General features: G+C 35.9%; 40 protein-coding genes and 1 tRNA gene. 22 read left to right on the top strand and 19 right to left on the bottom strand.

Features of this window, described 5'->3' with window-relative positions; translation table 11 throughout:
• Together BZK14_RS02150 and BZK14_RS02145 are read left to right on the top strand one after the other, a co-directional pair.
• On the top strand, window positions 1-888 hold an 888-nt coding region (locus tag BZK14_RS02150), incomplete at its 5' end, for a phage terminase large subunit family protein (protein WP_483887730.1).
• Between the two features lie 10 nt (window positions 889-898).
• The gene (locus BZK14_RS02145; protein ID WP_077924957.1) at window positions 899-1870 is read left to right on the top strand and encodes a phage portal protein; all 972 of its coding nucleotides are present in this window, start codon (window positions 899-901) and stop codon (window positions 1868-1870) included.
• A gap of 584 nt (window positions 1871-2454) precedes the next feature.
• Here BZK14_RS02145 and BZK14_RS02140 read toward each other — a convergent pair.
• The 4 genes from BZK14_RS02140 to BZK14_RS02125 form a co-directional block, all read right to left on the bottom strand.
• Window positions 2455-3714, bottom strand: coding sequence for a tyrosine-type recombinase/integrase (locus tag BZK14_RS02140; RefSeq protein WP_077924956.1), 1260 nt, complete (start codon window positions 3712-3714; stop codon window positions 2455-2457).
• A 121-nt stretch (window positions 3715-3835) separates the two neighbouring features.
• Window positions 3836-3912: transfer RNA gene (locus tag BZK14_RS02135), tRNA-Arg, on the bottom strand.
• Between the two features lie 24 nt (window positions 3913-3936).
• Window positions 3937-4923 (bottom strand): MBL fold metallo-hydrolase, encoded by a 987-nt coding sequence (locus BZK14_RS02130; RefSeq protein ID WP_077924955.1) that lies wholly within the window; start codon window positions 4921-4923, stop codon window positions 3937-3939.
• Window positions 4924-4988: 65 nt separating this feature from the next.
• A complete protein-coding gene (locus tag BZK14_RS02125; protein ID WP_077924954.1) occupies window positions 4989-5855 on the bottom strand; it encodes a YicC/YloC family endoribonuclease in 867 nt (288 codons plus the stop codon).
• Between the two features lie 130 nt (window positions 5856-5985).
• On the opposite strand from BZK14_RS02125, the gene folE reads away from it, so the two are divergent.
• Both folE and BZK14_RS02115 read left to right on the top strand, forming a co-directional pair.
• Entirely contained in the window at window positions 5986-6534 is a 549-nt protein-coding gene (gene folE / locus BZK14_RS02120) for a GTP cyclohydrolase I FolE (RefSeq protein ID WP_077924953.1), read from the top strand.
• A gap of 73 nt (window positions 6535-6607) precedes the next feature.
• The gene (locus BZK14_RS02115) at window positions 6608-7162 is read left to right on the top strand and encodes a hypothetical protein (protein WP_077924952.1); all 555 of its coding nucleotides are present in this window, start codon (window positions 6608-6610) and stop codon (window positions 7160-7162) included.
• On the opposite strand, the gene mutY is transcribed toward BZK14_RS02115, so the two are convergent.
• Window positions 7163-8260 carry an A/G-specific adenine glycosylase gene (mutY, locus tag BZK14_RS02110; protein WP_077924951.1) on the bottom strand — a complete coding sequence of 366 codons (1098 nt, stop codon included), beginning with the start codon at window positions 8258-8260 and terminating at the stop codon, window positions 7163-7165.
• Window positions 8257-9015 (bottom strand): methyltransferase domain-containing protein, encoded by a 759-nt coding sequence (locus BZK14_RS02105; RefSeq protein WP_077924950.1) that lies wholly within the window; start codon window positions 9013-9015, stop codon window positions 8257-8259. Before BZK14_RS02105 ends, mutY begins: the two co-directional genes overlap by 4 nt.
• Window positions 9016-9132: 117 nt before the next feature.
• Here BZK14_RS02105 and BZK14_RS02100 point away from each other — a divergent pair, with 117 nt between their 5' ends.
• From BZK14_RS02100 to BZK14_RS02045, 11 genes are all read left to right on the top strand, one after another.
• Entirely contained in the window at window positions 9133-9582 is a 450-nt protein-coding gene (locus tag BZK14_RS02100) for a copper resistance protein NlpE N-terminal domain-containing protein (RefSeq protein WP_077924949.1), read from the top strand.
• 14 nt (window positions 9583-9596) lie between these two features.
• Window positions 9597-10517, top strand: coding sequence for an AAA family ATPase (locus BZK14_RS02095; protein ID WP_077924948.1), 921 nt, complete (start codon window positions 9597-9599; stop codon window positions 10515-10517).
• A gap of 7 nt (window positions 10518-10524) precedes the next feature.
• Window positions 10525-11484 carry a DUF58 domain-containing protein gene (locus tag BZK14_RS02090; RefSeq protein ID WP_077924947.1) on the top strand — a complete coding sequence of 320 codons (960 nt, stop codon included), beginning with the start codon at window positions 10525-10527 and terminating at the stop codon, window positions 11482-11484.
• Window positions 11477-13531: a transglutaminase TgpA family protein gene (locus BZK14_RS02085; protein WP_077924946.1), complete on the top strand. Its 2055-nt coding sequence runs from the start codon at window positions 11477-11479 to the stop codon at window positions 13529-13531. The genes BZK14_RS02090 and BZK14_RS02085 overlap by 8 nt, the downstream gene beginning before the upstream one ends.
• Window positions 13518-13742 carry a SlyX family protein gene (locus BZK14_RS02080; protein ID WP_245831122.1) on the top strand — a complete coding sequence of 75 codons (225 nt, stop codon included), beginning with the start codon at window positions 13518-13520 and terminating at the stop codon, window positions 13740-13742. The genes BZK14_RS02085 and BZK14_RS02080 overlap by 14 nt, the downstream gene beginning before the upstream one ends.
• Before the next feature lie 22 nt (window positions 13743-13764).
• A complete protein-coding gene (locus tag BZK14_RS02075) occupies window positions 13765-15429 on the top strand; it encodes a sulfatase-like hydrolase/transferase (RefSeq protein ID WP_077924945.1) in 1665 nt (554 codons plus the stop codon).
• A gap of 459 nt (window positions 15430-15888) precedes the next feature.
• Window positions 15889-18954 carry a formate dehydrogenase-N subunit alpha gene (gene fdnG, locus BZK14_RS02065; RefSeq protein WP_143691278.1) on the top strand — a complete coding sequence of 1022 codons (3066 nt, stop codon included), beginning with the start codon at window positions 15889-15891 and terminating at the stop codon, window positions 18952-18954.
• Window positions 18954-19907, top strand: coding sequence for a formate dehydrogenase subunit beta (gene fdxH, locus BZK14_RS02060; protein WP_077924942.1), 954 nt, complete (start codon window positions 18954-18956; stop codon window positions 19905-19907). Before fdnG ends, fdxH begins: the two co-directional genes overlap by 1 nt.
• Complete coding sequence (locus tag BZK14_RS02055; RefSeq protein WP_077924941.1) at window positions 19904-20560, top strand: formate dehydrogenase subunit gamma; 657 nt, start codon at window positions 19904-19906, stop codon at window positions 20558-20560. The genes fdxH and BZK14_RS02055 overlap by 4 nt, the downstream gene beginning before the upstream one ends.
• Window positions 20561-20627: 67 nt before the next feature.
• Window positions 20628-21503: a formate dehydrogenase accessory protein FdhE domain-containing protein gene (locus tag BZK14_RS02050; RefSeq protein WP_077924940.1), complete on the top strand. Its 876-nt coding sequence runs from the start codon at window positions 20628-20630 to the stop codon at window positions 21501-21503.
• A gap of 95 nt (window positions 21504-21598) precedes the next feature.
• Window positions 21599-22240, top strand: coding sequence for a DUF421 domain-containing protein (locus tag BZK14_RS02045; protein WP_077924939.1), 642 nt, complete (start codon window positions 21599-21601; stop codon window positions 22238-22240).
• Between the two features lie 35 nt (window positions 22241-22275).
• Here the strand turns inward: BZK14_RS02045 and nadC are convergent, their stop codons facing one another.
• Window positions 22276-23127, bottom strand: coding sequence for a carboxylating nicotinate-nucleotide diphosphorylase (nadC, locus tag BZK14_RS02040; RefSeq protein WP_077924938.1), 852 nt, complete (start codon window positions 23125-23127; stop codon window positions 22276-22278).
• Window positions 23128-23394: 267 nt separating this feature from the next.
• On the opposite strand from nadC, the gene nadA reads away from it, so the two are divergent.
• Window positions 23395-24429, top strand: a complete 1035-nt coding sequence (gene nadA, locus BZK14_RS02035) for a quinolinate synthase NadA (RefSeq protein WP_245831121.1) — start codon at window positions 23395-23397, stop codon at window positions 24427-24429.
• On the opposite strand, the gene BZK14_RS02030 is transcribed toward nadA, so the two are convergent.
• Window positions 24426-25367 carry an NUDIX hydrolase gene (locus tag BZK14_RS02030; RefSeq protein ID WP_077924937.1) on the bottom strand — a complete coding sequence of 314 codons (942 nt, stop codon included), beginning with the start codon at window positions 25365-25367 and terminating at the stop codon, window positions 24426-24428. The genes nadA and BZK14_RS02030 overlap by 4 nt on opposite strands.
• A gap of 117 nt (window positions 25368-25484) precedes the next feature.
• Between BZK14_RS02030 and BZK14_RS02025 the strand changes: the two genes are divergently transcribed.
• Window positions 25485-26228: a tetratricopeptide repeat protein gene (locus tag BZK14_RS02025; RefSeq protein ID WP_077924936.1), complete on the top strand. Its 744-nt coding sequence runs from the start codon at window positions 25485-25487 to the stop codon at window positions 26226-26228.
• 201 nt (window positions 26229-26429) lie between these two features.
• Complete coding sequence (gene dcuC, locus BZK14_RS02020; RefSeq protein ID WP_077924958.1) at window positions 26430-27818, top strand: anaerobic C4-dicarboxylate transporter DcuC; 1389 nt, start codon at window positions 26430-26432, stop codon at window positions 27816-27818.
• A gap of 71 nt (window positions 27819-27889) precedes the next feature.
• On the opposite strand, the gene BZK14_RS13560 is transcribed toward dcuC, so the two are convergent.
• The 6 genes from BZK14_RS13560 to BZK14_RS01995 are packed head-to-tail and all read right to left on the bottom strand — an operon-like array spanning window position 27890 to window position 33695.
• Window positions 27890-28279 (bottom strand): TonB-dependent receptor, encoded by a 390-nt coding sequence (locus BZK14_RS13560; RefSeq protein WP_281249049.1) that lies wholly within the window; start codon window positions 28277-28279, stop codon window positions 27890-27892.
• A gap of 2 nt (window positions 28280-28281) precedes the next feature.
• Window positions 28282-30054 carry a TonB-dependent receptor plug domain-containing protein gene (locus BZK14_RS02015; protein ID WP_281249048.1) on the bottom strand — a complete coding sequence of 591 codons (1773 nt, stop codon included), beginning with the start codon at window positions 30052-30054 and terminating at the stop codon, window positions 28282-28284.
• A 16-nt stretch (window positions 30055-30070) separates the two neighbouring features.
• Window positions 30071-30889, bottom strand: a complete 819-nt coding sequence (locus BZK14_RS02010; RefSeq protein ID WP_077924935.1) for a class I SAM-dependent methyltransferase — start codon at window positions 30887-30889, stop codon at window positions 30071-30073.
• An 18-nt stretch (window positions 30890-30907) separates the two neighbouring features.
• Window positions 30908-31663 carry an ABC transporter ATP-binding protein gene (locus BZK14_RS02005; RefSeq protein WP_077924934.1) on the bottom strand — a complete coding sequence of 252 codons (756 nt, stop codon included), beginning with the start codon at window positions 31661-31663 and terminating at the stop codon, window positions 30908-30910.
• Window positions 31660-32646: a FecCD family ABC transporter permease gene (locus tag BZK14_RS02000; protein ID WP_077924933.1), complete on the bottom strand. Its 987-nt coding sequence runs from the start codon at window positions 32644-32646 to the stop codon at window positions 31660-31662. Before BZK14_RS02000 ends, BZK14_RS02005 begins: the two co-directional genes overlap by 4 nt.
• Window positions 32646-33695 (bottom strand): iron ABC transporter substrate-binding protein, encoded by a 1050-nt coding sequence (locus BZK14_RS01995; protein WP_077924932.1) that lies wholly within the window; start codon window positions 33693-33695, stop codon window positions 32646-32648. Before BZK14_RS01995 ends, BZK14_RS02000 begins: the two co-directional genes overlap by 1 nt.
• Before the next feature lie 152 nt (window positions 33696-33847).
• Here BZK14_RS01995 and BZK14_RS01990 point away from each other — a divergent pair, with 152 nt between their 5' ends.
• The 3 genes from BZK14_RS01990 (at window position 33848) to BZK14_RS01980 (ending at window position 39635) form a co-directional block, all read left to right on the top strand.
• The gene (locus BZK14_RS01990) at window positions 33848-34921 is read left to right on the top strand and encodes an RHS repeat-associated core domain-containing protein (protein WP_077924931.1); all 1074 of its coding nucleotides are present in this window, start codon (window positions 33848-33850) and stop codon (window positions 34919-34921) included.
• A 74-nt stretch (window positions 34922-34995) separates the two neighbouring features.
• A complete protein-coding gene (locus tag BZK14_RS01985) occupies window positions 34996-36273 on the top strand; it encodes a hypothetical protein (RefSeq protein WP_077924930.1) in 1278 nt (425 codons plus the stop codon).
• 38 nt (window positions 36274-36311) lie between these two features.
• Complete coding sequence (locus BZK14_RS01980) at window positions 36312-39635, top strand: RHS repeat protein (protein WP_077924929.1); 3324 nt, start codon at window positions 36312-36314, stop codon at window positions 39633-39635.
• 60 nt (window positions 39636-39695) lie between these two features.
• Here the strand turns inward: BZK14_RS01980 and BZK14_RS01975 are convergent, their stop codons facing one another.
• The 5 genes from BZK14_RS01975 to BZK14_RS01955 all read right to left on the bottom strand — a co-directional run bounded on the left by BZK14_RS01975 (window position 39696) and on the right by BZK14_RS01955 (window position 43656).
• Window positions 39696-40583 (bottom strand): pirin family protein, encoded by an 888-nt coding sequence (locus BZK14_RS01975; protein ID WP_077924928.1) that lies wholly within the window; start codon window positions 40581-40583, stop codon window positions 39696-39698.
• Window positions 40584-40730: 147 nt separating this feature from the next.
• Entirely contained in the window at window positions 40731-41894 is a 1164-nt protein-coding gene (locus BZK14_RS01970; protein WP_077924927.1) for a glutathionylspermidine synthase family protein, read from the bottom strand.
• Window positions 41895-41898: 4 nt separating this feature from the next.
• Window positions 41899-42606 (bottom strand): DUF1190 domain-containing protein, encoded by a 708-nt coding sequence (locus tag BZK14_RS01965; RefSeq protein ID WP_077924926.1) that lies wholly within the window; start codon window positions 42604-42606, stop codon window positions 41899-41901.
• A 34-nt stretch (window positions 42607-42640) separates the two neighbouring features.
• On the bottom strand, window positions 42641-42964 hold the full coding sequence (locus tag BZK14_RS01960; protein ID WP_077924925.1) for a DsrE family protein: 324 nt from the start codon (window positions 42962-42964) through the stop codon (window positions 42641-42643).
• 38 nt (window positions 42965-43002) lie between these two features.
• Window positions 43003-43656 (bottom strand): DsbA family oxidoreductase, encoded by a 654-nt coding sequence (locus BZK14_RS01955; protein ID WP_077924924.1) that lies wholly within the window; start codon window positions 43654-43656, stop codon window positions 43003-43005.
• 99 nt (window positions 43657-43755) lie between these two features.
• On the opposite strand from BZK14_RS01955, the gene BZK14_RS01950 reads away from it, so the two are divergent.
• On the top strand, window positions 43756-44336 hold a 581-nt coding region (locus tag BZK14_RS01950), incomplete at its 3' end, for a lipoyl protein ligase domain-containing protein (RefSeq protein WP_143691275.1).

Below are 44336 nucleotides of genomic sequence, written 5' to 3'. Positions count from 1 at the left end.
CCTGGCCATGCTTTCTTTTTTGGGGATAAATGGAATCGTAAACACCCTAAAAATAAGATTGATACTTCATACGATTTATTACGAAAAGGTCATCTTGGCCAAGATGGAAAATTCAGACAAATCATAACGATACATGATGCTGTCGCAGGTGGTTTAAATCTTGTGAACATTGATAAGCTTCGCATGCAATATGATGATGAAAGCTTCAGACAATTATTTGAATTTGAATTTTTCGATAGCAATGAAAGTGCCTTTTCATTTGATGAAATGCGTAAATGCATGGTAGATGCATTGGAAGAATGGACGGATTGGCATCCATACGAAAATCCACATCGACCGATTGGGCGTGAGCCTGTGGCTATTGGTTATGATCCTGCACGTTCACATGATGGTTCTGCTGTTTCTGTGTTGGCTGTGCCCAATGCTAAATACCCATATTTTAGATCAATTGAGAAGCATATATGGAGGGGGAGTGATTACGATGAACAAGCTGAAAAGATTCAGAAAATAGTGAATCGTTACAATGTTGTGCATTTTGGTATTGATGCACAGGGCATTGGTGTACCTGTTGCTGAACGTGTTGAGAAGTTCTTTCCAAATTTAGTGCGTTATCAATCAAGCATTGAAACCAAGTCACAGTTTGTACTACAAGCAAAAAACAATTTCAAAAATAAAATGTTACGCATGGATCATGGTGATTCTGATGTTGTCAGTGCATTTTTAGCGATCAAAAAGAAACAAACTCCAAGCGGATTGGTGACTTATGCATCTAGTCGCAGTGATGATATTGCTCACTCTGATATTTCATGGGCAATGATGTACGCAATGGGTTATCAAAAATTAGATGGCTCACTTGCAACTGCTCGTTCTTCAGTATTTATAAATTAATAGGTTAATCATGGATAATACATTCAAAATATATAAAGATTTCGACATCATCAATGATCCAATATCATCATTTTTAAGATGTTCATTGGTGGGTGATTACTATAATCCACCTGTTGATTATGGTGTATTAACTGAATCCATCAAGATGAATGCACATCATGAATCAGCTTTGGAAGCCAAAACTAATATCTTGTCATCATGCTTTAAACCAACAAAATTCTTAGATACTAATGAATTTCAGAAGTTCATTTCTGATTATTTTGTGTTTGGTAATGCCTACTTTGTGCCTGTACGTAATAAACTTGGGGGTGTGATGCAATTTGATCATCGTATGGCCAATAATATCCGTAAGAAAAGGGATGGTTCTTATATCTTCAGACTGAATACAGAAGTTGGCCAAGATATTACAGAGATTAAAGAGATCATTCATTTTAAAGCTTATGATCCAACACAGAACATTTATGGTGTGCCCAAGTATTTAGGTGCATTATTGGATATTGTGCTGAACCACAGCGCGACAATCTTCCGTTATCGTTATTATAAAAACGGCTCATATGCGGGATTTATTTTAAGCATCAATGGTGAAATGACAGATGATGATTTGAAGGCTATTAATGATCAACTTAAAAATTCAAAAGGCGTGAATAACTTCAGTAATATGATGATCCACATGCCAAAAGGTGATAAGAATGCTGTGAATTTAATACCAATTTCAGAGATTGCCACCAAAGATGAGTTTGTAAATATTAAGAATGTCACACGTGATGATATTTTAGCCGCGCACCGCATGCCACCAGAACTGTTATCAATCATGCCTACAAATACAGGTGGATTTGGCAATGTTAAAGATCGTGCAACTGTCTATTATTTCAATGAAATGTTACCGATTATCAATAGATTGAATGGTATCAATACAAAATTAGGCATGAAGATATTTGATTTCACAGAGTATGCACTTATCAAAAGTAATTCAGATAAATAGAGCATGGTATCGGAAAAGTGTGACAATGTGACAAATGGTATTTATTTTATATAACAATATGATTTTAAATATATTTTATTGTCACAAAAGAACATAACTTTGTATGACATTTGTTACATTTTCTTATAACTATTTGTATTCAAAGAGTAATTTTAAAATCATTTATCACGCTATTTTTATGACATTGTCATAGAATGTTATTTTATTTTATGACAAGTTTTCTTATTATATTTCAGTTGGTTATATGTATATTTTATCTAATTGTCATAATGTCATAACTTTCCGTTGCATACAAGAAAATTGCAGGACATATAAATGAGCAAGCTACTTTTGGTGAGTAAATTCATTCAAATTTTGTACTTGCACAGCACTTATTAATTCTGATAATCTTTAATAACAATTTGGCCATTCCATCTTCTACAAGAACTCGCATTACTACAATGCCAAAGGGCCAATATCATTAGCCTGGTCATATTAATAAAAAGAGTGTGTTTTTAGCGCGGGGGTGCGGGAAGGTGAGCGCGCGGCGTGATAGATTACCTACATACTTTTGTTTTGTGCGCTGTAGTTTTACTTGGATGATACTAATCGTCGTTTAATTGTATAAGCTTGAACTTTTCTAAAGTTTTTATATTATTTTCTTCTGTATCGCACATATCTATAAAGTCACTCCAAAAAATAAGAATCTCTTTTCTTTGTTCTAGATACAGAGCACGATTATATGCTGCACGTACAGCATCTTTATCTTTGTGTGATAGACACATTTCAACAAGATCTTTATCAAATAGACATGTACCATTCAATACAGTTGATGCTAATGAGCGTAAACCATGTACAGTGCTATCAATACCGTATCTATTAATAGCAGTATTTGGTGTATCTTTATGTATATGATGATTTAAATGATCATTTTGAAATATATATTTTGAAGATTTGAATTTTTTCATTTCTTCAATAATTGACATGGATTGCTTTGTTAGATGAACAATGTGCGGTCTTCTTTCCTTCATTCTTTCTGCAGGAATCGTCCAAGTATTTCCATCAATTTCATCCCAAGTGGCGCAGACAGATTCATTAATTCTACACATTGTTCTGAGTGTAAATTCAGTACATTTTCTGACAATAATTGAATTTCGATTAGACATGAAAAAATCATGAAGCATATATATTTTTGAAGCATCTAAAGCTCGATGGTGCTTGGTTTCATGAGCTGTAAAAGCTGATGCGGTGACTGCTAAGACAGGATTCATATCACATATACCACGTGCAACTGCATAATCAAAAGTTAATTTAAGTGCTGATTTGGTTTTCTCTAATGTTTCACCAGATCCACGTTCATCGATTGGCGATAATGCTGCAACAATATTTTTTGGTTTTATTTTAGTGATGTCCATATTTTCAATCACAGGGAAGCAATCCTTTTTCATAGATGATAATGCACGTTTAGCTGTTGATTCAACAACAAGCAATTTCCATTTATCAAACCATTCATAGAAAACTTGGCCAAATGTCATGATGTCTTTTTTGGATATGCTTTGATGATTTTCAAGGATCCCTTTGAGTTCATCACGTTTTTTCCTGGCATCAGATAAAGAGATATGTTGGGCATCACCAATCGTGTAAGTTTTACGTTTTTTATTGAGATCTTTATAGTCCAATCTCCAAACTTTTTTACCACTTGGATAAACTGTTAGAATTAAACCTGCACCATCATAAAGCTTGTAAGCTCTAAGCGTTGGTTTGGCTTCTTTGACTTGTTTGGAAGTAAGTGGAAGTATGATTTTGGCCATTTTGGAAGTAAAACCTTGAAAATTTTGAATTAGATACTCCAATTCTACTTCCATTTAGTTCGATTTCAAGCAATCTTTGTATATTATTATCTATTCTTATAGATTGTTTTATTGCTTGTAAGTGTGATTATATCTATGTTTTGCTATTATCTACTATAATCACATATTCTTTAATTGGTGCGCCCAAGTGGAATCGAACCACTGACCCCCAGCTTCGGAAACTGGTACTCTATCCAACTGAGCTATGGGCGCTAAAGCTGATTAGCATAACAAAAATTATGAGAGTTTCATAGTTGTATTAATAGGCACAACTTCAAAAATAGGAGGTGTATCATATTGTGTGATCGCATTTTGTATTTGAATGGGTGTATCATCAAATCGTTCATCACCTAATTCAAAAACACCCCAATGCACACCAATAGATTGCTTAATGCCTAATTCATTGTGCAAGCGTACAGAATCACTTGGAGAAATGTGCTGATAGCCCATAAACCATTCGGGGGCATAACAACCAATTGGCATATAGCCATAGTCAATGTCAAAACGATCACCAATTTCTAATAAGTTTTCAGCATAGGCTGTATCACCTGCAAAATAGTGATTTTTATCTTGATGTGTAATCATATAACCACACCATAAATTACGATTGCGTGCAAAAGGATGGCGATTACTCCAATGCTGTGCTGGTGTTGCTGTGATGATTAATTGATCATTAATCACATACTGATCCCACCAATCCAAAGCAATCACTTGTGTAATGCCTTTTTTGTGAAACCAGCGTTCTAAGCCTAAAGGAACAATAAATGTAAGATTAGGAAAATGCTGATTTAACTGTACAATAGTTGCATAATCCAAATGATCATAATGTTCGTGTGAAATGAGTACATATTGTAATGTAGGAATTTCTTTGATATCAATTGGCGTGGGTGTTTGGCGTTTTGGGCCAATCCAAGATAAAAAAGATGCACGATTAGAAAATACGGGATCAGTTAATAAGCCGGTATGATCTAAATTAAAATACAAAGAACAATGCCCAAGCCAATTCACATAATCCCCTGAATGCGAAAAATCAGCTTCAACCATCCAATCTTGAATGAATTGTTCATAACCGCCTTTGGGTAAGCGAGAAGTTTTGCTCATCCAACGTTCTTTAAGCCATTTTGCAACGCGCGTTAAAGGAATGTGCAAAGGCTCAGGATTCTGGAATCCATATGGCGTATGGTGCGATTTTTCTGGATTATAATAAGGATTTTTATAGAACAATGTATTGAACTCTTGATTAGCTATTAAATTATAATTAAGCCCTAAAAACAGGGCTTAAAAATGGTTTATTCGATGTTTTGAATCTGCTCACGAATCTGTTCGATCAATACTTTCAATTCAACCGCAATTGCTGTTAATTGTGCATCTTGTGATTTAGAGCCTAATGTATTGGCTTCACGGTTAAATTCTTGAGTTAAAAAGTCTAAACGACGACCAATAGCATCGTTACGCTGTAATGCTTCGCGCATTGCCGCAACGTGTGAGCTCAAACGATCCGTTTCTTCATCAATGTCTAATTTTTGAATTGCAAATACTAGTTCTTGTTCTAAGCGTTGTTGATCCACTTCCACTTGCAGTTCTTGTAAGCGTTGAGTTAATTTATCACGCAAGCGTTGAGCAGCTTCTGGGCGAAGTGTTTGTGCTTCTTTGGTTAATGCTTCAATTTTATTTAAACGATCTTCGATCACAGCATTGATACGTGAGCCTTCTGATTGACGGTTTTGAATCAATGATTCTAATGCTGTATTGAATGTTTTTAATGTAATTGCTTCTAATTCTTCAGGATCTGGCGTAGTTGCGATTAACATATTGGGGAAACGCATTAATTCTGAAGGTGATAAAGCATTGGATGTTCCCAATAATTCATTGGCATGACGATATAATTTAATGACTTTTCTAGCTAAGTCATCATTAAATACTAATTCTTCATTGGCAGTGCCCGTTGATTCTAAACGGAACATAATTTCAACCTTACCACGTTTAATTTGGTTTTGAGCCAAATCACGTAGTTTTACTTCAAATGGTCGTAAAATTTCAGGTAATTTGAAATATGTCTCCAAATAACGATGGTTGATACTGCGCAATTCAATGGATAGCACACCAAATTCTGTTGTTACACTTTCTCTCGCGAAACCGGTCATTGAAGAGATCATATTATTCCTTAATTTCTATAAACAAAATTTAATTATAACGCTGTTTTGGTAATTAGGTGAATATCGTTGAAAAAATGGCTAAATCCTAGTAGACTTCGAAACTTTATTTAATCTCTTTGAGTTGAGTATCATGTCTGATTTAGAAAAAAATTATCGCGCAATCCTAACTGAAGTAGGGGAAGATCCTGAACGCGAAGGATTAATTGATACCCCTAAACGTGCAGCAAAGGCAATGAAATATTTGTGTCGTGGTTATGAACAAACCTTAGAAGAAGTTGTTGGCGGTGCAATTTTTACATCAGACAGTAACGAAATGGTTTTAGTCAAGGACATCGAGTTATATTCATTGTGCGAACATCACATGTTACCTTTCATTGGTAAAGCTCATGTTGCGTATATGCCAAATGGTAAAGTTTTGGGCTTATCAAAAATTGCTCGCATTGTTGATATGTTTGCACGCCGTTTACAGATCCAAGAATCTTTGACATCAGAAATCGCTAAAGCTATTCAAGAAGTAACTAATGCTAACGGTGTTGCTGTTGTGATCGAAGCAAAGCATATGTGTATGATGATGCGTGGTGTTGAAAAACAAAACTCTCACATGGTTACTTCTGCAATGTTAGGCGCATTTAGAAATAATCCTGCAACTCGTGCGGAATTTTTGAGTTTCTTGAAATAATAGGATTATTGGTCAAATGCATAACAAAGCTACTTAGTTTAAGTGGCTTTTTTATTGAGCAAAGGAAAATGATATGAAATTATTGGATGTATCAGAGATAAAAAATGGATTGGATGAATTATTCATTCCTTTAGAAGCTGAAATGGATATGTTTGGTTATCGTTTGTTGCCAAGTTATTTAAAAACTCAGGATATTATCAATTTTGAAGCATCTGTTTTGATGGATATTCCTAGTGATTTTAGTAGATGGATATTGGAATATGATTTCAGTGACTTATCTATTTGTAATGTACAATTTGGCTGTAATCATCAGCTGAGTTACTTGCAGCATTTAATTAATCTCAATGATGGAAATAATAATTGTTACAAAGAGCACCATAAGCTAATTATAGCAGTGACAGATCCTTACACATTTTTCTTAGACTTATCGAATGGCATAATCAGTACTTTGACATCTGATATGAACATAGATGATGCGCAAGTGATAGCACAAAATTTTAATCAATTTATGATTGCATTGGGTAATGTATTTTTATTGAGAAAAACCGAGAATCATAAGAATTTACTAGCTGAAATTAATCAGCTAACAAATACACAAGATCAAGAATTTTGGTCAACGATGATGTAATTAGCTTTGAATATGAATAATATTGAGTAGATCATTTGTTGGCTTAGTTTTAGCATAAGTAGTGTAGGTTTCAGCATTCACCCAAGGATAAATTTGATCATTAAATTGCAATGCATCTTTGTAAGATTCCACTTGGATAATAATGGGATAAATTTCATAATTAATGTGTGTTAAAACATGTTTAAAGCTTGGTAATTCTTGAGTGCTAAGCAGTTTTGCATTATCAGTATTGAATAATGCTTCTAATTCGTTTAAATGTGAGTCTAAATGAGGGAATTCATACAAATTGTGCCAAATGGTTTCTTGTGTGCGTTGATGAAATATGAGTTCACCATTCTGATTTTGAATGATCACAGGATATAACTCGATATCTTTTTTGATTAACTTCACTTTTTTTGCTGGGATTTGATCCATTTTTTGATAATGATATGTAATACAATGTGATTGCCAAAAGCATTGATTACATTTTGGATTTTTACTACAAATCGTTGCACCAAAGTCCATGATTGCTTGTGTGTAATCATCGGGGCGATTCTGGGCAGACATTAAATAAGCAAAAGGTAACAGCACTTTTTCTAGCTGCTTTTCAGGGTGCATTGCACCCGTAATACGCGCCATGACGCGTTTAACATTACCATCCAAAATTGCAAAAGGGCGATTGAATCCTTGGCTAATAATTGCCGCAGCTGTCGTTCTGCCAACCCCTTTGATACTTTGAATATCTTGATAATTCAAAGGAATTTCTCCATTGAATTTATCTCTAATAATTTTAGCACCTGCATGTAAATTACGTGCGCGTGCATAGTAACCTAAGCCTTCCCAAGCTTTTAAAACTTCTTCTTGCTCTGCATTTGCTAAATCTGTTGCAGTTGGAAATTTCTCAATGAAATTAAAGAAGTAGGGAATGACTGTCACAACCTGTGTTTGTTGTAGCATGATTTCAGAAAGCCAAATGTGATAAATATTTTGTGCTTCTGTATATTGTGTTTGCGGTTTCCAAGGCAAATTATGGCGGCCATTATCATCAAACCATTGCATGAGTTTCGCATAAAATAATTCAAATGTTTCGCCTTGAGGTTGTGCTAAAAATTGATTCATGATGATGGCTTAATTAACCAGTGTAAATAACGGGCATTGGGGATGAATTGTGGTTGAGTAGAGCATTGCATTTCCATTTCAATGTGCTCTTCCTCTGTAATCTTTTGCTTATTTTCTTTCGTCATATAATCATAATAGGTGCGAATCCCACTTTGATGAATGATTTTAAAACCATTATCTCTTAAGGCTTTTTCTAAATATTCAGGATTAATGGGGGAAATAGGTGTTAATCCACCTGCTTCACCTCGGAAATTATTTTTCTGTATATAGCGATAATTACCACGAATTAAATTATGATAAATTAATCCATTGAGATTATAAAATAACAATGAAATTGTAGAGTTAGAATGCGTCACATGTTTTAAAATCGGAATAATATCTTCAGGATTTTCTAGCCATTCGATCACTGCATGCGCTGTTACAAGATCATATTTCTCATCAATGATTCTTGGAATATTTTGTAATTCATCATGTATGAAGGTGCCATTGTAATCATGTTGGGTAAATCTCTCCTTGGCTAGATTTAGCATGTTTTCAGATGATTCTAATAAAGTCATAGAATGTTCTTGGCTAGCTAAAAAACTTGAAAATTGACCTTGCCCTGCACCAATGTCTAAAGTCTTGCTGCCTGATTGGATAAGTTTGAAATTTTCAAAATCTCGTTTCAAAATAGCAAGGCGCAGTTTACCTTTAAATGAAGCATAAATTTTATCTTGAAAATGGCTGCTTAGAGCATTAAACCGAGTGGAATTCATAAATGTTTACTTAAAAAATAGAGATCATAGATGAGAGTGTCAAATAATGTCAATTATCTAATAATTTGAGATACAATACTATCATATAGGTATTTGATAATAAATTTTGGAGAATATATGAAAATCACGTTAATTGCAGCTGTCATGATGCCTTTAGTATTAGTTGGTTGTGTGGGAATAGAGTCTAAAAAAGAACCTGCAAAACCTATTGTTACAAGTACTGCAAGTGATATTGCACAGAATAGTTTAGATTACGTGGGGACTTATAATGCTAAAATTCCTTGTACGGATTGTGACTATACGATGGCAAGATTACAATTAAATCAATACGGACAATATCGTTATATGGAGCAAAATGTTAAAAATGGTGGGCCTGTGGGTCAGCCTGTCGTGTTTCAAGGTAAATATACATGGGATAAGAAGGCACCAATTATTCGCCTCTTAAATGCACGCAATATGCATTTCTTTGTGGCTGAAAATGAAGTTGTTTTATTATCGCAACCAATTACAAGTTACTCAGAAATTACGATTGAACCAAAATTTAAGAAAGCAATTCGTCAGATATAATTTATAAAAATAATATGCATAATAAAATACTAAAAATTAAGGCAGTGTTGAATAATGTTCTTTTGGGGAAAGAAGAACAAGTCGCTCTAAGTTTAGCTTGTTTATTGGCCAAGGGACATTTATTGTTGGAAGATCTTCCTGGTATGGGGAAAACGACATTGGCACATAGTTTAGCCAAAGTGCTAGGTTTATCTTATCAACGTATTCAATTTACATCAGATTTATTACCCGGTGATATTATTGGTGGTGAGATTTTTGATGCGGAGAGTAAAAAATTTCTATTGCATCATGGCCCAATTTTTACAGAAATATTATTGGCAGATGAAATCAATCGTACAACTCCGAAAAGCCAAAGTGCGTTATTAGAGGCAATGGAAGAGCGACAAGTTTCTATTGGGCGGAAGACTTATCGTCTGCCGGAGCACTTTTTTGTGATTGCAACACAAAATCCCAATACATCAGGTAGTGGAACTTATCCATTACCTGATTCTCAGATGGATCGCTTTTTGATGTCAGTTTCTTTAGGTTATCCTTCTGTCGATGCGGAACTAAAAATTTTAAAAGGAGAAACTAATCGCGATAAAATTATTAATTTACCAGCAATGCTCACAAAAGAGGAATTAACTTTAATGCAAAAAATGGTCGATAAAGTTCATGCTTCAGATGCTTTATTGACATATATTCTTCGTATTGTAGAAGCAACACGTTCAGAAGAGAAATTTACGGTGGGTATTTCACCAAGGGGTAGTTTAGCGTTATTAAAAGGTGCTAAGGCATATGCTTTTATTTCAGGGCGTGATTATATTATTCCTGAAGATATAAAAGCAGTTTTGCCCAATGTGTTAGAGCATCGTTTACGTCAAATGGGGCAGCAAGCCAATCATAGTCGAGATTTGGTTTATTGGTTATTACAAAACGTTCCAGCAATTCAATAGTACACTTATGTTTAATTTTAAATCTTTTAAAGAGAGAATTAATCAGCGCATCCCTAGAAATAGTCAAGTAACACTGAATAGAAAACAGATCTTTATTTTTCCAACAAAATTTGGATTTATCTATATAGGTATGTGCTTTGTATTGTTCATAATGGCAATGAACTTTGAAAATTCATTGGTCTATATCATGCTGTTTTGGTTGGTTTCTATTTTTGTTTCTACCATGATTTTAACTTGGCGGAATTTGGATGGGCTTCGTCTACGCAATGCAGGCAGTGAACCAATTTTTGCTTCAGATGAAGCGACATTTAATATTACAATTGAAAGCTTAGGCAGAGCTCATCATAGTTTATGGCTTTCTTCTAAATATTCTAATAATTTTGTAGATTGCCAAGCTAAAGCGAGTAGCACTACATATCTTTTTGTTTCTGAAACCCAGAGAGGTCGAGTGCGTTTACCTCGTTTTATAGTAGAAACAACATACCCTTTAGGTATTTTTCGGGCTTGGAGTTATGTAGATTTAGATCAAACAACATTATGTTATCCAAGGCCGTTAGCTTCAGAATTACAATATTATAGCTCTGTGGATTTGGAGGATAGTGATTATTTAGATAGCGGTGTGTCTAAAAATCGGGGCGTTGATAATTTTGATGAGTTAAAAAACTATGAGTTAGGTGATGCAGTTTCTCGCATTGATTGGAAAGCTTATGCTAAAGGCCATGGATTATTAGTTAAAACTTTTACAGAGCAAGCATCCAAAGAAATTTGGTTAAGTGAACAAGATTTCACAGGAAATCTGGAGACGCGTTTATCTCAAATGTGTTATTGGGTATTAGAATTTTCAAAAAATAACCAACGATTTGGCATTATCTTGGGCAATGATATAAAAATTGAGCCAAACTCAAGCGATATTCATACCAAAAAGTGTTTAGAAGCTTTAGCCTTATATAGGACTTTAAATGACTAGAGTGCAGAATATTTCACAGAGAGATTTAACACGAGGTAGTATTTTATGGTTTAGCATAGCTTTTATCTTAACGATTATTCCTCAACTATTTATTTTTTTACCGATTTGGGTTGCTGTGATTTTTGCCATTTGTTTGGTATGGCGTATTCAAATTTTTAGAATGAAAATCAATTACCCAAATGGTGTTGTGAAATTTATTATTATTGCAGCAATCCTCTGTATGTTGTTTGTAACAAAAGGTAATTTTCTTAATACAGAAGGCTGCACAATTCTTTTTATGGCAATTTATGGGTTGAAATTTGTTGAGGCCAAAACTGTACGAGATGGCTATATTTTAGGATGTATCGGATTAATTGCATTAACTTCTACATATTTATTTGAAAATTCAGCTTATCTTTTTATTTTTTCACTCATTACTTTAACAACATTGGTGGCTGCAATGATAGGTTTGCAGCAGTTAGGTTATAGCTTTTATTCTAAAAAAATTTTACTGTGGAATGCTATAAAAATTATGGGATTGTCATTACCGCTTATGGCAATTTTATTCATTATTTTTCCAAGATTTCCATCTATGTTGCCTAATATGAATAAAAATAATGAAAATCATATGCAGGCTCAAACAGGTGTTTCTAATAGAATGGAGCCTGGTAGTATTGCTGAGTTGGCAAATAGTGAAACTCATATTTTATGGGCTGAGTTTTCTAGTTTTATTCCTAAACCTCAAAATTTATATTGGCGTAGCTTAACTTTGGATTATTTTGATGGGCGGGCTTGGCAGCAGACTCAATCATCAGAAATACTTTCACAGCCTAGGTATAAAGTTAAAAATAGGATAGGTGAACAGAGATATAGTGTAATTTTTGATCCTAGTCACCAGAAATATTTAGCAACATTGGATGTATCTGTGATGGATAGTAACTCAAGTCTGCAACGTAATTCTATTGTTTCTTATAGTGACTTCCGCTTTGAATATAACCAGCCTATTGAAAAGAAGATTCAATATTCAGCAACATATTTACCTAATGTGCAATTATTGAGTCGAAATATTGGCATAGCCAATTATGATAATATGCAGATGTTTTTACAATATTCCAATAATAATCCTAAAACACAAGCATTAGTGGAAGAGATGCTTATAGATAATCCTTCTAAAGCACTCTTTGTGACCCGTCTTTTACAATATTTTAAGCAAGATGGTTTTCAATATACTTTGCAACCAGGGGTATTACAGCAGGAAAATAGTATTGATCAATTCATGTTTGATACTAAATTAGGATTTTGTGAGCATTATGCCAGTGCTACAGCTTTTATGTTGCGTAAAGCAAATATACCTAGCCGTATTGTGATTGGCTATTTGGGAGGTGCTATTAATCGCGACCGTAATTTAGTCGAGGTTAGAGGTAAAGATGCACATGCTTGGGTGGAATATTGGGATGAGAAAGAGGGGTGGATTAGAGTAGATCCAACAATGGCAGTTTCTCCTGATCGTATTGATTTGGGGATTGATGAGTTAATTGGTGAATTGACAGGAATGAATAATATTTCAACATGGGACCGTTTATCATCATCATTTTCAGCTCTGAAGGATAGAATTGACTATAGTTGGACAAAAATGATTTTAAATTATCAGAGTGAATCTCAGCAATCTTTGTTGAAAGAATTATTTAAGATAGATTTTGTGAGTGTTTTTACATTGATAAAAATCTCTCTTAGCCTGATATTTTCGTTTGTTTTGGTACAAGTGATTATTTTTTTCAAACCTTGGCAAAGATTATTTTTTAATATCGGGGATGAGTATTTTAGGATGGTTCATTTAGCGAATAAAGCTTATGGGCTAAATTTGCCAAAAAGTATTGCACCAATAGAATTGTCAGAGAGTTTGATGAAATATTTATCAGCAAAAGATCAAGAAAAAGTGCAGAATATGGCGCAAGTATTAGTATGTTATTGGTATCAGCCAAATTTAAATGAATGCTCTTTGAAAGATGTCAAATATTCAATGTATGCAGTGCAAAAATTATTAAAGGAAAAAAATGTCAATCGATGAATTGATTTTGTTAAAAGCTCGAGTAGATGAGTTAGAGCAAAGAGAGGCGTTTCATGAATTAACAATAGAAACTCTCAATCAATGTTTAATAGATCAACAAAAACAAATGGAAGATCTTAAAACAGAATTACTTAAACTCTCAACTAAAATTGCAGTACAAGCTGAAGAGTCTCAAATTTCCTTGACGAATGAACGCCCACCACACTATTAATTAGCACAGTATCGATACTTATATGAAAACATACCCGACTCAAATTATTCGAGTGATTTATTTTAGTTTATTATTACTGATTGGAATAGGCATCGCATTATATGAACCCTCTTTATCCTTATTTGGTTTAGTGGGTTTTTTTACGGCTATTTCAATTTTTGCTTTATGGTTAGGTCTTTCAGGGCGAGTCAAGCAGAGTATCCTCGTTACAATCTTTATTTTATTGTTGTTGCAATTAATGAATACAGCAAAAATTTATTATTTTAAAAGTCGTTTATTCTTTTCTGACTTTTTAGTGGCTTTAGATGACAATAATTTTGATACATTAAATCAATATTGGGAAATGTATGTGGTCATTGTAGTGTTATCGATCATTATTATTGCAACATTTTATATTTATAGAAAAGATTGGAAAACAAGTGGGAGAGTCAGGTGTTGTTCGATATTGATTAGCCTATTTATAGGTTTTTCAACTTATCAAATTACTTTGGCGCAAGATAGTATTCGTGAATGGCAATTGCAGTTGCCGAGTGGAAAGGGTGTATTGGTAAATATTTGGATGTCATTGGGTGGTGCTCAGTATGAGTCTCCTGTTTTTTCTGGTAGTGATGAGTTGTTTTTGCAAGAAGCATCTAAAATTCAATTGGAGCCAATGGAAACTATTAAGCCTGATATTGTTGTATTTTTACAAGAATCAACTAGTGATCGAGATTATTTCTTGTTAGATGAAAAAAAATTACCAAAGCTTTCTATGTTTAATCCTGAGGCTGAGTTTGTCAGTGCTTATGGTCCACTACGATTACAAACTTCAGGTGGTGGAACGTGGTTATCAGAATTCTCATTTGCAACAGGTTTAAGTACAAATGACTTTAGTCATCGTAAATATTCTGTATTTTATACGGTGGCCCCTCATATCAATTATAGTTTTTATAAAGAGCTGAAAAATAATGGGTACTATACGGTCCTTTTAACACCAATGACTAAAAATAATTATAATACCTCTAATGCTTATACTCATTTTGGCATTGATTTAATTCTACAGCCTCAAGATTTGGGATATGATGCGCCCATCAATGAAAATTTATGGAAAATATCTAGTCATGAAATGCTAGAATATGTCTCTCAAATCTTAGAAAAATATACTGATAAACCTGTTGCGGTTTTTGTATTATCAATGAATGAGCATGGCCCTTATGATGATACAGTAGAAGATGCAATGAATTTAGCTCCATATTTTGAAAATGAAAAATTAGCACGTAGATTGAATGATTATCTATCTAGGCAAGAGTTATTAAATGATGCCACAGATCATTTTGCTTATAAGGTTTTAAATCGTCAGGAACCTACATTATTTTTATATTTTGGTGATCATCAACCTTCTTTATTTGGTAAGGTTTTAAAAGATAATTTATTCATTAATCCTTGGACTGTGACTCAGTTTTTCATGAAGGATAATTTTGAAGGTAAAGAGATCCCTATTCGTGGCTCATTGACAGATATCAATTTTTTAAGTGGTATCATTTTAGAGCGTATTCATGCCAATGTATCGCCATATTATGATGCCAATATTAAAATGCGTTATTTATGTGAAGGTAAGCTTGAAGATTGTGAGAATCAGGAGCTGGTAAATAGTTATAAATATTACATATATAATACACTTAAGGCTGCAGATGCAAGTATGAAATAGCTATAGTGATCAATTTTTGATAGATGAAAATATGTATTCCCCTTAAAGAAATACCCTTACTTTAAGGGGATTTCTTTATATGCTTTTAATTAATCTATTAATTAACAATAAGTTATTGATAATTAATCGTAATATCAAAATAGATATTACGATTTTTCATCAAAATGACAATAAAAGTCAAAGTGATCAATAAATCATGATAAAGCAAGATAGTGACTTGATTTCACAGAATCTTCAAAGGAAAATATACAGATAGCAATGTAATCATGGCAATATTGTATTGATTTATTACATTGTTTAATTGATAACATGTAGAGATGTAAAAGGGTAAGTTATAAAGACTGAGAACGTGATTTTTCTCAAAGAAAGACAGATTCATTAAGTATATAATGCTAGGTTATCTTTAAATTTAATTTAAAGATAACAGTTGTTAAGTGATTAGAATTTAAGAGGTAATTTATGGAAGTTTCTAGACGACAGTTTTTTAAACTGTCCGCAGGAGCTGTTGGGGGAACTGGCTTAGCGTTAATGGGAATGGCGCCAAGTATCGCTAATGCGGAAGTTCGCCAGTACAAAATATTGCGTGCAAAGGAAGTTCGTAATACTTGTACTTATTGTTCAGTGGGATGCGGATTGTTAATGTACAGTATGGGTGACGGTGCATTTAATGCAAAAGAGGCCGTTATTCATGTTGAAGGGGACCCAGATCATCCAGTAAGCCGTGGCGCATTATGTCCTAAAGGTGCAGGGTTATTAGATTATGTACATAGTCCTAATCGTTTGAAATATCCTGAAGTACGTCGACCAAATTCAGATAAATGGGAGCGTATTAGCTGGGATCAAGCTTATAAAGAAATTGCAGCACTAGTCAAAGAAGATCGTGATGCCAATATGGTTGTTCATGATGATAAAGGTACTCGCGTCAATCGTTGGCTAACAACTGGGCTTTTAGCAGCATCAGGTGGTAGTAATGAAGCAGGGCACATTACAAGTAAATTTGTACGATCATTGGGGATGTTGGCCATAGATAATCAGGCTCGGGTCTGACATGGTCCTACGGTAGCAAGTCTTGCTCCATCATTTGGTCGCGGCGCCATGACGAATCACTGGGTTGATATTCGTAATGCCGATGTAATTATTGTAATGGGTGGGAATGCCGCGGAAGCGCATCCTGTTGGTTTTCGTTGGGTTGTTGAGGCAAAACAAAGACGTGGCGCTAAGTTCATCGTTGTTGATCCTCGTTTTAACCGCTCAGCATCTGTTGCTGATTTTTATGCACCAATTCGTTCAGGTACGGATATTGCGTTCTTGGGTGGTGTAATTAATTGGCTCGTTAAAAATGGCAAAATTAATTGGGAGTATGTTAAAAACTATACCAATGCAAATTTTGTTGTGCGTGAAGATTTTAGTTTCAATGAGGGATTATTCTCTGGTTGGGATGAAGAAAAAAATGCTTACACAGATAAATCCTCTTGGAATTATGAGTTGGATGAAGATGGTAATGCCGTTGTAGATCCTACAATGGAGCACCCTCGTTGTGTATTCAATTTAATGAAAAAACACTATGCGGAATATACGCCAGAACTAGTGAGCACTATCACTGGTACACCTGTGGCTGATTTCTTGAAAGTGTGTGAAACATTAGGTACATGTGCAGAGCATAATAAAGTTGCAACTTTCTTATATGCTTTAGGCTGGACTCAGCATACTGTAGGTGCACAAAATATTCGTACCATGGCAATGATTCAATTATTATTGGGTAACATTGGTATGCCTGGTGGCGGTGTCAATGCATTACGTGGACACTCGAATATTCAAGGTTTGACTGATATTGGTCTATTATCAACAAATTTGCCAGGTTATTTAAACTTGCCAAATGATAAGCAAACTGATTATCAGACATATATTACTCAAACGACACCTAAGGCGAATCGTCCAGGACAGTTAAATTATTGGGGCAATACACCAAAATTCTTTGTGAGCTTAATGAAGACATATTGGGGTAAAAATGCAACAAAAGAAAATAATTGGGGCTTTGATTGGTTGCCTAAATGGGACAAAATGTACGATATTCTTCGTGTCTTTGACATGATGAGTAAAGGTGAAATCAATGGCTATTTCTGTCAAGGTTTCAATCCTGTTGCATCATTCCCAAATAAGAATAAGAGTATTTCTGCGTTATCTAAGTTGAAATTCTTAGTGGTAATGGACCCATTGGTGACAGAAACATCGACATTCTGGAAAAACTATGGTGAATCTAATGATGTTGACTCAAGTAAGATTGCAACAACAGTTTATCGTTTACCCACCACGTGTTTTGCAGAAGAAGATGGTTCGATTGTAAACTCAGCACGCTGGTTGCAATGGCATTGGAAAGCTGCTGATGCGCCGGGTGAAGCACAACCGGATGTTAATATTTTGTCGGGTATTATGTTTGAGCTGCGCAAGTTATATAAAGATCAAGGTGGTGTGAATCCTGAACCCATCATGAATATTGCGTGGGATTATCGTATTCCATCCAAACCTCATCCAGATGAATTGGCTAAAGAGTTGAATGGTTATGCTTTGGAAGATATTAAAGATGCTTCTGGCAATATTATTCAGCGTAAAGGAGAATTAATTTCCAGCTTTGCTAATTTGAAGGATGATGGTACAACGGCATCAGGTTGTTGGATTTATGCAGGTTCTTGGACTGAACAGGGTAACCAAATGGCAAATCGTGATAATAGCGATCCATCGGGTTTAGGAAATACTTTGGGATGGGCTTGGGCATGGCCGTTGAACCGCCGGATTATTTATAATCGTGCATCAGCAGATCGTGATGGTAAAGCATGGGATAAAGAGCGCGCATTAATTTTCTGGAATGGTAAAAAATGGACAGGTTATGATATTCCTGACTTCAAAGCGGATGAACCACCTGGTACAGCAATGAATCCATACATTATGAATCCAGAAGGTGTGAGTCGCTTATTTGCAATTGATAAAATGGCAGAAGGACCTTTCCCATCGCACTATGAACCAATGGAATCACCTATTGGCGTTAACTTAATGTATCCAAAACAGCTCAATAACCCTGCTGTTCGTATGTTTGAAAATGACAGAGAACAATTGGGGAATATGGATGAGTTCCCTTATGTAGGTACTACATACCGTTTGACTGAGCATTTCCATTATTGGACAAAGCATGCATTGTTAAATGCAATTGCTCAGCCTGAACAATTCATCGAAATGAGTGAAGAATTGGCGAAGGAAAAAGGTATTGCCAATGGTGATAAAGTTAAGGTGACTTCAAAACGTGGTTATATTAAGGCTGTTGCTGTTGTAACTAAACGTATGAAAAAACTTATGGTTAATGGTAAGCCAATTTATCATATTGGTATTCCTATTCATTGGGGGTATGAAGGTTTAACAAAACAAGGCTTTATTGCTAATACGTTGACACCATTCGTGGGAGATGCAAATACGCAAACGCCTGAGTTTAAAACTTTCCTCGTGAATATTGAGAAAGTACAAGGAGGTGCATAATGGCATTGCAATCGTTAGATATTAAGCGTTTGTCAGCAACTTCAACGACACCTCCACAAACTCGTCAACATGTAACAGAAGTGACAAAAGTGATTGATGTAACTTCTTGTATTGGTTGTAAAGCTTGTCAAGTGGCTTGTTCTGAGTGGAATGATATTCGTGATAAAGTTGGAACCTGTGATGGTACTTATAATAACCCACATGATTTATCAGCAGAAAGCTGGACTGTAATGCGTTTTGCGGAAGCAGAAAATGTTGCCAATAAGCCAGATGAAGCTGATAAATTAGAATGGTTGATTCGCAAAGATGGTTGTATGCATTGTGAAGATCCAGGGTGTTTGAAGGCCTGTCCATCTCCTGGTGCAATTGTTCAATATGAAAATGGTATTGTCGATTTTCATGAAGAAAATTGTATTGGTTGTGGTTACTGTATTACAGGTTGCCCTTTCAATATTCCTCGCATTAGCAAAAATGATAACAAAGCGTATAAGTGTACTTTGTGTTCGGATCGTGTGGCAGTTGGTCAAGAACCAGCATGTGTTAAAACCTGTCCAACAGGTGCGATTCGTTTTGGTGCACGTGATGATATGTTGCATTTTGCTGAAGAGCGAGTTACAGAGCTAAAAACACGTGGTTTTGATAATGCAGGTGTTTATAATCCTCAAGGAGTAGGTGGTACACATGTTGTTTATGTATTGCATCATGCTGACCAGCCACAAGCCTATTCTAATCTTCCAAAAGATCCGAAGATCAGTATGTTTACAGAGGTTTGGAAAGGCTTCTTAAAACCACTATCAACTTTTGGTATCGCAGCTTCTGTATTATTTGGGTTCTTACATTTTATCACTGTAGGGCCGAATGATGCAGATAGCAAAGATAAGGGCAAAGATATTATTGATCCTAAGAAATTAGCAAAAGAAGTTAATGAGATTGATAAGGAGAAAAACGCATGAAACAAGAAAATCGTTTGATTCAACGTTATTCCGCTTCTGAGCGTATCAATCACTGGATCGTTGCTTTCTGTTTTATTTTGCTAGCACTGTCAGGATTGGCTCTATTTTATCCATCATTTTCATGGTTTGCGCAAGTATTTGGTACATTGCAAACAGCACGGATTATTCATCCATTTGTGGGAATAATCATGTTTATTGGTTTTATGATTCAATTCTTTCGCTATGCTGCTCACAATATTCCAAATAAGGAGGATGTGAGATGGGCATTATCAGTGAAAGAAGTGGTGATGGGACATGAAGTTGGTGATGTGGGCAAATACAATGCTGGCCAGAAAGTGATGTTTTGGGCAATGACAGCATGTTTATTTGTGATGTTAGTAACTGGTGTTATGATGTGGCAAAGCCCATATTTTTTCGCAGATAATTTTTCAATTGAAGCTCGCCGTATTGCAATTTTATTACATGCTTGGGCTGCGCTAATTTTGATTGCATGTATTATTGTTCATGTTTATGCTGCTATTTGGATTCGTGGTACAATTCGTGCGATGACACATGGTGTTGTGACTGAAAACTGGGCAAAATCTCACCATCCCGCATGGTATCGTGAAATCATGCAAAATGAAGCAAAAGTTAAATCAGCTAAAAAAGATTAATATTTTTTAAAGTTGATGATTAAAAATAGGCGCAAGTAATTGCGCTTATTCTTTTTATGAGGAAATTATGAGCCAATTTACGCCTGAGAATAATGTCTTAGTGGGAACAATTCCTGATGTTAAGCCTATTATTTTACCGACAGATAATCCATTTACTAGTCGTGTGATGCAATTTGAAAAAATGCGGATCACAGCCCTTGAGGCATTGCATATTACGATTGATTTTTGGATTCAGCTAACAGAATCAGCTCGTTTAGCATTTAAAGAAGCTGATATTGCAAAGCCAAAATTGAATACCGTATCTCCATTTTTGAATGATGATGTTTTATTGCAATATTTACCTATAACTTTAAAATCTGTATTGGGCGAATTGCAGAAAAAAGCATTAACAGATGAAGTTCAGAAAGTTACACAGGAACTTTCTCAATTAACTGATGATGTTATCATCGATTATGGTTGGGCATTATTGGGTTATACAGAAACTGAAATTGCTAAAGAATTTCAATTGTTTTTATCCATCGCTTTGAAGATTGTGTATGTAAAAAGTGCAACATTGGCAGAATTGCCAAAGTTGGAAGTAGAGCAAGGTTTTCATCATTGCCCAATGTGTGGGGATGCGCCAATTGCTAGTGTGATTGATCCTATGGATAATGGTTTACGTTATTTAGTTTGTAACTTATGTGAAACCAAATGGCATAAAGTACGTTCAACTTGTCACAATTGTCCTAATACAGGTCGAATTGAATTGTTATCTGTGGAAGGGCAAGAATCTGCAATGAAAGCTGAAAGTTGTCCTGAATGTAATACTTATATCAAACATATTGATCGGACTAAAAATCCTATGTTGGATGTATATGTGGAAGATTTGGCAACATTGTCACTGGATTTTACTTTGGCTGAAGATAATCAACAGCGACAATCATTTAATTTATATTTGAGCTAATGATCATAAAGATAATAAAACCATTCAATGATGATTGAGTGGTTTTTTTATATGCTATTAAAATAATAATAAACTTACTTAGGAGATAAAATGTTATGGAATACTATTTATTAACATTAGGTAAACTCATTGTGGGTTTTGTCATTGTTATGGCTTATATGAATTATATGGGTAAAACACAAATTTCTCAGATGACATCCATTGACTTGATTGGCAATTTTATTTTAGGTGGCATCATTGGTGGCGTGATCTATAGTGAAACAATTTCTATGCTGCAGTACATTCTTGTTTTATGTTTAGGCATTGGAATGATGTCGATGCTAAATATCATCACGAAAAAATTTGATTTTTTTAGAAAAGTCACGATAGGTGTCCCCATTCCTTTAATTGAGGAGGGGAAATTCATTTTGGAGAATCTAGAATCTAAAGATCATAAAATTGATATTGTCAGTATTGCTTCTACATTGAGATCTCAGGGCATTTTGTCATTTCAAGAGATCCGTTTTGCGCAGATTGAGCCCAACGGGCAACTAACGGTCATTAAAATGAATGATCCGCTGCCTTCTGTCATCATTATGGTGAATGGTGAAATTTTGACATCTGAATTAGAGAAGATTCATAAAGATCAAGAGTGGCTAGATCAAGAGCTCAACAAACAGAACATTCAAAATAGCGAAGATGTATTTTTAGCTGAATATTGGAATAATGAAGTAAAATTTGTGTTGAATCGCTCCTGATATTTGAATCATCAGGTAGCCATTCATCGTCAATATCATATAAAATCCAAACCAATATCCAAGGATTTCACGCTGTGTGTTAACCAACCCATGGCAATGAAGTTAACGCCGGTTGCAGCTACCGCTTGAATGGTTTTTGGCGTAATTCCGCCAGATGCTTCTGTTAAGCATTTGCCATGACAAAGTTGAACAGCTTCTTGTAACATTTCAGGTGGCATATTGTCTAATAAAACAAGATTAATACCTTCTGCTAATGCAAGTTTCAATTGTTCGATAGTATCTACCTCAACTTCAATGGGGATTAAATGTCCTGCAAATTCTTTTGCATCTCGAATCGCTTGAGTAATGCTGCCTGCGATCGCAATGTGATTATCTTTGATCAAAATAGCATCATCTAATCCCATTCGATGATTACGGCCACCACCTACTCTCACAGCATATTTTTGTAAGACACGTAATCCCGGAATGGTTTTGCGTGTACAAGTGATTTCTACAGGATATTCAGCAATCATTGCTTTAAGGTTAGCAACTTCTGTTGAAATGCCGCTTAAATGTGTCATAAAATTTAAAGCAGTCCGTTCTGCCGTCAGCAATGCACGAGCATTACCGGTAATGGTTGCTAAGACTTGATTGGGCTTAATTGTATCACCATCTTGGGCTTTTGCTGTAAATTCAATGTTCTTATCAATCAGCTCAAAAGCCAGTCGAGCTAAATCCATTCCTGCCACGATGCCATTTTCTCTTGCAACGATATGTAATGTTGCATTTTGATTTATAGGAATAATAGCTTGGCTCGTGACATCTCCTCTTCGACCTAGATCTTCTTCTAATGCTTTTAAAATTAAAGGTTTTAATAATATGTCAGGTAATGGTGCAATTTGATTCATATATAAGATTCCTAAAATTTAATGATACAATTTATTATACTCATTGTGAGCATATATATTTATAAGATCTTTTGCAAATATAGATAAGGTTGTTTTAAATTTAATTTAAAAAATCATAAATAGATAATTGATATTTATTGTTTTTTATTTTAAACAAATTATAGGGCAATTGAGTTGTTGGTTTTTATATTCAAAAGCTGATATGATTTTTCTCTAAAATAGATATATGCTCATAATGAGTATAAATAAACGCATTAATGAGGAGAAATGGAAATGGAGATGGAGCAGCAGGAGAAAATAAAGCAGTTATTACAGCATAATAATGCAACCATCATTGCGCATTATTATACTGATCCAGAAATACAAGCACTGGCAGAAGCGACGGGTGGATGTGTTGCTGATTCATTGGAAATGGCAAGATTTGGGTGGGATTCTAAGGCTGAAACCTTGATTGTTGCAGGTGTCAAATTTATGGGAGAAACTGCAAAAATTTTAAGTCCCGATAAAAAAATATTAGTGCTAGATTTAGAAGCAACATGTTCTTTAGATATTGGCTGTCCTGCGGATGATTTTTCTCGGTTTTGTGATCAACATCCTGATCGTATCGTTGTTGTATATGCTAATACTAGTGCAGAAGTAAAGGCAAGAGCAGATTGGGTGGTAACATCTGCAATTGCTTTAGATATTGTGCGTGCATTGCATTTAGAAGGTAAAAAAATTATTTGGGGGCCAGATCGTCATTTAGGTCGTTATATTGCAGAACAAACCAATGCTGATATGATCTTATGGCAAGGGCAATGTATTGTGCATGATGAGTTTAAAGCAGATAGTTTGCGCTTATGCCAAGAGCAATATCCTGACGCTTTAATTTTGGTTCATCCAGAATCACCTGCTCAAGTTGTAGAGCAAGCTGATTTTGTAGGCTCGACATCTCAGATTATAAAATTCGCACAAAATGCAGAGGCTGATCAATTCATTGTTGCTACAGATCGCGGTATTTTTTATAAAATGCAGCAATTGATGCCGGACAAAACTTTTATTATTGCACCAACAGCAGGGGAAAGTGCAACATGTAAAAGTTGTGCTATGTGTCCATGGATGGCAATGAATACTTTGGATAAAATTCAAAATATTTTAGAAAATAATAGTAATGAAATTACTGTGCCTGAAGAGATTCGTGTACAAGCCGAAATTGGCATCAATAGAATGTTGGCGTTCTCAGCCACACGATCCATTAATGTTAAAGCTTCAGGGGATTTGAGCAGAGATCGAGCATTATTTCATCAAATTGGCCCAGCTTAATTGAATGAGCGAGAAATCGGTAATTTACTGCCAGATAGTGATCGCTCTAATAAGACGTCATCTCGGAATTGATACAAGCGAGCAGGGCGACCAGGGCTTGCTTGATCCATTTCACCAGTTTCTTCAATGAGATCTTGTTGGAGAATAAAACGACGGAAGTTTTGTTTATGTAAGGTAATGCCCGCTAATGCTTCAATGTTTTGTTGTAATTGAAATAGTGTAAAGGTTGGTGCCATTAATTCAAAAATAACAGGACGGTATTTGATTTTGGCGCGTAATCTTGCCATGGCAGATGCTAAAACTCTGCGATGATCATGAATCATAGGATGACCACAGTGTTCAGCATCAATGACTGTTTTATGTGACGCACTTTCTGGCAAAACTCCCACTTCATACATCAACTCATAGCGTTGTAATACATACTCTTCATTCCAAGTAAAAGGTGCTAATCCCCAGCAAAGATTAACCCGTTGTTCACGAGATTTTTGTTCTGAGACTGTATTGCCTGCATTAATCCAATGTTTAAAAATGGGTAATAGCTCAGTTTCAATAAAGCTTGGGCGACCATTGCGATGATCTTCCCATGGAAAATATTGATACCAATTTAACCATGTTGCTTGAGAGCCGTGATGATTGGCTTCTTCACGAACTAATCCCAAGTAACTAATATAAATAAGATAATGGCCTGATGATGTTTTTCGATTAGTATCTACCAATGTATATAATTGTTCGACATAACCCAAAGATTGTTGTGTTTGTGTTTCCACCCATTGGCGAACGCCTGCTTGCAGTGATTTGTGTATGGGATCTAATGGACCATTGGGTAAAGCGTTGCCTTGTTCTACTGTAAGGACTTTTGCTTCAGCATCTGTCACTGCAATCAGTACAGCTGCAAGTTCTGTAGTAGCTTCTTTTGTGGTAATCAATGGTTTATTCATGTAGCAAATATTTTGAAAATCATAATCAATGATTATAAGATAAAGCCTTAAATAAGGCACGCATTAGAAATAGATATGTTTTTAAGCGTCACTACACTATGATGGGAGCATAAGTTTATGCCATACTTTTTAAGTATTTTAATTACACTGATCTGTATTATTCATATTATGAAAACAGGGCAGGAGCGTTATTGGGTGTTAATTGTGATTATTGCACCAATGTTGGGGCCGATTGCTTACTTTATTGTAGTGACTTTACCTAGTTTAATGGATTCTCGTCGTGGGCATCAAATTAATAAAAATATTAAAGGGTTGGTGAATCCTAATGCTGATATTAAGGCTGCTGAAAATGAAGTAAGAACAGCACCAACATTTATGAATCAGAAATATTTAGCAGATGCTTATTTTGCAGCACAACGTTATCAAGATGCTTTGACAGTTTACCAGAAGATTCAGGTGGGATTGTATGCAAATGATCCTGAGTTGTTATTACAAATTGCCAAATGCCATTTTTTCTTGAATCAACCACAAATAACTATTCAAACACTGGATACATTAAGAGCAAAAAATCCTGATTATGATTCAAGTGAAGGGCATCTATTTTATGCAAAAGCATTGGCGGCACAAGGTAATACACAGCGTGCGCTCGAAGAGTTTGATGCTTTAGTGGTTTATTATCGTGGCTATGAGGCAAAGGTTAGTTACATTGAAGCTCTTATTCAGTTGAATGAGATAGATAAAGCTAGAGAATTAGCCTTGCTCTTAAGTGCTGAGATAGATAGCATTCCCAAACATGTGAAAGATTTAAATAGTGATTGTTTAAAGCGTTTGAAAAAAATCTTGAATCATCATCATTGGTAATTTGGGATATTTTGAGTGAATATAATATTAAAGATAATAGTGCTAATAATGTTTTATTGATTCAAACATAAATAAATCATAAATTGATATGTGTTAAGAAATGTAATTATAGCACTTAGAGGATATTGAAAACGCAGTATTCTACCTACCATTAGAACCAAAAATTCAATGGAGATAGAAATGTTAGGTATTCCGATGTATATAGTAGATCTGTTGATCGGTACAGCAGTGGCTGTAATGGTTGGACGATATATTATTAAAGGCTATTCAGCAACAGGTGTTTTGATGTTGGGTGGCTTTGTGTTATTGATCATTAGCCTATTTTTGGGGCGAGATATTCTGCCAGGACAATCAACTGGTATAAAAATTTTAGATATTTTTGAATTTACTAAAAATTTATTATCTAGCCGTGCGGCCGATCTTGGCATGATGATTATGATTTTATGTGGGTTTGCATCTTACATGAATCATATTGGTGCGAATGATGTTGTGGTTAAGATTGTTTCTAAACCATTAACGCACATTAAATCGCCTTATATTTTAATGATCGCTGGTTATTTTATTGCATGCTTGATGTCATTTGCAGTATCTTCGGCAACTGGATTAGGTGTATTGCTGATGGGGACGTTATTTCCATTGATGGTGAATGTTGGGATTAGCCGAGGTGCTGCAACAGCAATTTGTGCTTCACCTGCAGCATTGATTTTATCGCCAACCTCAGGTGATGTAATTTTAGCAGCTGAGAAATCTGGCATGGGCGGTGATTTACTAATTAACTTTGCCTTTTATAAAACTTTACCTGTTTCCATCATTGCCATCATTGCGATTGCCATCACACATTTCTTTTGGCAACGTTATTTGGATCGTAAAGAAAATAGTGTTTGTGAGCGGTTGGATGTGAATGAAATTAAAACGAATGCACCATCTGCTTATGCAATTTTGCCATTTATGCCGATCGTAGGTGTATTGATTTTTTCAGGTAAATGGATATTACCATTTAGCGATACACTTATTCCAAACTTAAATATCATCACCATTTTGATCATCTGCCTGTTTGTAACGGCAACGATTGAGTTTATTCGTTCATGGGATGCACAGAAAGTATTTGAAGGCTTGAATTGTGCTTATAAAAGTATGGGAGATGCATTTGTTTCAGTTGTGATGCTATTAGTTGCTGCAGGCGTATTTGCAGAAGGCTTAAAAGTGGTGGGCTTTACATCAGGATTGATTGAATTGGCAGAATCCGCAGGTGGTGGCGCTTTGATTATGATGATTGTTTTAGTTTTAGTCACAATGTTAGCAGCTATTGCTACAGGTTCAGGTAATGCACCATTTTATGCATTTGTGGAATTCATCCCTAAAGTTGCATCAGAAATGGGTATTAATTCAGCATTCTTAGTGATTCCGATGTTACAAGCATCCAATATAGGACGAACAATGTCACCCGTTTCAGGTGTTGTGGTGGCAACCGCAGGGATGGCAAATATATCGCCCTTTGAAATTGTGAAAAGAACAACTGTGCCAATGATTGTAGGGATGTTAGCTGTCATCATTGCAACTAAAATTTTAGTACCAGTAGCACCATTATAAATTATGTTTTTATCGTCTAAAATCAACAAAAAGCTAGTGATACTAGCTTTTTGCATTTAAGAATCTTTTAATTAATAAAAATCAATGCGCATGTTGGCATAGAAGGATCGGCCTGGTGATGAATAGTCATTATTGAATGATGCATAATTTTTGTTGAAAATATTTTCAATACCTGCATTAAATGTAACGCCTTGCCATTGTGGTGGTGTAATGCTGACTTTTAAATTATAAACTTGATAAGCTCTATTTTTTTCTGAGCCTTCCATATTGGCATAACTGCTGCTTCGGCCTGTCATAGATGGTGTGATTGCAATCCAGTCCATTGGTTTGATGGATGCATAAAGATAGCCAAAATGTTTTGGTGTATCTTTAATTTTGATCTCTTTATGATCTTTATTTTTAACATCCAAATAAGTATAACCAGCACCTAATTGTAGATATGGGTTTAACTCATAATCCAAGCCTAACTCAATACCTTTGCGTTCAACTTTTCCAGGTAAGTTAATGGATTGACGAATGCATAACCGGGGAAAGTATTATAATCAAAGTCACTGCGATCAATCGCATCTTTGGATTGGCTATAGAATAATGCAGTATCCATTGTTAAACCATCAATAGGTGTACCGTTATAGCCCAATTCAATATTGAGTGCACTTTCAGGTTTCAGACCAGGATTTTGTAAGGTGATGCTTGGTACAAATTCACCAGGTTTACAGCCAGTTTGTCCCTTAGGGCATTTTCTTTCCGAACCGCCAGCATAATTAGAGTAGGATTCTTTGAAACTTGGGAAACGAGTTTTTTTACCGACAGTAAAGCGGAAAGTATCTAAATCTGTTGGTTTATAGAATAGAGCTGCTTGAAAATCTGTCGAATCATAAGATGGTGCTAACATCGAATTAGCAGAAGGGTAAGTATTCAATAAATGTTGAGTATTAATACCAATATCGCTCGCTGTCGCTTTACGTTTTGTATACACAACGCCCAATTGTGCTTCCCATTGTTCTGTGAATGTAATTGTATCTTCTAAGGCAATTGAATAGAACTTTTGCGTTGCTTTAGAATCAGAATCTGGCATGTGTAATGATGAATTCGGGAAAGTATCGAATGATTCATGGGTTTCATCTTTATAACTTAGCATCATTTTGACTAAATGATTATTGATTGCTGTTGTACCAATTTCCACAGACGCACCAAATGCTTTATCGTCATAATGGCTACCTTTAGGGTCACCGCGCCAACCTGTTAATGTATTTTTATAAGTATCATAATAAAGGCGAGGTTTGATATAAATTTTATTATCCATTAACCATGTGGTCGAAACAAACGAAATCGTTTCACGATCCCATTTCGGCCATTTCCAAGTGGTTGGGATAAAACCTTTGTGTCCTATATGCCCCGGATATTTTTTGGCTTTTTGTTTAGAATAACTCAAAACATATTCATCTGTAGCATTCGGTGTCCAACCTAGTTTAATGTTGGCACGGCGATCTTTAGTGTTATAGAGATATTTATCTGAATTAACAAATTGGCCTTCAGCATCTTTACCTACATAGTTATCCGCTAGGCGCGTATATTTACGTGTTCGATCAGAAAAACCTGCTTGTAAATACCAATTTTCTTGTAAGGTACCGATATTGATGCTTGTTTCTTTTACATCTCCAGTGCCAGTACCAATGACGCCAGAAAAATCAAATTTAGATCGTGGTTTCATGGTGACGATATTGATCGCGCCACCCATTGTATTATGACCATACATGACAGAGCTGTAACCTTTAGCCACTTGAATCGATGAAATATCTGCAGTTGAAAAACGGCCCATATCCGAATAGCCATCATAAGGAATATAAACAGGAATGCCATCTACATATATCGGCACATAACGTAAGCCATAACCACGGACTGTTACGCCTGATTCAAAGCGCCCTGAATTGCCAGAAGCTATTGGTGAATCATAAAAAACACCCGGTGTATATTGTAAAGCTTCGCCTACATCTTTAGCTTCTAATAAATCAATGGTTTCTTTGCCAATGTACGATTCAAATAGCTCCGATGATTGTGGTACAGATGCAGAAACCACAACTGTTCCCAATGTGAATACATTACTTTTTGTAGTTTGCTCGGTACTTTCAATTTCGTCAGTTGGCTGTGTTGTTTGATCAGCATAAGCAACAGAGAAGCAGAGTAATAATGCTGCTGAAATTTTGCTGATTTTAAATGAGGAGGAGTTTTTGATCATTATAATGTTTTTTAACTTAGTGAGTTTTCCAATGAATAAAAGCCCATGCACGTTGCATAGGTTGTGCTGAATAAAGTTTGGATTGATGTTTTTGATAGTGATGCTTCAAACGATCAATTTCTTCTTCATTCAATGTACCGATTGACCATTGAACAGCTTCGATAAAGCTTGGCTCATCCAATGTGAGCACTTTGCTTGAGCAATTTTGTGTTTCTAAAAAATCCACAGAAACACGATAACCTTGCTGATAAAGCAGGTTCATAGCGTAAATATAAGTAGGGAAGCCGATATCATCACGGCCAATAGCGCGCAAAATATCTCGGCTGATGAAATCTTTATCCACCGTCATTGTCATATAGACTGCTTTTTTGGCTTTGCTATTAAGTTTTGCTAAAGCTGATTCAATGTCATTGACCATGGAAGAGCGAGAAGATACACAAATATCGCATTCAGGCACATCATCCCAATTGTCATCCCATGATTTCAAAATGCATTCATAGTTATCAATATTTTGTTCTGCCGCGCGTTCTTTCACAACTTCTAGCATTTTGGGGCTGTAATCTAATTCGTAAACTTTTTCTAAGCCTGATGCTAAAGCTAAGCCAATTGTGCCACCGCCACAGCCAACATCTAATAATGTACTTGCATTCGTTAAGTCCATGCGAGATGTAAAATCTTGAATGTAAGATGCACCCGCACAACCACCGCCAGATTTCATATTGTGAGCTTTTTTATCCCAATCATCTGATGTTTTGGGTTGACGAATTGCTTGAGCGACATGGTTGCGATAAAGTTCTGCAAAATCGACATCAAAAATGGTTTTAGAATTAGACATAATGTCATTCCTCTAAGGTTAAACAATGAAGGGTAAGTTTTTGGCGATGATAGATTCATCGAGCGCATAAATCTGCGCTAAGTTTTTTAATGTTAAACATGCTTTGGCTGAGCCATCTGCAATGATGTTGCCGTGGTCTAATAAGATAATACGATCTGCAATTTGCATCGCATGCTCAGGTTGGTGCGTTGTCATCAATATGGATAATCCTTGGGCTTTGAGTTTTTCAATTTGTTCTAGCACGCGCATTTGGTTGCCAAAATCTAAGCTGGCTGTTGGTTCATCCATGATTAGAAAAGATGGATTCTGTGCTAGAGCTCGTGCTATCAATACCAATTGCTGTTGCCCACCGCTTAATTGGGTATAAGGTTTATATGTTAAATGCTCAATACCTAATTGTTGAATGCATTCATAGGCAATGGCTTTATCTTCTGTTTTTGGGGATGAATACCAATTTAAATGTGCGGTTCTACCCATAAGTACAACAGCTTCTACAGTGAAGGGAAATACGTGGTTGTGTGCCTGTGGCACATAACCTAAATATTTTGATAACTCATTACGCTGCCATTTCTGTTGAGGCTTTTGATTAATTAATATTTCGCCTGCGATTTTCGGCAATATACCTAAAATGGTTTTCAATAACGTTGTTTTGCCACAACCATTGGCACCCAATAAGCAAGTCACTTCTTGAGGTTGAAAGGAAAGATTCAGTTTTTCCGCGATGATCTGCCCACGATAACCAATCGTTAAATCCTGTAATTGAATTAAGCTCATGATTTTGCTCCGCCATTGATCAATAAACCAATGAAGAAAGGCGCGCCAATGAATGCAGTTAATACACCGAGCGGAATTTCTATTGGGAATGCTGTACGGGCGATTGTGTCTGTCAGCAATAAGAAAGTTGCACCTAAAAATAGGGCAGTTGGCAACATTTTTCTAAAATCTGGCCCAACCCATAAACGTGCAATATGAGGAATCACTAAGCCGATCCAACCAATGATGCCAGTGATGGAAACGGTTGCCGATGTCATCAATGTGGCAGATAAAATAAAAATAATACGTAAATGTTTAATATTCACGCCAAGCGTGAGAGCTTCTTCATCATTGAGGCTGAGTAAATTCATGCGCCAACGTAATAAAATGAGTGGAATAATGCTCACAAATAATAACGGTGTAACAATGACTAAATCGCTCATGGTTGCCATTGTTAATGATCCCATCATCCAAAATGTGATTACAGTAAGTTGGCTGTAAGGATCAGATAATAATTTAATCATGGAAATGCTAGCACCGAGTAAAGCTGCAACAGCAATGCCCGATAAAACAAGTGCTAATATTGGATCTAATCGACGAACGCATTGAGAAATAATATAAACTAAAAATACTGTGCCTAAGCCAAAGATGAAGGAAAAAATTTGTACGCCAATCACAGAATAGTTCAGATAAATGGCAAGCACAGCGCCCAAACCTGCACCTGCGGAAACACCTAAAATATCAGGTGAAACTAGAGGGTTTCTGAACATGCCTTGGTAAGTACTGCCCGCAACTGCTAAAGCTGCACCCGATAAAATTGCCGTAAGGATTCTGGGTAAACGGATATTCCATAGCACAAAGCTTTGATCGCTCAATGTTTCACTATTGAATAATTCTTTAAAAGCATGGATTAAATCACTGAAAGGAATATTGATCTGCCCAACACAAAATGCGATCAGCACCATTACAAATAATGCAATGGGTGGAATTAACAACCTAACCATTAAATCGTTCCAGTGAGCTGAGTTAAGGCTTCATGTGATAATGAATAACCATAGAACAATTGATAGTATTCAATGATATTTTGGGCATAATCATCATAAGATAATAATTCAGGATATAAAACGTGAGCGAGCCAAGAAACACCTAATAAGCGATTAATGCTTGGTGGTTGATCTAACCAACCAAAAGGTAATTTCGGGGCATAATAAACGCGTCTATTTTTTACAGCAGGTAAGCGTTGCCATAATGGATCAGTGAAGACTTTTTGATAAAAATGATGATCCATCGCAATGATTACATCAGGTTGCCATAGCATTAGTTGTTCCATAGAAACGCGAGCAATGATTTTTTCACCTGCGCCTTCTACGACGTTTTTTGCACCTATCCAATCTAAAACTTCAGTATGAATGGAGCCTGCTAAACCTGTTTCTAAACCATCGGCACCGCGCGCAGAATAAACTTTTAATTGGGATGATTCGGTAGCTTTGTCAGCAATATTATGAGTTTGTGATAATACTTTTTGTGCATAATTTGATAATAATTGCCCACGATTTTTAACACCCAATAATTCACCCAAATGAGATAATTGTTGCGGTGTTTCTGCTAATGAGCCATTCATTAAAAGGTAGGGAATGTTGGTTTGTGATTGAACACGCTCAGCAGTACTGATGTAAGTGGGAGTGATGTTACCAATATCAACAATCACATCAGGCTTCATTTGTATAACTTTTTCTAAAGAAGCAGTTGTGCCACGGCCAGCGAAACGACCAGTTTGGGATAATTGTTGTAAATGCTGACTAAAAAAAGGTTTTTGAATATCTGATAAAGGATGTGTCGACAATCCTAATAATTTTTCTGGCGCTAATGATAATAATAGTACATCCGCAACAGGGCCAGCACTTAATACTCGGTGAATATTTTGTGGTGAAGGAATCTCGCCGAAGCTTTTTATCAAAAATGATTGATTTGTCTCTGCCATGAGGATGACAGGAAAATGCGCGACTAGGGATGTCACTAACATTTTCTTTAAAAAGCTACGGCGATTTTCCATATACAAAGTGACTAGTTAATTAATTAGTGATTTAAGGGAAACCACAGATTAAGATAACCGTTATATATTGTCAAATATAACGATAGGTAAAAATAAAGATTTGATATTAATCAAAGCAATAAAGTTGCTTAAGAAGTAATTGGAAAGAGGAATTGTACCTGTATGCACCAGATGGCGTGGGTGATCTACTCTTACAATCGGATGCTGGCACAGAGCATTTGTATCAAGATGGTAAAGGCTCTACGCGCTTAGTTGTGAATAACAACGGCACAAAAACTAAGTTTGATTATGATGCGTTTGGTAATCCGTTAGCATCAAATGCCAACCCTGAAAGCCACATCAAACACCGCTATGTGGGCGAAGTATTGGATGAAGAAACAGGCTTCTATTACTTTAGAGCAAGACATTATGATCCGAAGATTGGTCGATTCATTAGCCGTGATAGTTTTGAAGGCATGAAAACCACACCGATTAGCTTGAATCCGTATTTGTACGCACATGCTGATCCTGTGAATATGAGTGATCCAACAGGTCATTTTGGATTGATGGATATCAATATCTCACAAGGCATTCAGTCAACATTGAACTATATGGCAAGGGATTATTTACACGATTATATCTTTGGAAAGATTTTTGAAGGAACAATGGATCAACCTGGGTTATCTGATATTTTTACGATGATGCTTTTGAAAGTGCTTGTTAACAATGATTATGATGATAAGGGAACGGTTCCAATGGATGATACTTTATATCCAGCTTTATTGTTAAGTGCTAGTGGATTTAATGATCACCATACAATTCCCAAATATATGTGTGGGCCTGATGACTATACATATACTGCTAGAATTGATATTGCATCACATTCAACTTTACATACTCAAATGTACCTATTTGATACTGCAGTTAAGGTTGGAAGGAAGGGATTAGATGTTGCTCTTCATAAGAAGAAAAGAGGTGCAACAAGTTCACCTCTGATTGAACTCGCAGTTAAGCCTTATGGAAGGTTGGCGATAACTTCAGCACTGCATTATTACTATTATAAAAATGATTATTTGATGAAGCCTGTTCTTGGTGCTAATCGAACAGGAACAAATTTAACACCTGCTGTTTTTTACTCATATTTTGTGAAAGAAACGGAACGCTATGTCTTACCAAATGCTGTTAAAAATCTGTCAAAAAATCAAAATTGTATAAATGAAGCTGATAGAGTTAGAAGAAAAAAATAACTCATAATCAATTAAAAGCTATGAGAGAATACGTTTCATTACTGAAACGTATTTTTTTTACGAGACATAAAACTATGTATGAAATTATTGAAACAGATTTTTCAATCTTCAAAGATAAAACCAAAGTGATGGAGCTTTTTAGCCCAAATAATGTTGTGCATAAAATTGTCCTTCTGCATTACACTTTGTTTGAAGTCGTTGCGATTATTGAAGTACCAAAAATAAATATGGAATATGTACCGTCTTCTAGTCATTACACAGCATATCTTCCTCTAAATATAAGTAAGGATGCCATTAACTATATTGGTGTGAGCATTTTGCCTCACTACTGGAATAGTGTTTATTTTTTACAGGATTTTTATATTAACCATGATTTTTCAAAACAAATAGTTAGAGAAGAACTCAAGTATTTTAAATTAAAGTTAAAAGATGTGCCCCAACAATTTCTACCAACTAATAAATTTGATAGTAAGGAGCTGCCAAATAAGTATTTACCTGAAATCACAAATTTAGGTAATAAGTGTATTGCCCAGTTTTATGATAAGCATTCAATAGGTGACATTAAGAATTTCTATCAATTACTTGAAGATAATAAAATTGAGAAGTTTTCAGAGATAAACAATGTTATCGATTGGATGGATAAAGAAAGTTATAACAAAGCCTATGAAAAGTATCTTAAGGAGCATCCTAATATTGCCAATATGATTATAGAATGTGAAGAAAAGAATTTATCCATAGAAACAACTACATTTATGGAAAATTTATATTCTATTCTTTATTCTATTTTAACGGTTACCGATCAAAGAATAGCTCATGTTATAGAAAAACTACAAAATATATACCACAAAATAACACCATACACATGGCAATATTTACCATTAGAATACGAAAACTTTCATATTTCTCCTGATCCAATAATAGAAAAAGTAGCAGAAAAATTTGGAGGGATTTATAACTATAAAAATCGGCAATATGACTATGAAAATATTTGGGATAAACGAGAGTTAAATGATGATGGTTCTGTGAAAATGTCGGAGCTTGAAACTGAAATTCAAGAGTTATTTCCAGATGGTTGTTATCCTTTCTCGGAATACCAACAAAGTGCCGATTCATTAATTAAAAAGATAATCAATAAAAAACTATCCAAACCTATGTGGTTTCCTATTATGCAATTGGCGGAGACTGATTGTTATTATCTTGATTATGAAGAAACTAAAAATAAACCTGTTGGGCAAGTGATTAGAGTTACAGGAGAGAAAGTTGAAGTAGTTGCTCAAAATTACTTGATTTTTATGGAACAAATCATGATCCCCAAAATAGAAGAAATTATTGAAAAGCATAAAGCCACATAACTTTTTGATGTTTTTATGTTTACACTAAAACTCCTTAAATGGAGTTTTTTTATGCATTGATATCACAAGGCGAGCTTTTTGTCTCACCCGCTGTTGCTAAAGTGAACCAAGATGTGGAGATTGTCTTAGAGCTTCAAGGTGGAGAAAAGCCTTATCAAGCAACCACGGCAACATTGGATGGCAAGCCCATTACTTTGGTGAATGGCGCAGCCACAGTGAAGAGCGATCAAGTGGGTGGCCATTTAGTGGAAACAGTATCGATTGATGCGAGTGGCAATGAGATCACATTCTCTAAACGCTTTATTGTTAAAGATGAAGCGGACATCACAGCGCCAACGGCAGAGATTACAGCGCCTGCGAACTCAGATAATATCAATGTGGCAGAGATCACCACATCTGTGGATATTATTGGTACAGCGATGGATGAGAACTTTGTGGAATACACACTTTATATCTCCCCTGCCGATGAGAAAGATTGGACGCCGATTAAAACAAGTACGGTCCCTGTCGTTAAAGGGAAGCTTGGCGAGATTAACCCACAAACGATGGCGAATGGTCAATATGATTTACTGTTAATCGTTAAAGATGCAGGTGGCAATCAAAGTAGCGCGGGTATTGGTTTGATGCTCAAAGGCGAGCAAAAGATTGGTCAGTTTGCCTTAAGCTTTGAGGATCTATCCTTTGAAGCAGGCAGTTTACCGCTCTTTTTAACACGCACTTATGACACACTCAATCAAAATAGCCGTTTAGATTTTGGCTTTGGTTGGAGTGCAACTTATCAAGATGTGAAGATTCAAACGAATCGTACACCTGGTTTAGATTGGGAAATCGTTAAGGTTGGGGCTGGCTTAAATGCTAAGTTTTGTCCACGTCCAATTGGGCAACGTTTGGTGACTGTTCGTATGCCTGGTGGCACAATGGAACGTTTTAAAGTTAAAACATCGCCTGAATGTAATACATGGCAGTCTCAAATGGCGGGTAGTTTCTTCAGCATTGATTTTGAACCAATGAGTGGCACAACTTCGGAATTAGTGGCAACGGATGTGGGTGAGCTTCGTGTTCATAATGATCAATTGATTGATTATGATACGGTGGATGTTGTGAACCCTAATGAGTTCCGTTTAACCACTAAAAACGGTGATGTGTATTATTTAGATAAAAGCTTTGGTATCCGTCAGATTAAGGATAAAACAGGCAATACATTATCATTTACGAAGAATGGTATTTTTCATTCAGGTGGTGCAAACATTCTCTTTAACCGCGATGCACAAGGTCGCATTGTTAAAGCTGAAACCACAGATGGTCGCAGTTTATCGTATGCGTATGATGGTGATGGTAACTTAAAATCCGTGACGGATCCAAAAGGTGAGAAAACTCAGTTCACTTATCTTCAAAATATGAAGGCGCCACATCAGTTGGATGAAATCATAGGGGCTGATGGTAAACGTTTATTCAAAGCCGAGTTTGATGACAAAGGTCAGTTAGTGACTCAAACGGATGGCAATGGCTTTAAAGTGAATCTTGAGCACAACACGGATAAGAATGAAGATGTGGTGATTGATCAACAAGGGAATAAAACCATTTATCTCTATGATGATCAAGGTAACGTCAATAAAGTCACGGATGCTTTAGGCAATACCACAACTTATACTTATGATGAGTTTGGTAATGAAACAAGTATCACAGACGCTTTAGGTCACACCACAAAGTATGAGCACAATAAATGGGGTGAAGTCACCAAAGAGACAAATGCCTTAGGCTTTAGTACAACAACGGCTTATAACGCCAACAATGAACCCACAGAATTTGTGGATGAGTTGGGCCGTAAAACGGTGAACCTTTATACCCATGACACAATGCAGCTTAGTGGTATTCAGGATGCTATGGGTAACACCACCAAAATTGGCTATAGTTTCTCAGGTAACTTGGGCGCCATCACTGATCCTATGGGCAATAGCACATCGTTTGGCTATCAGAAGATCAATGGTAAAGAGCTGAAAACCTCAGAAACCGATGCAGCAGGCAATGTCACGCGCTTTAAATACGATCAATATGGCAATGAGATTGAGCGTAGTTATGATGTTGTACAAAATGGCACTAAAAAGACATTAACCACAAAGCAATCTTTTGATGTGAAAGGTAATTTATTATCATCCACTGATGAACTGGGCAATACACAGCGTTATGAATACAACAGCTTAGATCAAATGACTCAACAGACAGATGCGAAAGGCCGAACCACAACGTATGAATACGATGGTAATGGTAATCAGATCAAAGTCACAGATCCTTGGGGGCGAGTTGCTGAAACAGTTTATGATGCTAAAGGCCAAGTGACCAAAGTGTGTGATGATGGGGCCTGTAGCGAAACTCAATTTGATGCTTTAGGGCGAGAAACCAAATCCATCGATGCATTAGGTTTTGCGAATGAGAGTATTTACGATGGCAATGGTCAACTAACTACTTCCATTGATGCACTTGGTAACCAAACGAAATATGAGTACGATGCGTTAGGTCGCCAAACCAAAGTCATTAATGCACTTAATATCACAGTTTCTACATCAGATTATGATGCCGTTGGCAATCTCATCCAACAAACCGATGCTAATGGCAGAAGCGTTACCAATGTTTACGATGATAATAATCGCTTAATTGAGCAAAAGAATGCGCTCAACCAAGTGACAAAGCATGATTATGACAAAGCAGGCCGTAAAATTGCCACAGAATCACCCAATGGTGCGAAAAAGCAATTTAAATACAATAGCATTAGCCAGTTGTATCAAGTGCTCGATGGCTTAAATCAAAGTACACTTTACACATATGACAGCCAAGGGAAGTTACTCACACAGACGGATGCTAATAAGCAAACCACACGTTTTGCCTATAATGATTTGGGGCAACGAGTTTCTAGAGCATTGCCTGAAGGACAAGTGGAATCTTCAAGCTACAATACGCAAGGTGATTTGCTGAGCACGAAGAATTTTAAAGGCGAAACCACAACCTTTAAATACAATGGCAAAGAGCAACTAGAGGGCATCACTTATCCTGATAAACGCACTATCACGTACAGTTACAATGCTAAAGGTGATTTAACAGAAACCAAAGATAGCCAAAGTGGATCACTCACGTACCAACGTGATGATTTAGGGCAAACCCTGAAAGTGACAACACCAACGGGAGAACTCGGTTACACATGGAATGGTAATGGCCAAAAGCTGTCACAATCCATCAATCAATTGGGCAGTTACCAATACAGCTATGATGCACTTGGCCGCATTGTGGCAGTGGAAGCCACGGATGCCCATAATATAAATTTGCTAGCTGTCTTGGGGATATCCAACCTAATCCTTTTTGAATCCTAGTTTGATTATATTCAAGCTCGATATTCTTTACTGCAATATTGACTGCCTCGATCACTATTATTAATGTGACTTAAGCTTTCCAGTTAACGGTGGGGCGATTAAGCGTTCACTTTTACCAGGATAATGCACTTCAGGAAAACGATCAGAATGGCTCTCCCAATCTTTTAGAGCTTCCTCTATGGTTTCTTGTTCCCAAGCCACAAAGTTCCACCACATCAATGGCGGATGTTCGATAGGTTCGCCACCGATCAATAAAGCACGGCTATTTTTGTGTAATTTTAAAGTGATAGATGTTGTGCCCGCAGGAATATAAGCCAAAGTATTATCATTCATTTGTGCTTCTTCAGCTGTCATTTCTCCTTCTAATGGCAATAATCCATATTCAAAATTAGGATTCAATGGCAAAGTAATGGTGATATCTTTTTTGCCTTTAATATCCAATGCGCTTAATGGACTATGCATTTCCACAGGGGAAATGTGACCATCACATTCACCTACTAAAACATAAGCTTCATAATCATCATGATCAATGTGTGGCAATTTAGGATAATGTTTAAAATCAGGCTCAATTGTTTCTTTCTCTTTCGGCAATGCAATCCAAAGCTGGGCTAAATGTAGTTCTTTACTGTCGGGATGGCTCAATTCAGTATGAACGATACCTTTACCAGCTGTCATTAAGTTGATTTGATAAGGGCTCATGATTTGGTGACTGCCTAAGCTATCATTATGAATGATTTCACCTTGTAACAACCAAGAGAATGTTTGTAAGCCAATATGTGGATGCGCACCAACATCAACATCTTCACCTGCTTTAAATATGGTTGGGCCAGCATGATCCAAGAAAACCCAATGGCCAATATTGCGCAGCTCACGTTGTGGGATTGCACGTTTAATCGGGAAATTTTCACCAATGATGGCAGTACGTAATTCAAATAATTCGATGCTCATAATGACTCCTGATAAATATATATCAATAGGATAGCGAGCTTTTAGATGTGATTCAATGAAAAATGAGCAAAGGTGGATGGATGATCCATTCTATATTTGCAACAATAAAAAAGCGACCCGAAGATCGCTTTCCAATAACTATAAATATTAACCAATCATTGCGTGAGGGTAGAAGCGAGATAAATCTTGTGTGATGATCTCTTTATCTTCACGAATACAGATACCTGCTGATTCATCACCCACAACCCAACTGCCAACCAATGTTGTGTTATCTTCAAATTTTGGTAATGGGTAATAAGATTGAACAATGTAGCCTTCTTCACCATAAGGGCCATCAATTTCAGAAATCACAGAACCACGATCCACAATAGAAATATTCGCACCTTCACGAGAGAAGAGCGGTTTTTTTACATATGTAGAAAGGTTATTGGCTTTGCTATCTTCTGCAAAATAGCTTTCCAATAGATTTGGATGATTTGGGAACATTGACCATAATAAAGGTAAAATAGCTTTATTGGATAAAATGCTCTTCCATCCTGGCTCAACCCACAAAGTTTTACGGCTATCTAAATAGTTTGCAAACTCTTCACGGAACATGAATTCCCAAGGATACAATTTAAAGATCGTGCGTATCAATTCATCATTCACATCAGTAAATTGACCATTTTCAGTTATACCGATGTCTTCTACAAATAAGAAATCATTGGCTAAATCAGCATCTAATGCACAATCCTGTAAGTATTGAATCGTACCGCGATCTTCTTCCGTATCTGAGCAACAAGTGAAATGTAGTTTAGAAATGCCATGCCATTCTTTGAAATGGGCAAAGCGTCCAATTAATTTTTCTTGAATACTATTGAATTGATCAGCACTTTCTGGTAATTGACCACGTTCAATTTGATCTTCTAACCAAATCCATTGAAAAAATGCACTTTCATACAATGATGTTGGTGTATCTGCATTGTATTCCAACATTTTTGGTGGTGTTTTGCCATCATAAGCAAAGTCAAAGCGCCCATATAAAGAAGGCTCTTTTTTGTGCCATGAATCCGCAACAAATTCCCATACATGTTCAGGAATGCGAAATTTTTTCAATAACGATTCATTGTTGATGACAAGATCAACTGCTTCCAATGACATTTGATGCAACTCATTGGTGGTATCTTCTAATTCATCAATTTCGCGCTCTGTAAATTCATAATAATAATCTTCACTCCAATAAGGTTCATCATACATTGTGTGAAAATAAAAACCGTATTCTACAGCTTTTTCTTGCCAATCAGACCTTGGTTTAATCGCAACTCTTTTCATTCAATTAACCACCAAAAGATGTAGAACGGTTGGATGATTTAGATGTTGCTGAGCGCTGTGTATTTTGTTTTTGAGCAGCTGCGATGCGTTGTTGAGAAACCATCTTGCCAAAGCCACCACGCTGCACAGTGCCTGCAGGTTTTGATTTAATATCACTTTTAGGTACAGATACAGTGCGTCCACCTGCTTGGGCGGCACCATAACTTTTACCTGAACTATCATAGAAGTTTGTTGGGCGTCCAGTTGCATCTTTTGGTGAATAAACAGGCTTACTTGCAACATTATTCCCAGACATTCCACTCATCATTTTACCCATCATATAGCCCGCGAGTAATGGCATGAAAAAGCCACCACTTGAAGCTTGTTGCTGTACTGCTTGACCTGCATCGGTAACAGCATTACCTGTTTGTTGGACAGATTGACAGTTTTCTGCACCAAAATCAGCAGTACACTCTTCTAATGTGGCATATTTGGGTGCCGTTTCTATGGCTTCTTTAACGGCACTTTCATATACTGAAGTACATTCAGCAATCATATTAGGGTTGTTGCTGATGCAATCTTGAGCATCTGCATAAATGGTTAATTGTTCCGTATCATCATTGCCGCCGCAAGCAACAACACCAAATGCCACCAATAATGATAAAGCAATTGGTTTTATCTTGAAATTTTTACGGAAAGTAAATTTATTTATGGATCGTGTTCTTTTCAGCATATTTAAATGATTATCCTAAAATGAAGTCTATTAATTAAAATGTTAGAACTTGGTCGTTATCTTCAGTCATTCTAACAGCTTTTAACATTGTTGTGATTTCTGCACGTTGTGTTTTATCATGAAGCTTGCGAAATTGTAAGCAAGTGCTACATGCAAAAAGTTTACCATTATTTTCAATGAATTTATCCAATTGATCTGAAAGATTAAAAAATTCATGATCCATGAATTCACATTCCACACCTGCACTCATCAAAAAGGCAGTAACTTCATGCCCCATTTCTAGTGATGTATTCATGTAGCGAAAGGCATTCCAAGCTTTTTCTACTTCATTAGTTGTGATGATCACTCCGATTTTCATATTGCACTCCGTTAATTGCATGATTAATACATTAAATTTTATTGAGTAATGCCACGATCAATTTGGATCATTAATTCATAAAATTTCATAGGTGTTTGTGCGCCTGCAACTGCATCAGCTCTGTTAATAACAAAGAAAGGTACACTTCGGATCTCAAAAGATTGTGCTTCTACTTTATCTACCGTCATGGATTGACTAATTTTCATGTCTGTTAATATTTCAGGTAATGTAATATTGGAAATATTTAACTCAGTCATAAATCCTGATAAAACTTGGTCATCAGCAATATTTAAACCATCTTCAAAATAAGCTTTAAAAATACGCATAGCCAAATCACGTGTTTTGTCAGGGTGATGATTTTGCACCCAAGTGATGAGACGGTGGGCAATAGATGTGCTGACTGCAATAGCCTTATCAAAATTCAATGTTAAGCCAGCTTCTGTTGCGATTTTTTTAGCATTATCAGTCATCGCTTTGGCACGATCTAAAGGTACATCATATTTATCTGCCAACACTTCGTAATAGGAACGGTCATTAGTGAAAGGGGCATCAGGGGATAGTTCATATGATTTAAATATTAATTGCTCAGAACGTTTAAATTCATCATTGAATGTGTCCATTGCAAGATAAAAATTGTGGACGCCTATATAACAAAATGGGCAAGAAAAATCTGACCAAACTTCAACTTTCATAATGATTCCTTTGTGTGACTTTTAGGATTAGTATATTAACAGAGAAAAACAAACTATCATTAGATTTTAGAGCACATTGTATTTATTAAAGGCAAGAAAATGAAACAGCTGAGATTATTAATTTCTGAAAGTGTAGATCCATGGTTTAATTTAGCTGTGGAAGAGACTATTTTTAGTACCATGGATCCAGATCAGAAGGTTTTGTTTTTGTGGCGTAACGATAAAACAGTTGTAATCGGTCGTGCTCAAAATCCTTGGAAAGAGTGTAATACACGTAAAATGGATGATGATCATGTAAAGTTAGCTCGTCGTCACAGTGGTGGTGGTGCTGTATTTCATGATTTAGGTAATACTAATTTTACATTTATGATCGGTAAACCTGAATATAATAAAAATGTATCAACTCAAATTATTATTGATGCTTTGAAAACACTAGGTTTAACAGTGGAAGCTTCAGGTCGAAATGATTTAGTTATTCACCGTGAAGGTGAAATTCGTAAGATTTCTGGCTCCGCATACCGAGAAAAAGCAGATCGTGGGTTTCATCATGGAACACTTTTATTAAATGTAGATTTTTCGCGCCTTGAAAATTATTTAAATCCTGACCCAAAAAAATTACAAGCCAAAGGAATTACATCTGTACGATCACGTGTTGCAAATTTAATTGAGCTATTACCGAC

Source organism: Wohlfahrtiimonas larvae (assembly GCF_002006755.1).
Classification (GTDB): domain Bacteria; phylum Pseudomonadota; class Gammaproteobacteria; order Cardiobacteriales; family Wohlfahrtiimonadaceae; genus Wohlfahrtiimonas; species Wohlfahrtiimonas larvae.
The sequence above is the reverse complement of the archived record's forward strand: the minus strand, read 5'-3'. Positions and strand labels throughout refer to the sequence as shown.

Excerpts from the sequence above, each read along its gene's own strand:
- BZK14_RS01985 (WP_077924930.1), top strand. The coding sequence starts at position 34,996 with ATGTATGAAATTATTGAAACAGATTTTTCAATCTTCAAAGATAAAACC.
- BZK14_RS02075 (WP_077924945.1), top strand. The coding sequence starts at position 13,765 with ATGAAAACATACCCGACTCAAATTATTCGAGTGATTTATTTTAGTTTA.
- BZK14_RS02080 (WP_245831122.1), top strand. The coding sequence starts at position 13,518 with ATGTCAATCGATGAATTGATTTTGTTAAAAGCTCGAGTAGATGAGTTA.
- BZK14_RS02055 (WP_077924941.1), top strand. The coding sequence starts at position 19,904 with ATGAAACAAGAAAATCGTTTGATTCAACGTTATTCCGCTTCTGAGCGT.
- BZK14_RS01965 (WP_077924926.1), bottom strand. The coding sequence starts at position 42,606 with ATGCTGAAAAGAACACGATCCATAAATAAATTTACTTTCCGTAAAAAT.
- nadC (WP_077924938.1), bottom strand. The coding sequence starts at position 23,127 with ATGAATCAAATTGCACCATTACCTGACATATTATTAAAACCTTTAATT.
- BZK14_RS02045 (WP_077924939.1), top strand. The coding sequence starts at position 21,599 with ATGGAATACTATTTATTAACATTAGGTAAACTCATTGTGGGTTTTGTC.
- BZK14_RS01975 (WP_077924928.1), bottom strand. The coding sequence starts at position 40,583 with ATGAGCATCGAATTATTTGAATTACGTACTGCCATCATTGGTGAAAAT.
- BZK14_RS02010 (WP_077924935.1), bottom strand. The coding sequence starts at position 30,889 with ATGTCTAATTCTAAAACCATTTTTGATGTCGATTTTGCAGAACTTTAT.
- BZK14_RS01960 (WP_077924925.1), bottom strand. The coding sequence starts at position 42,964 with ATGAAAATCGGAGTGATCATCACAACTAATGAAGTAGAAAAAGCTTGG.
- mutY (WP_077924951.1), bottom strand. The coding sequence starts at position 8,260 with ATGAATCAATTTTTAGCACAACCTCAAGGCGAAACATTTGAATTATTT.
- BZK14_RS02030 (WP_077924937.1), bottom strand. The coding sequence starts at position 25,367 with ATGAATAAACCATTGATTACCACAAAAGAAGCTACTACAGAACTTGCA.
- BZK14_RS01980 (WP_077924929.1), top strand. The coding sequence starts at position 36,312 with ATGGAGTTTTTTTATGCATTGATATCACAAGGCGAGCTTTTTGTCTCA.
- BZK14_RS02000 (WP_077924933.1), bottom strand. The coding sequence starts at position 32,646 with ATGGTTAGGTTGTTAATTCCACCCATTGCATTATTTGTAATGGTGCTG.
- BZK14_RS02105 (WP_077924950.1), bottom strand. The coding sequence starts at position 9,015 with ATGAATTCCACTCGGTTTAATGCTCTAAGCAGCCATTTTCAAGATAAA.
- BZK14_RS02085 (WP_077924946.1), top strand. The coding sequence starts at position 11,477 with ATGACTAGAGTGCAGAATATTTCACAGAGAGATTTAACACGAGGTAGT.
- BZK14_RS02125 (WP_077924954.1), bottom strand. The coding sequence starts at position 5,855 with ATGATCTCTTCAATGACCGGTTTCGCGAGAGAAAGTGTAACAACAGAA.
- folE (WP_077924953.1), top strand. The coding sequence starts at position 5,986 with ATGTCTGATTTAGAAAAAAATTATCGCGCAATCCTAACTGAAGTAGGG.
- BZK14_RS02090 (WP_077924947.1), top strand. The coding sequence starts at position 10,525 with ATGTTTAATTTTAAATCTTTTAAAGAGAGAATTAATCAGCGCATCCCT.
- BZK14_RS02025 (WP_077924936.1), top strand. The coding sequence starts at position 25,485 with ATGCCATACTTTTTAAGTATTTTAATTACACTGATCTGTATTATTCAT.
- fdxH (WP_077924942.1), top strand. The coding sequence starts at position 18,954 with ATGGCATTGCAATCGTTAGATATTAAGCGTTTGTCAGCAACTTCAACG.
- BZK14_RS02145 (WP_077924957.1), top strand. The coding sequence starts at position 899 with ATGGATAATACATTCAAAATATATAAAGATTTCGACATCATCAATGAT.
- nadA (WP_245831121.1), top strand. The coding sequence starts at position 23,395 with ATGGAAATGGAGATGGAGCAGCAGGAGAAAATAAAGCAGTTATTACAG.
- BZK14_RS02005 (WP_077924934.1), bottom strand. The coding sequence starts at position 31,663 with ATGAGCTTAATTCAATTACAGGATTTAACGATTGGTTATCGTGGGCAG.
- BZK14_RS02100 (WP_077924949.1), top strand. The coding sequence starts at position 9,133 with ATGAAAATCACGTTAATTGCAGCTGTCATGATGCCTTTAGTATTAGTT.
- BZK14_RS01995 (WP_077924932.1), bottom strand. The coding sequence starts at position 33,695 with ATGGAAAATCGCCGTAGCTTTTTAAAGAAAATGTTAGTGACATCCCTA.
- BZK14_RS02050 (WP_077924940.1), top strand. The coding sequence starts at position 20,628 with ATGAGCCAATTTACGCCTGAGAATAATGTCTTAGTGGGAACAATTCCT.
- BZK14_RS02095 (WP_077924948.1), top strand. The coding sequence starts at position 9,597 with ATGCATAATAAAATACTAAAAATTAAGGCAGTGTTGAATAATGTTCTT.
- BZK14_RS01970 (WP_077924927.1), bottom strand. The coding sequence starts at position 41,894 with ATGAAAAGAGTTGCGATTAAACCAAGGTCTGATTGGCAAGAAAAAGCT.
- BZK14_RS01955 (WP_077924924.1), bottom strand. The coding sequence starts at position 43,656 with ATGAAAGTTGAAGTTTGGTCAGATTTTTCTTGCCCATTTTGTTATATA.
- BZK14_RS02140 (WP_077924956.1), bottom strand. The coding sequence starts at position 3,714 with ATGGAAGTAGAATTGGAGTATCTAATTCAAAATTTTCAAGGTTTTACT.
- BZK14_RS02015 (WP_281249048.1), bottom strand. The coding sequence starts at position 30,054 with ATGATCAAAAACTCCTCCTCATTTAAAATCAGCAAAATTTCAGCAGCA.
- BZK14_RS02115 (WP_077924952.1), top strand. The coding sequence starts at position 6,608 with ATGAAATTATTGGATGTATCAGAGATAAAAAATGGATTGGATGAATTA.